Origin of the sequence: Streptomyces sp. NPDC002790 (genome assembly GCF_040295505.1) — a bacterium.
Lineage (GTDB): Bacteria > Actinomycetota > Actinomycetes > Streptomycetales > Streptomycetaceae > Streptomyces.
In genome coordinates this window covers 1-43,379 of the sequence record NZ_JBEOVM010000055.1, presented here as the reverse complement: position 1 = coordinate 43,379, position 43,379 = coordinate 1, and the positions used below count along the sequence as shown (strand labels likewise).

The 43,379-nt window shown below is 69.0% G+C and carries 41 protein-coding genes and 1 tRNA gene; 24 read left to right on the top strand and 18 right to left on the bottom strand.

The features are described from left to right. Window positions 1-63 precede the first annotated feature (63 nt). Both ABT004_RS22960 and ABT004_RS22955 read right to left on the bottom strand, forming a co-directional pair. Complete coding sequence (locus ABT004_RS22960; RefSeq protein WP_351339914.1) at window positions 64-1,314, bottom strand: PTS transporter subunit EIIC; 1,251 nt, start codon at window positions 1,312-1,314, stop codon at window positions 64-66. 167 nt (window positions 1,315-1,481) lie between these two features. Then, window positions 1,482-2,765, bottom strand: coding sequence for a PTS transporter subunit EIIC (locus ABT004_RS22955; RefSeq protein WP_351339912.1), 1,284 nt, complete (start codon window positions 2,763-2,765; stop codon window positions 1,482-1,484). A gap of 190 nt (window positions 2,766-2,955) precedes the next feature. On the opposite strand from ABT004_RS22955, the gene ABT004_RS22950 reads away from it, so the two are divergent. From ABT004_RS22950 to rdgB, 4 genes are all read left to right on the top strand, one after another. Continuing rightward, a complete protein-coding gene (locus ABT004_RS22950) occupies window positions 2,956-3,189 on the top strand; it encodes a PTS sugar transporter subunit IIB (protein ID WP_100593980.1) in 234 nt (77 codons plus the stop codon). A gap of 88 nt (window positions 3,190-3,277) precedes the next feature. Beyond that, window positions 3,278-4,012, top strand: coding sequence for a ribonuclease PH (rph, locus tag ABT004_RS22945; protein WP_351339908.1), 735 nt, complete (start codon window positions 3,278-3,280; stop codon window positions 4,010-4,012). Between the two features lie 144 nt (window positions 4,013-4,156). Then, a complete protein-coding gene (locus tag ABT004_RS22940; RefSeq protein ID WP_351339905.1) occupies window positions 4,157-4,549 on the top strand; it encodes a hypothetical protein in 393 nt (130 codons plus the stop codon). A gap of 22 nt (window positions 4,550-4,571) precedes the next feature. Next, complete coding sequence (gene rdgB / locus ABT004_RS22935) at window positions 4,572-5,177, top strand: RdgB/HAM1 family non-canonical purine NTP pyrophosphatase (RefSeq protein ID WP_351339903.1); 606 nt, start codon at window positions 4,572-4,574, stop codon at window positions 5,175-5,177. 44 nt (window positions 5,178-5,221) lie between these two features. Here rdgB and ABT004_RS22930 read toward each other — a convergent pair. The 5 genes from ABT004_RS22930 to bcp all read right to left on the bottom strand — a co-directional run bounded on the left by ABT004_RS22930 (window position 5,222) and on the right by bcp (window position 9,102). Then, window positions 5,222-5,304, bottom strand: a tRNA-Leu gene (locus tag ABT004_RS22930). Window positions 5,305-5,345: 41 nt separating this feature from the next. After that, complete coding sequence (locus ABT004_RS22925; protein WP_351339900.1) at window positions 5,346-5,960, bottom strand: HNH endonuclease signature motif containing protein; 615 nt, start codon at window positions 5,958-5,960, stop codon at window positions 5,346-5,348. A 243-nt stretch (window positions 5,961-6,203) separates the two neighbouring features. Further along, window positions 6,204-6,824: an HNH endonuclease gene (locus tag ABT004_RS22920; protein ID WP_351339897.1), complete on the bottom strand. Its 621-nt coding sequence runs from the start codon at window positions 6,822-6,824 to the stop codon at window positions 6,204-6,206. A 133-nt stretch (window positions 6,825-6,957) separates the two neighbouring features. Further along, window positions 6,958-8,460, bottom strand: a complete 1,503-nt coding sequence (gene proP, locus ABT004_RS22915; protein WP_351339896.1) for a glycine betaine/L-proline transporter ProP — start codon at window positions 8,458-8,460, stop codon at window positions 6,958-6,960. A 174-nt stretch (window positions 8,461-8,634) separates the two neighbouring features. After that, the gene (gene bcp / locus ABT004_RS22910) at window positions 8,635-9,102 is read right to left on the bottom strand and encodes a thioredoxin-dependent thiol peroxidase (protein ID WP_351339893.1); all 468 of its coding nucleotides are present in this window, start codon (window positions 9,100-9,102) and stop codon (window positions 8,635-8,637) included. Between the two features lie 143 nt (window positions 9,103-9,245). Between bcp and ABT004_RS22905 the strand changes: the two genes are divergently transcribed. Then, window positions 9,246-9,584, top strand: a complete 339-nt coding sequence (locus ABT004_RS22905; protein ID WP_351339890.1) for a DUF3618 domain-containing protein — start codon at window positions 9,246-9,248, stop codon at window positions 9,582-9,584. Between the two features lie 125 nt (window positions 9,585-9,709). Further along, complete coding sequence (locus ABT004_RS22900) at window positions 9,710-10,012, top strand: GroES family chaperonin (RefSeq protein ID WP_266718636.1); 303 nt, start codon at window positions 9,710-9,712, stop codon at window positions 10,010-10,012. A gap of 78 nt (window positions 10,013-10,090) precedes the next feature. On the opposite strand, the gene ABT004_RS22895 is transcribed toward ABT004_RS22900, so the two are convergent. Then, window positions 10,091-12,367, bottom strand: a complete 2,277-nt coding sequence (locus tag ABT004_RS22895) for a transglycosylase domain-containing protein (RefSeq protein ID WP_351339887.1) — start codon at window positions 12,365-12,367, stop codon at window positions 10,091-10,093. 168 nt (window positions 12,368-12,535) lie between these two features. Between ABT004_RS22895 and ABT004_RS22890 the strand changes: the two genes are divergently transcribed. Genes ABT004_RS22890 through ABT004_RS22875 form a run of 4 tightly spaced genes read left to right on the top strand, consistent with a single transcriptional unit; the run spans window position 12,536 to window position 15,959 of the window. Then, entirely contained in the window at window positions 12,536-13,330 is a 795-nt protein-coding gene (locus tag ABT004_RS22890; RefSeq protein WP_351339925.1) for an ABC transporter permease, read from the top strand. Between the two features lie 52 nt (window positions 13,331-13,382). Beyond that, window positions 13,383-14,147 (top strand): ABC transporter permease, encoded by a 765-nt coding sequence (locus ABT004_RS22885; protein ID WP_351339923.1) that lies wholly within the window; start codon window positions 13,383-13,385, stop codon window positions 14,145-14,147. Between the two features lies 1 nt (window position 14,148). Continuing rightward, entirely contained in the window at window positions 14,149-15,135 is a 987-nt protein-coding gene (locus ABT004_RS22880) for an ABC transporter ATP-binding protein (protein ID WP_351339884.1), read from the top strand. A gap of 26 nt (window positions 15,136-15,161) precedes the next feature. Next, on the top strand, window positions 15,162-15,959 hold the full coding sequence (locus ABT004_RS22875; RefSeq protein ID WP_351339881.1) for a DUF1707 SHOCT-like domain-containing protein: 798 nt from the start codon (window positions 15,162-15,164) through the stop codon (window positions 15,957-15,959). A 247-nt stretch (window positions 15,960-16,206) separates the two neighbouring features. On the opposite strand, the gene ABT004_RS22870 is transcribed toward ABT004_RS22875, so the two are convergent. Next, window positions 16,207-17,526, bottom strand: coding sequence for an SGNH/GDSL hydrolase family protein (locus tag ABT004_RS22870; protein ID WP_351339879.1), 1,320 nt, complete (start codon window positions 17,524-17,526; stop codon window positions 16,207-16,209). 337 nt (window positions 17,527-17,863) lie between these two features. On the opposite strand from ABT004_RS22870, the gene ABT004_RS22865 reads away from it, so the two are divergent. From ABT004_RS22865 to ABT004_RS22855, 3 genes are all read left to right on the top strand, one after another. Next, entirely contained in the window at window positions 17,864-19,282 is a 1,419-nt protein-coding gene (locus ABT004_RS22865) for a DUF445 domain-containing protein (protein WP_451192642.1), read from the top strand. 224 nt (window positions 19,283-19,506) lie between these two features. Then, window positions 19,507-20,511: a GlxA family transcriptional regulator gene (locus ABT004_RS22860; protein WP_351339873.1), complete on the top strand. Its 1,005-nt coding sequence runs from the start codon at window positions 19,507-19,509 to the stop codon at window positions 20,509-20,511. A gap of 5 nt (window positions 20,512-20,516) precedes the next feature. Continuing rightward, window positions 20,517-20,912, top strand: a complete 396-nt coding sequence (locus ABT004_RS22855; RefSeq protein WP_451192609.1) for a VOC family protein — start codon at window positions 20,517-20,519, stop codon at window positions 20,910-20,912. An 11-nt stretch (window positions 20,913-20,923) separates the two neighbouring features. Here the strand turns inward: ABT004_RS22855 and ABT004_RS22850 are convergent, their stop codons facing one another. Both ABT004_RS22850 and ABT004_RS22845 read right to left on the bottom strand, forming a co-directional pair. Beyond that, window positions 20,924-21,232, bottom strand: coding sequence for a hypothetical protein (locus tag ABT004_RS22850; protein WP_351339871.1), 309 nt, complete (start codon window positions 21,230-21,232; stop codon window positions 20,924-20,926). A 90-nt stretch (window positions 21,233-21,322) separates the two neighbouring features. Further along, window positions 21,323-21,796 carry a carboxymuconolactone decarboxylase family protein gene (locus tag ABT004_RS22845; RefSeq protein WP_351339869.1) on the bottom strand — a complete coding sequence of 158 codons (474 nt, stop codon included), beginning with the start codon at window positions 21,794-21,796 and terminating at the stop codon, window positions 21,323-21,325. Between the two features lie 198 nt (window positions 21,797-21,994). Here ABT004_RS22845 and ABT004_RS22840 point away from each other — a divergent pair, with 198 nt between their 5' ends. Beyond that, the gene (locus ABT004_RS22840; RefSeq protein WP_351339867.1) at window positions 21,995-23,101 is read left to right on the top strand and encodes a putative endonuclease domain-containing protein; all 1,107 of its coding nucleotides are present in this window, start codon (window positions 21,995-21,997) and stop codon (window positions 23,099-23,101) included. A gap of 159 nt (window positions 23,102-23,260) precedes the next feature. On the opposite strand, the gene ABT004_RS22835 is transcribed toward ABT004_RS22840, so the two are convergent. Beyond that, window positions 23,261-24,109, bottom strand: coding sequence for a helix-turn-helix domain-containing protein (locus ABT004_RS22835; protein WP_351339864.1), 849 nt, complete (start codon window positions 24,107-24,109; stop codon window positions 23,261-23,263). A 220-nt stretch (window positions 24,110-24,329) separates the two neighbouring features. Here ABT004_RS22835 and ABT004_RS22830 point away from each other — a divergent pair, with 220 nt between their 5' ends. Continuing rightward, entirely contained in the window at window positions 24,330-24,932 is a 603-nt protein-coding gene (locus ABT004_RS22830) for an ATP-binding protein (protein WP_351339862.1), read from the top strand. Between the two features lie 45 nt (window positions 24,933-24,977). On the opposite strand, the gene ABT004_RS22825 is transcribed toward ABT004_RS22830, so the two are convergent. Beyond that, window positions 24,978-28,124: a DEAD/DEAH box helicase gene (locus ABT004_RS22825; protein ID WP_351339859.1), complete on the bottom strand. Its 3,147-nt coding sequence runs from the start codon at window positions 28,122-28,124 to the stop codon at window positions 24,978-24,980. 80 nt (window positions 28,125-28,204) lie between these two features. Here ABT004_RS22825 and ABT004_RS22820 point away from each other — a divergent pair, with 80 nt between their 5' ends. Beyond that, entirely contained in the window at window positions 28,205-29,251 is a 1,047-nt protein-coding gene (locus tag ABT004_RS22820) for a YDG/SRA domain-containing protein (protein WP_351339857.1), read from the top strand. Window positions 29,252-29,275: 24 nt separating this feature from the next. Here ABT004_RS22820 and ABT004_RS22815 read toward each other — a convergent pair whose 3' ends face one another. Next, on the bottom strand, window positions 29,276-30,334 hold the full coding sequence (locus ABT004_RS22815; protein ID WP_351339855.1) for an SEC-C metal-binding domain-containing protein: 1,059 nt from the start codon (window positions 30,332-30,334) through the stop codon (window positions 29,276-29,278). A 170-nt stretch (window positions 30,335-30,504) separates the two neighbouring features. Here ABT004_RS22815 and ABT004_RS22810 point away from each other — a divergent pair, with 170 nt between their 5' ends. From ABT004_RS22810 to ABT004_RS22800, 3 genes are read left to right on the top strand one after another with little or no spacing between them, the layout of a single operon-like run. After that, window positions 30,505-31,296: a class E sortase gene (locus ABT004_RS22810; RefSeq protein WP_351339920.1), complete on the top strand. Its 792-nt coding sequence runs from the start codon at window positions 30,505-30,507 to the stop codon at window positions 31,294-31,296. A 29-nt stretch (window positions 31,297-31,325) separates the two neighbouring features. Beyond that, the gene (locus tag ABT004_RS22805) at window positions 31,326-31,565 is read left to right on the top strand and encodes a DUF3311 domain-containing protein (RefSeq protein WP_451192606.1); all 240 of its coding nucleotides are present in this window, start codon (window positions 31,326-31,328) and stop codon (window positions 31,563-31,565) included. Next, entirely contained in the window at window positions 31,562-33,055 is a 1,494-nt protein-coding gene (locus ABT004_RS22800) for a sodium:solute symporter family protein (protein WP_351339852.1), read from the top strand. Before ABT004_RS22805 ends, ABT004_RS22800 begins: the two co-directional genes overlap by 4 nt. Window positions 33,056-33,062: 7 nt before the next feature. On the opposite strand, the gene ABT004_RS22795 is transcribed toward ABT004_RS22800, so the two are convergent. Together ABT004_RS22795 and ABT004_RS22790 are read right to left on the bottom strand one after the other, a co-directional pair. Further along, a complete protein-coding gene (locus tag ABT004_RS22795) occupies window positions 33,063-35,642 on the bottom strand; it encodes an FtsX-like permease family protein (RefSeq protein ID WP_351339849.1) in 2,580 nt (859 codons plus the stop codon). A 126-nt stretch (window positions 35,643-35,768) separates the two neighbouring features. Next, window positions 35,769-37,178, bottom strand: coding sequence for an MFS transporter (locus tag ABT004_RS22790; protein ID WP_351339847.1), 1,410 nt, complete (start codon window positions 37,176-37,178; stop codon window positions 35,769-35,771). 112 nt (window positions 37,179-37,290) lie between these two features. On the opposite strand from ABT004_RS22790, the gene ABT004_RS22785 reads away from it, so the two are divergent. The 4 genes from ABT004_RS22785 to ABT004_RS22770 all read left to right on the top strand — a co-directional run bounded on the left by ABT004_RS22785 (window position 37,291) and on the right by ABT004_RS22770 (window position 40,181). Beyond that, a complete protein-coding gene (locus tag ABT004_RS22785; RefSeq protein WP_351339845.1) occupies window positions 37,291-37,818 on the top strand; it encodes a winged helix-turn-helix transcriptional regulator in 528 nt (175 codons plus the stop codon). 100 nt (window positions 37,819-37,918) lie between these two features. Next, window positions 37,919-38,248, top strand: coding sequence for a DUF6412 domain-containing protein (locus ABT004_RS22780; protein ID WP_351339843.1), 330 nt, complete (start codon window positions 37,919-37,921; stop codon window positions 38,246-38,248). A gap of 174 nt (window positions 38,249-38,422) precedes the next feature. Further along, the gene (locus ABT004_RS22775) at window positions 38,423-39,187 is read left to right on the top strand and encodes a YidC/Oxa1 family membrane protein insertase (RefSeq protein WP_351339841.1); all 765 of its coding nucleotides are present in this window, start codon (window positions 38,423-38,425) and stop codon (window positions 39,185-39,187) included. 136 nt (window positions 39,188-39,323) lie between these two features. Further along, window positions 39,324-40,181: a fumarylacetoacetate hydrolase family protein gene (locus tag ABT004_RS22770; RefSeq protein ID WP_351339839.1), complete on the top strand. Its 858-nt coding sequence runs from the start codon at window positions 39,324-39,326 to the stop codon at window positions 40,179-40,181. A 229-nt stretch (window positions 40,182-40,410) separates the two neighbouring features. Here the strand turns inward: ABT004_RS22770 and ABT004_RS22765 are convergent, their stop codons facing one another. Together ABT004_RS22765 and ABT004_RS22760 are read right to left on the bottom strand one after the other, a co-directional pair. Beyond that, complete coding sequence (locus tag ABT004_RS22765) at window positions 40,411-40,917, bottom strand: heme-degrading domain-containing protein (protein WP_351339836.1); 507 nt, start codon at window positions 40,915-40,917, stop codon at window positions 40,411-40,413. Continuing rightward, entirely contained in the window at window positions 40,914-41,996 is a 1,083-nt protein-coding gene (locus tag ABT004_RS22760) for a Gfo/Idh/MocA family protein (protein WP_351339834.1), read from the bottom strand. Before ABT004_RS22760 ends, ABT004_RS22765 begins: the two co-directional genes overlap by 4 nt. A gap of 79 nt (window positions 41,997-42,075) precedes the next feature. On the opposite strand from ABT004_RS22760, the gene ABT004_RS22755 reads away from it, so the two are divergent. After that, on the top strand, window positions 42,076-43,152 hold the full coding sequence (locus tag ABT004_RS22755) for an ROK family transcriptional regulator (protein ID WP_351339831.1): 1,077 nt from the start codon (window positions 42,076-42,078) through the stop codon (window positions 43,150-43,152). Window positions 43,153-43,379: the final 227 nt, after the last annotated feature.

Genomic DNA, 43,379 nt, shown 5'->3' with positions numbered 1-43,379 from the left:
ATGCGCGAAGGCCCCGGAACCCATCGGGTTCCGGGGCCTTCGCGCATGCCCTGCCGGTGAGGCTCACGCCTTGGTGAGGTCCTCGACCTCCTCCTCGGGCTCGCGGCCCGGGGTCTTGAGGTCGAACTTCACGATGGCGAAGCGGAAGACCACGTAGTAGAGGACGGCGAAGACCAGGCCGATCGGAATGATCATCCATGGCTTGCTCGCCAGGTTCCAGTTCAGCGCGTAGTCGATGAAGCCGGCCGAGAAGTTGAAGCCGTCGTGTACGCCCAGGCCCCACGTGATCGCCATGGACGCCGCCGTGAGCACCGCGTGGAGCACGTACAGGACCGGCGCGATGAACATGAACGAGAACTCGATCGGCTCGGTCACACCGGTGACGAACGAGGTCAGCGCGAGCGAGACCATCATGCCCATCACGGCCTTGCGGCGCTCGGGCCGCGCGCAGTGCGCGATGGCGATCGCGGCGGCCGGCAGGCCGAACATCATGATGGGGAAGAAGCCGGACTGGTACATGCCGGCGCTCGGGTCGCCGTGCAGGAAGCGCGGGATGTCGCCGTGCCAGACCTGGCCGGCCGAGTCGGTGAAGTCACCGAGCTGGAACCAGGAGACGGTGTTCACGAACTGGTGCATGCCCACGGGGATGAGCGCGCGGTTCACTCCGCCGAAGAGCGCCGCACCACCGGCGCCGAGGCTGGTCATCCAGTCGGCGAAGCTGGAGATGCCGTTGCCGATGGGCTCCCAGACCAGTCCGAAGAAGACGCCGATGACGATGCCGACGAAGGCCATGATGATCGGGACGAGCCGGCGGCCGTTGAAGAAGCCGAGCCAGTCGACCAGCTTGGTGCGGTGGAAGCGCTGCCACAGGATCGCGGCGAGCAGACCCATGATGATGCCGCCGAGGACACCCGGATCGTTGTACGTCGCGGCGACGTCCTCGCCCTTCTTGACCACCGCTTCGGTGACCGGGAAGGCTTCAAGGACCTTGCTGTAGACGAGGAATCCGACGACGGCGGCGAGCGCCGTCGAGCCATCGGACTTCTTGGCGAAGCCGATGGCCACACCTATGCAGAACAGGATCGGCAGGGCGCCGGTCAGGGCACTGCCCGCGTTGTTGAAGACCGCGGCGACCTTGTCCCAGCCGAGGCCGTCCTTGCCGAAGATGTCGTCCTGGCCGAGCCGCACCATGATGCCCGCGGCAGGAAGCACCGCGATCGGCAACTGCAGGCTGCGGCCCACCTTTTGGAGGCCCTGGAACAGGCCGGAACCCCGCTTCTTCGCGGGGGCCGCCGTAGCGCTGGCGGTGCTCATCAACTTCCTCCATGAAAAGCAGATGGTCTACACCACTCAGTGGTGTAGACCATGTTGTAGCACGATGAAGGCGGGATAAGGAACCCTCGAATCCCGCACCCGAAGGGCCCCCTGACCGAGTGGTCAGGGGGCCCTTCGCGGAGAAGCCCGTGGACGAGCCGAAAGCGTTATGCCTTGGTGATGTCCTCGACTTCTTCCTCGGGCTCGCGGCCCGGTGTCTTGATGTCCCACTTCGTGATCGCGAACCGGAAGATCACGTAGTAGAGGACGGCGAAGACCAGGCCGATCGGAATGATCATCCATGGCTTGGTGGCCAGATTCCAGTTGATCAAGTAGTCGATCAGACCCGCGGAGAAGCTGAACCCGTCGTGCACCCCGAGCGCCCAGGTCACCGCCATCGACACACCCGTCAGGACCGCGTGCACCGCGTACAACGCCGGCGCGATGAAGACGAAGGAGTACTCGATCGGCTCGGTGATACCCGTGACGAACGACGTCAGCGCGAGCGACAGCATCATGCCCGCCACCACCTTGCGCCGCTCGGGCCGCGCACAGTGGACGATCGCCAGACACGCCGCAGGCAGGGCGAACATCATGATCGGGAAGAAGCCCGACTGATAGATGCCCGCGCTCGGATCCCCGCTCAGGAACATGTTGATGTCGCCGTGCACGGTCGTCCCGTCGGGCTTCGTGTACGAGCCGAACTGGAACCACAGCGGAACGTTGAGGAACTGGTGCAACCCGATCACCAGCAGCGCCCGGTTCGCGACACCGAAGATGCCCGAACCGATCGCGCCCAGACTCTCCAGCCAGTTCGAGAAGCTCTCCAGGCCGTCACCGATCGGAGGCCAGATCCACAGACACAGCGCCGCGAAGAGAATGCCGACGAAGGCCATGATGATCGGGACGAGCCGGCGGCCGTTGAAGAAGCCGAGCCAGGACACCAACTTGGTGCGGTGGTACCTGACCCAGAAGAACGAGGCCAGGAACCCCATGATGATGCCGCCGAACACCCCGGGATTCTGGAACGTCGAAGCGGTCACGGCCCCGTCCGCCAGGCAACCCGTCGCCACCGTCTTCGTCCCGCCCGGACAGTCGATCGGGAACTGGTGCAGCACGCCCCGGTAGACGAGGAAACCCGCCACCGCCGCGAGAGCCGTCGAACCGTCCGCCTTCTTGGCCATGCCGATCGCGACACCGATGCAGAAGAGCAGCGGCAGACCGAGGTCGGCGTCGAGCAGCGCACCACCCGCGCCCGAGAAGACCTTGGCGACATTGGTCCAGCCGAGACCGTCATCGCCGAAGACATCCGGCTGGCCGAGACGGTTGACGATGCCCGCCGCCGGGAGGACGGCGATGGGCAGTTGAAGGCTGCGCCCCATCTTCTGGAGCCCCTGGAAGAAGTTGCTCCAGGGGCTCGGTCGTGGTGCGGCGGCAGCGTTCGCGCTCATGGGCGTCCTCCCGGAACAAGCCACGTTTGGCAGTAGTTGGATACTGGTGTAGACCAGTCGCGGGGACGGGTCGGTCCGTGCTCGTCATCTTTCGTCACGGGTGGGTTCACCGCCCGCGAAGATGGGCCAACCGTGGGTTACCGTGACAAAGCGGCCCAGAGGCGGGCCCGGAGAACACAGGGAGAACGAAATGGCCACGAAGGCAGAGAAGATCGTCGCCGGCCTCGGCGGACTCGACAACATCGAAGAAGTCGAGGGCTGCATCACCCGCCTGCGCACCGAGGTCATCGACCCGTCCAAGGTCGACGAGGCCGCACTCAAGGCCGCCGGCGCCCACGGCGTCGTCAAGATGGGCACCGCGATCCAGGTCGTCATCGGCACCGACGCCGACCCCATCGCCGCCGACATCGAAGACATGATGTGACCCGCCACTGACCGGCACGGTCCACCACCGAAGGCCCCGCCCCACACACCCGGGCGGGGCCTTCGGCACACCCGATACGCTCCTCCCTATGTCTCGCATCGACGGCCGCACCCCCGAACAGCTCCGCCCGATCACCATCGAACGCGGCTGGAGCAAGCACGCCGAAGGCTCCGTCCTCGTCTCCTTCGGAGACACCAAGGTCTTCTGCACCGCCTCCTTCACCGAAGGCGTCCCGCGCTGGCGCAAGGGCAGCGGAGAGGGCTGGGTCACCGCCGAGTACTCGATGCTCCCGCGCTCCACGAACACCCGCGGCGACCGCGAAGCCGTCCGCGGCAAGATCGGCGGCCGCACGCACGAGATCAGCCGCCTCATCGGCCGCTCCCTGCGCGCCGTCATCGACTACAAAGCCCTCGGCGAGAACACCATCGTCCTCGACTGCGACGTCCTCCAGGCCGACGGCGGCACCCGCACCGCCGCCATCACCGGCGCCTACGTCGCCCTCGCCGACGCCATCACCTGGGCCCAGGGCAAGAAGCTCATCAAGGCCGGACGCAAGCCGCTCACCGGCACCGTCTCCGCCGTCTCCGTCGGCATCATCGGCGGCGTCCCCATGCTCGACCTCCCCTACGAGGAGGACGTGCGCGCCGACACCGACATGAACGTCGTCTGCACCGGCGACGGCCGCTTCGTCGAGATCCAGGGCACCGCCGAGGCCGAGCCCTTCGCCCGCGACGAGCTCAACTCCCTTCTGGACCTCGCCGTTTCAGGCTGCGACGAGCTCGCCGCCATCCAGCGCAAGGCCCTGGAAGAGACCCTCTCCTAGGCCCCCACCTGGGTAAAGAACTCCCCAAGTAGGGTGGTGTGGCACAGCAACCGCACAGCCGCGGACTGCGTCACTACGGGTGGACGGACGGCGTACGACACCAACTGCCGTCCGCCCGTCCGTACTTCAGGGGAGGACCCTTCCATGCCCGCGCGCCCCCACCGTCTCGCCATACTGGCCGCCACCGCCGCACTCGTCGCGATCCCGGCCACCGTCGGCTGCTCGGCCGTCGACAAGGCGCTCGACTGCGCCCGCACCGCGGACTCCATCGCCGACAGCGTGGCCGACCTCCAGCAGGCCGTGGAGAACGCGTCCGACGACCCGACGCAGGCTGACAAGTCCCTCGACAAGATCGACAAGAACCTCGACGACATCGGCGACAAGACCGACAACGCCGACGTCTCGAAGGCCGTCGACGACCTCAACAAGGCAGTGGACAACGTCCGTACGTCGATCAAGAACGGCGACGCGACCCCGGACGTCAACCCCGTGACGGACTCCGCGGGCGAACTGACCAAGGTCTGCACCTCGTCGTAGCGGCCCCTGGGACACTGGAGACATGACCCGCCTCATCCTCGCCACCCGCAACAACGGCAAGATCGTCGAACTCCGCTCCATCCTCGCCGACGCCGGCCTGCCCCACGAGCTGGTCGGCGCCGACGCCTACCCGGAGATCCCCGACGTCCGCGAAACCGGCGTCACCTTCGCCGAGAACGCCCTCCTCAAGGCCCACGCCCTCGCCCAGGCCACCGGCCTCCCCGCCGTCGCCGACGACTCCGGCCTCTGCGTCGACGTACTCGGCGGCGCCCCCGGCATCTTCTCCGCCCGCTGGGCGGGCCGCCACGGCGACGACAAGGCCAACCTGGACCTCCTCCTCGCCCAACTCGGCGACATCGACGACGACATCCACCGCGGCGCCCACTTCGCCTGCGCGGCCGCCCTCGCCCTCCCGGACGGCACGGAACGCGTCGTCGAGGGCCGGATGCGGGGCGTCCTGCGACACACCCCGTCCGGCACGAACGGCTTCGGCTACGACCCGATCCTCCAGGTCGACGGGGACACCCGCACGGCAGCGGAGCTCTCCCCGCCCGAAAAGAACGCGATCTCCCACCGGGGGAAGGCGTTCCGGGCGCTGGTGCCGGTGGTGAGGGAGTTGCTGGGCTGAGGCGACACGCCAAGGGGCCGTCCATTCGGACGGCCCCTTTCGCGTGCGGTCGGAGGGATTCGAACCCTCACGGGATTTCTCCCATCAGGACCTAAACCTGACATGTCTACCATTCCATCACGACCGCGACAAAACGGACATTGCGCCTTTCCGGCACGCTCCGCCTCGTCAGTGTACGGCGGTGTCGCCCACGACGGGAGTTCGCCTTTTCCGACGACTCCAAGTCTTGGTCAGCGCATGGCAGTTCGGGCACAGGCGCCGCAGGTTGTCGCGGCGATTGTCGATGCGATCGCCGTTGACGTGGTCGATCTCCAGGACCAGGCGTTTACCGTGCCAAGCCTCGCCGACCCCGCAAGCCATGCAGGTCCGAGGGATGCCGATCTCGTCGAGTGCCCGGTGCAGTAGTGCCGTACGCGTGCGTGAGGACCCTGTTGGCAGACGTACCAGGATCTGCTCGGCAGACTTGCGGGTCGGTGACGGGACCCCGGCGCAGTGCCCCTGCCCGGTGAAGTGCTCGGTCGACAAGCCGTACTCGTCGATGCTGCGCCGAGCTTTCGCGCGTGCGGCCCCATTGAACTCGGGCAGGCCCAAGCGGCGCATCAGGTCCGCCAGGCCAATGGACGCGGCGACAGCCCGCGTGAACTCCTCCTCGGGGAAGAGGCCGGTGTGGTGCGTGCTCCGTGGCGGCTTGAAATGGCGCGTGTCGATGCCGAACCTCCTCATCCGCCGCTTCACGTGCTCGTACGGGCCGTCCTCCGGCGGAATGCCCATGTGCAGGAACATCTCGCGGATGCTGGTGGAGCAGGCCGCCCCCTCGCTCAGGATTTCCTTGGAGTACGACCGCTTCGGACGTTCAGGCAGCGGCTCGTCCCGGAAGTGCGAGGTGTCGATGCCGTAGTGGGTGAGTCGATTGCGTAGGTAGCGCAGCGGTTTGCTGCCCCATGGGCGCTCCGACCCGGCGCATGAGGTCGACCAGGCTGGAAGAGGCGGCGGCGGTCTCCTCCAGGACACTGCGCGGATACTTGTTCACGACGACCGCCGCCTTCGGCCCCGGTAAGTGTCCGTTGCCGAATGGTAGTTGGGGCACAGGAGGCGCAGGTTCTCCGCGCGGTTGTCCCACCAGTCGCCATTGATGTGGTCGACCTCCAGCGGGATGGGCTCTCCTTGCCACTCCGTGCGGCGGCACACGGCGCACTGCTCCGGGATTCCGAGCCGTAGCAGTTCCCGTCGGAGTCGTACTCCTGGCACCCGCCCGTCGTCCGGGGACCGCAGGGTCAGCAGGCCTCCGAGTGACTTCTTGGGTCGTCGTTCGGCCTGGGTGAAGTGCGAGGTGTCGATGCCGAGCACCGAGATCCGGTGGCTGATGTGAGCCTGGTTGCCTCCCACGTTGCGGATGCCCAGGTGGCGGACCACGTCGTTGATGCTGTGCGAATCGGCGACAGCCGCGCGCAGCGCCTCCTCGGTGTGCCGCACCCATTGTGTGGGGAAGTGCGAAACGTCGATCCCGTCCGCCGCCATCTTCTGGCGCAGGTATCGCCTGCTGTACCGCGTCACCTCACCCCCACAGAACCGCACCGCCTCATCCCAACTCCGCGCGTTGCGAGCCGCTTCCTCCAGCAGCTCTCGCGTGTACCGCTGCCCCGCCATGGGAACCCTCCCTCGGTTCTCGGCCACCAGTTCGCGGCCTCGTACGGAGCAACGAAACGAAAATCGGACCGTCACGCGTGAACTGCGTGACGGTCCGATTTGTGTGGGCGGACCACATGGAACAGGCGTGCGGTCAGAACCTCGGCGTAGGGGCCTGGGATTCGACCATCTCCGCGGCCTCCTCGTCCGTCTCCACCGAGGGTGGGGAGCCGGCCAGGGGCTTTTGGGCGGTTTCCTTCATGCAGGCCACCGCGATGACGCCGATGAGGGCCGCGGCCATCGAGTAGTACGCGGGCATCATGTCGGAGCCGGTCAGGCCGATCAGGGCGGTGATGACCAGGGGGGTCGTGCCGCCGAAGATCGAGGCCGAGAGGTTGTAGCCGACGGAGAGGGAGCCGTAGCGGACCTGCGTCGGGAAGAGCGCCGGGAGCGCCGCCGACATGGTGCCGAGGAGGCAGACCAGGGAGAGGCCCAGGAGCAGCATGCCGAGGGAGACGGCCCAGAGTGCGCCGTTCTTCACGAGGAGGAAGGACGGGATCGACGTGACGAAGAAGCCGATCATGCCGGCCATGAGGAGCGGCTTGCGGCCGAAGTGGTCGGAGAGCTTGCCGACCTGGCTGATGATGCACATCAGCACGATCATCGTGGCGATCAGGATCAGCAGGCCGTGCGCCTCCGAGTAGCCCATCTCGTCCGACAGGTACGTCGGCATGTACGAGAGGAGCATGTAGTCGGTGATGTTGTAGGCGCCGACGAGGCAGATGCAGAGGATCAGCGTCGGCCAGTAGTTGCGGAAGATCTTAGCGAGGTCGCCCTTGGCGGTCGTCTCGACGGAGGAGGCGGCGTCGGTCGCGCGGTGCGAGGACTCGTCCTCCAGTTTCTGGAAGGCGGGGGTCTCGTCGAGGCGGAGCCGGAGGTAGAGGCCGACCAGGCCGATGGGCCCGGCCACCAGGAACGGGACGCGCCAGCCCCAGGAATCCATGCCGTCGCTGCCGAGCAGCGTCGTGAGGATGGTGACGAGGCCGGCCGCGCCGACGTAGCCGGCGAGCGTGCCGAATTCGAGGAAGCTGCCGAAGTAGCCGCGGCGCTTGTCGGGTGCGTACTCGGCGATGAAGGTGGAGGCGCCGCCGTACTCACCGCCGGTGGAGAAGCCCTGGATGAGGCGGAAGAGGATCAGCAGGACGGGTGACCAGAAGCCGATCGTCGCGTACGACGGGATCAGGCCGATCGCGAAGGTGCCGATGGCCATGAGGATCATGGTCATCGCGAGGACCTTCTTGCGGCCGATCTTGTCACCCATGGGGCCGAAGACCATGCCGCCGATCGGGCGCACGAGAAACGAGACCGCGAAGGTCGCGAACGACGAGATCAGCTGGACCGTGTCGTTCCCGGAGGGGAAGAAGACGTGGCCGATGGTGACGGCCAGGTAGGAGTAGATCCCGAAGTCGAACCACTCCATGGCGTTACCGAGTGATGCCGCCTTTACCGCGCGCTTCACCGCGGTGTCGTCGGTGACGGTGATGTCGGTGCGGCGCAGCGGCGGGTTCTTGCGCCGCTTCACGGCGCGGAACAAGGCGCGGTGACGCTTGACCGCCTCCGGGTCGGGCACCAGCCCTTCCTCGGTGTCGGTGGTCATGGAGTGGATCCCTTCTCTGACTGCAAAGCGCTTCCAGGTTCCACCTGCTCACGGGCGTTGGTCGCAAACGAAAGTCCCAAGCATTCGGGACTTTCATCACAACCTTTCGTCCCTAACTTCCGTCAATGCCCGAACTTTCGCACGTGGAGTCGGTCCAGGGAGCGCCGGGAATTCTCAGATTCCGAGATCCTTGATGATCTTTGCTACGTGGCCGGTGGCCTTCACGTTGTAGAGGGCGCGCTCGACTTTTCCCTCCTCGTCGACGACGACCGTGGAGCGGATGACTCCGGTGACGACCTTCCCGTACAGCTTCTTCTCGCCGAAGGCGCCGTAGGCCTCAAGGACCTTCTTCTCGGGGTCGCCCACCAGGGTGACCTTGAGGTTTTCCTTCTCCCGGAACTTGGCGAGCTTCTCCGGCTTGTCGGGGGAGACGCCGATGACGTCGTAGCCGGCCTCGGCGAGCACGTCGAGGTTGTCGGTGAAGTCGCAGGCCTGCTTGGTGCAGCCGGGGGTAAGAGCTGCCGGGTAGAAGTAGACGATCGTCTTGCGGCCCTTGTGGTCGGCGAGGGAGACCTCGTTGCCGTCGGCGTCGGGCAGGGTGAAGGCGGGTGCGGTGTCGCCGGTCTGCAGTCGCTCGCTCATGGTGGCCTCCTGGGGTGTCGTGACAAGTGGACTCGTTGAGCGTAATGGGGGTGCCGGGGGGTGGCGGAGGCGGTGAGCTGACAGACTGTCCATTACTCATACGCAGTGAGAGCAGCGACCTTGGAGGCAGCGCGGTGTCGCACATGTCCAGCACGCCGGATATCCCGGATACGCGAACCCCGGCTCAGATCGAGGCGGACATCAAGCGCCGTCGCGTCACCCTGGCCGAGACGCTCGACGAGATCGGTGTCCGGGTGCACCCGAAGACGATCGTCGGTGACGCGAAGGCCAAGGTCGCCTCGCAGGTCGACCACACGCTCGGCCGGGCGTACGTCGGGGCGAACCGGCTGGTCTCCGAGGTGCGGGGGCAGTTTGTGTCGGAGGAGGGTGCGCCGCGTCTGGAGCGGATCGTGCCGGTCGCGCTCGTCGTGGTCGGTGTCGCCGGGCTCTTCGTGGTGGGTTCGCGGCGGCGTAAGCGCTGACCCGGGGGGCGTATCAAGGGGCGACCCGGGGGCGTACAAGTGCGTGTGGTGCAGGTAGGTTCGTCGGCGTGAGCGCCAATCCCGATAAGCACAGCACCCGCCCCGACGACAAGCTGCCCATCCGGATGTTGCACGACCGTGTGCTCGTGCGGCAGGACTCCTCGGAGGGGGAGCGGCGCAGCGGTGGCGGCATTCTGATTCCCGCGACGGCCGCCGTCGGCAAGCGACTTGCCTGGGCCGAGGTTGTCGCGGTCGGCCAGAATGTGCGGGCCGTGGAGCCGGGTGACCGGGTGCTGTTCGATCCGGAGGACCGGGCGGAGGTCGAGGTGCGGGGTGTCGCGTACGTGCTGATGCGAGAGCGGGATCTGCATGCGGTGGCGGCCGACCGGTTCGAGGGCTCCGAGGATTCGACGGGGCTGTATCTGTAGCCGCACCTGTGGCCGTACTTGTAGTCGTACTCCCGTGTGAGCAAGGGCTGGTGACCGTTGGTCACCAGCCCTTTTCGGCTATCTGAGGGTGGCCCCGAGCGGGTTCAGCTCCGTGCCGCCGTCCTGGCCGCCGGTGTCCGGGGGCTGGGGCGTCTCTTCGTCGCCGGTCGGTTCCTCGGTCGGGGGTGTCTCGCTCGACGGTTCGTCGGACGGGGTCTCCTCGTCCGAGGGGGTCGCGGAGGTGGTGTCCGAGGGGGATTCGGTCGACGATTCCGTTTCCGACGCGGATGCGGTGTCCGAGGGCAGCGGTTCCTGTTCGGCCCCGCTCTGGAGGTCGAGGTCGAAGTCGTTCGCCGGGGTGCCGGACAGGGCCGCCTGTGTGAACTGGGCCCAGATCTGCGCCGGATATCCGCCGCCGTTGATCCGGTCGAGGCCCGTCGCCCCGTACAGCGGTACCTGTGCGCCGGAGGTCGGGTTCTGGCCCATCACCGAGACGACGGTCGCGAGGTCCGGGGTGTAGCCGGCGAACCAGGCCGCCTTGTCCTCCTCCGCGGTGCCGGTCTTGCCGGCGGCGGGGCGGCCCGCGGCCTTGGCGGCGGTGCCGGTGCCGCCGTCGACGACGGACTTGAGGATCGACGTGGTGGTGTCGGCGGCCGCGCGGGGGACGGCCTGCCGGGTCTTCTTCTTGGGGAGGGTGACGGCCTCGCCGTTCTTGGTGACCGAGTCGACCAGCGTGTACGTGCCGTGTTCGCCGTGGTTGGCGAGCGTCGCGTAGGCCTCGGTCATGTCGAGGACGGAGGCGGTGGACGGGCCGAGCGCGATCGAGGGGGAGGCCGTCAGGTCCGGGGTGTCGGAGGGGATGCCGAGGTCGAGGGCGGTCCGCTTGACCTTGTCGGAGCCGACGTCGACGGCCATCTGCGCGTACACCGCGTTGACGGACTTGTCGGTGGCGGTGGAGACGGTGATGTTGCCGTACGAGCGGTCGTCCTCGTTGGCGGGGGCGTACCGGCCGCCGTCCCAGCCCTGTACGGGGCGCTTGTTGGTGCCGTCGTAGATGGTGCTGGGGGTGATCCTGCGGCCGTCCTGGGTGGTCGAGGCGTTCTCGACGGCGGACGTGAACACGAACGGCTTGAACGTGGAGCCGACCTGGTAGTCGCGGCGCGTGGCGTTGTTGACGTACTGCTTCGTGTAGTCGACGCCGCCGTACATGGCGCGCACCTTGCCGTTCGACGGGTCGATGGCGGCGCCGCCCGCGCGGACGTTCTTGTCGATGTCCCGGGCTTTCTTGTCGAGCTTCGACATCAGCTGGTCGTCGACCGCCTTCTGGAAGGCGTTCTGCTTCTTCTTCTGGAGCGTGGTGGTGATCCGGTAGCCGCCGCCCGCGAGGGTGTCCTCGTCGAGGATCTTGTTGTCGGTGATGTAGTCCTTCGCGGCCTGTACGAGGTAGCCGCGCTGTCCGGAGAGACCTGAGGGCGCCTTTGCCCGGTCGGGTGTCGGGAACGTCATGTTCTTGCGGTCGGAGGCGTCGAGCCAGCCCTCCTTGACCATGCCGTCGAGCACGTAGTTCCAGCGGGCGGTGGCGGCGTCCTTGTTCTCGGGGTGCGCGGCCACGTCGTACGCGCTGGGGGCGTTCACCAGGGCCGCGAGGTAGGCGCCCTGGGCGGCCGACAGGTCCTGGACGTCCTTGCCGTAGTACGCCTGGGCGGCGGCCTGGATGCCGTACGCGTTGCGCCCGAAGTAGCTGGTGTTGAGGTAGCCCTCGAGGATGTCGTCCTTGGACTTCTCGCGGTCCAGCTTGATGGAGATGAAGAACTCCTTGGCCTTCCGGGAGACGGTCTGCTCCTGGCCCAGGTAGTAGTTCTTCACGTACTGCTGGGTGATCGTCGAGCCGCCCTGCGTGCCCTTGCCGGTGAGCGTGGACCAGGCGGCGCGCAGCATGGCCTGCGGGTCGACGGCGGACTCGGAGTAGAAGTCGCGGTCCTCGGCGGCGAGCACGGCGTGCTGCACCGATTTGGGGATCTGGGTGAGGCTGACGTTCTCCCGGTCGACCTCGCCGTCGCGGGCGATCTGGTCGCCGTTCGCGTACAGGTACACGTTGCTCTGTGCGGTCGCCGCCGAGTTGGCGGCCGGGATGTCGACGAGGAAGTAGCCGAGTGCGAAGAGGCCGACGCACAGCAGGATGAAGCCGATGAGGCCGCCGAGCACCATCCGCCATGTGGGGATCAGGCGCCGCCAGCCGGTGCGCTTGGGGCGCTTGGCCTTGCCTGCGGCGGCGGGCGTGGCGCCTGCGTCGGGCCTGCCCGGATCCTGGGGCTCCGTCGGCTGCTCGGGCTGCTCCGGCTCGTCGCTGCTCATGTCCTGTGGAACTCCTGATCCGCGTCGTACGTCACGTACGCCTCTTATGGCACATAAGACCTCTAAGACTGCTACATCGCGCGGAAAATCCGTGGCAGGCGACGCGCCCTCTGACTAGGCTCCTGCGCTTCGGCCTAATTCGCGAGGGGGACTGGACTGGTGGGAGCAGTGCGGCTGTACGCGACCGTCGCCGCAGGGGGCTTCCGCAGATACGCCACCTATCGCGGCGCGACCCTCGCCGGGGTCTTCACGAACACCGTGTTCGGCCTGATCATCGCCTGTACGTATATGGCGCTGTGGGACGAGCGGCCGCACCTCGGCGGGTACGACCAGGCGCAGGCGCTGACGTTCGTGTGGGTCGGGCAGGCGATGTTCGCGGTGATGGTGCTGCAGATCGGTGGCGGTTTCGAGGCCGATCTGATGGAGCGGATCCGCAGCGGGGACATCGCCGTCGACCTGTACCGGCCGGTGGATCTGCAGTGCTGGTGGCTGGCGCAGGATCTGGGCCGGGCCGCCTTCCAGTTCCTGGGGCGCGGGGTCGTGCCGATGGCGGTGGGGGCGACGATCTTCCAACTCGCGCTGCCCGCCGATCCGTTGAGGTGGGTGGCGTTCCTGCTGACGCTGCTCGCCGGGGCGTCCGTGAGTTTCGCGATCCGGTATCTGGTGGCGCTGTCCGCGTTCTGGCTGATGGACGGCAGCGGGATCGTGCAGATGTCGGGGCTCGTGTCGACGTTCCTGTCCGGGATGCTGCTGCCGCTGAACGTGTTCCCGGGCGCCTTCGGCGAGTTCGCCCGCGCACTGCCCTGGTCGGCGCTCCTCCAGGTGCCGGCGGATGTGCTGCTCGGCGAGCGGGGCCTGGCCGGGGCGCTGCTGTTCCAGGGGGCGTGGGCGGTGGTGCTGCTCGGCGCCGGGCGGCTGTTGCAGTCCGCCGCGACACGGAGAGTGGTGGTGCAGGGTGGCTGAGCGGGGCACGGCGCTGGGCGAGGCGGCGCGGACGTACCGGCTCGTCGGCGGGATGTGGATCCGGTCCACGATGACGTACCGGGCGTCGTTCCTGATGACGGTCTTCGGGAACTTCGCGGTGACAGGCCTTGAGTTCGTCGGGATCCTGCTGATGTTCTCGCAGGTCGACCGGCTCGGCGGGTACGGGCTCGCGGAGATCGCCTTCCTGTACGGGGCGGCGGGCACGTCCTTCGGTCTCGCGGATCTGGCGTTCGGGTCGGTGGGGCGGCTCGGGCAGCGGGTGCGGGACGGCACGCTCGACACGTTCCTGGTGCGGCCGGCGCCGGTGCTCGCGCAGGTCGCGGCGGACCGGTTCGCGCTGCGCAGGCTGGGGCGGGTGACCCAGGGCGTGGTGGTGCTGGGGTGGGCTCTCACGGCGATCGACGTGACGTGGACGCCGCTGAAGGTGCTGCTCGTGCCGGTCCTGGTGGTCAGCGGCGGCGCCATCTTCGTGGCCGTGTTCATCGCGGGCGCGGCCTTCCAGATCGTCGCGCAGGACGCGTCCGAGGTGCAGAACGCGGCGACGTTCGGCGGCAACGCCATGCTCAGCTACCCGCCCACCGTCTTCGGCGACTCGCTGCTGCGCGGTGTCACGTTCGTGCTGCCGCTGGCCTTCGTGAACTGGCTGCCCGGCCTCTACATCCTGGGCCGCCCCTACCCGCTCGACCTGCCGCGCTGGGTGGCGTTCGCGCCGCCCTTGGTCGCGGCCGCGTGTCTGGCCCTCGCGCTGTTCGCCTGGCGGGCGGCGCTTCGTACGTATCGCAGCACGGGGAGTTGAAGTGGCGCCCACAGGTGACGAGTTCATCCGGCTCGACGAGGTCGAGAAGGTCTTCGACGTACGCCGCAAGACGGGCTTCATGCGGCGGGAGCGGCGTGAAGTGCGGGCCGTGGACTCGCTGAGCTTCAGCGTGCGGCGCGGCGAGATGGTCGGCTACATCGGGCCGAACGGGGCCGGGAAATCAACAACCATCAAGATGCTGACGGGCATCCTGACCCCGAGCGCGGGACGCGTGCGGGTCGCGGGCATCGACCCGTCACGCGAACGGGCGCGCCTGGCCCAGCGCATGGGCGTGGTCTTCGGACAGCGGACGACACTGTGGTGGGACCTCCCGCTGATCGACTCGTACCGCCTGATGCGCCGCATGTACCGCATCGAGGAGAGCCGCTACGCGGAGAACCTGGACCGATGCGTCGAACTCCTCGAACTGGGCGATCTGTTGGACGCGCCGGTACGTCAACTGTCGCTCGGGCAGCGGATGCGCGGGGACATCGCCGCGGCGCTGCTGCACGACCCCGAGGTGCTGTACCTGGACGAGCCGACGATCGGCCTCGACGTCGTCTCGAAGGTCAAAGTACGCGGATTCCTGAGGGACTTGAACGCCGACCGCGGCACGACGGTCCTCCTGACGACGCACGACCTCACCGACATCGAGCAGCTGTGCCGCCGCGTGATGGTCATCGACCACGGCAGGCTCATGTACGACGGCGAGCTGGAGGGCCTGCACGCGACGGGCGGCGCGGCGGCGGAGCGCACGCTCGTCGTGGACCTGGAGCGTGAACTACCGCCGCTGGACGTGGAGTTCGCGCGGGTCGTGAAGGTGGAGGGGGCGCGGCAGTGGCTGGCGTTCCCGGCCGGGCAGTCGGCGGCGCCGCTGGTTGCGCGAATCGCCGAACGCTACCCGCTGGCCGACCTGTCGGTGCGCGAGCCGGACATCGAGGCGGTCATCGCGCGGATGTACGCGAGGGACACCTCCGTAGCGCCTTGACGGCAGTCGTCCGTACGCTGACCCCTATGACGGACGAATCCGGCTCTACGCCCCCGGTCCCTGAACTCCGCGCCTCCGACGCCGACCGTGAACTGGTCGCCGAACGGCTGCGGGACGCCCTCGCGGAGGGCCGGCTCGACATGGAGGAGTTCGGCGAGCGGCTCGACGCGGTGTATCAGGCGCGTACGTACGGTGAGTTGGCCCCGCTGACGAAGGACCTGCCGGTGGGAGCAGGCTCTACTGGGGCCGTGAGTTTCGTGAAGGAGCCGCTGCCGGAGGGGGCCGTCGACTGGGCTTCGCGGATCCGGGGCGAGGCGAGTTCCACGTGGGGCGTCGGGATCATGTCCGGGTTCCAGCGCAAGGGGCGGTGGACGGCGCCGCGGCGGTTCAACTGTTTCGCGTTCTGGGGTGGCGGCGAGCTCGATCTGCGCGAGGCGGACTTCGAGGCGCGCGAGGTCGTGATCAACTGCGTGGCGGTCATGGGCGGCATGAACGTCGTCGTGCCACCGGGCGTGGAGGTCGTGGTGCGCGGCATCGGCATCATGGGCGGCTTCGACCACAGCGAGGAGGGCGTGCCGGGTGACCCGGGCGCGCCACGTGTGGTGGTCACCGGTTTCGCCTTCTGGGGCGGCGTCGGCGTGGAACGCAAGGTCACCCGTGCGGAACGCCAACGCCTCAAGGAGGACCGCCGCCGCGAGAAGCTGGAACGGCGGGGCCGTCACCATCAGCTCCACCAGGACCGCCTGGAGCGCCACCGCGAGGCCATCGAGGACCACCTCGACCGCTGGGAGGACCGCCACGACCGACGCCGGGGACGCGACTGACCGGGTCCCCGGGTGGGCCGGTACCGGGTCCTGGGCCCGCGTCATGGGCGCGCCGCACCGTGGCGCCGCCTTGCCCACCCTGCCGCCCAAGGCGGCAGAGCGCCCAAGGCGACGTGGCTGACGGAGCCGCGCATATTAAGCCCCTGCGGCGATTGAGCAGGCCTTTCCAGCCCCGCCGGCGTTTGAGGCGCGGGGTCCGGGGCGGAGCCCCGTGGCGTGGGAGGACGCTCCCGGTGACCGCCGGAGGCTAGAGTTCCGCCCCGGTCGACCCCCGCAGCGACGCCACGTCAAGCGCCTCCGCCATCTTCCGGTACCCCGCATCGCTCGGATGCAGATGGTCACCCGAGTCGTACTGGTCAAGCAGCCGCCGCGGATTGTACGGATCCCGCAACGCCCGATCGAAGTCGACGTAACTGTCGAAGACCTTCCCGGAACGGATCTCCCCGTTCACGGACTGCCGAACCGCCTCAAGGTTCGGCCGATACCCCGGGTGCCCCTGGAACGGCATGAGCGTCGCCCCGACCACCCGCAACCCCCGCGCATGCGCCTGCCGCGTCATCTCCCGCAGCCCGCCCACGATCTTCGCGGGATCGGTCTGCTGCGGCGTACGCAGAATGTCGTTGATGCCGAGGTCGATGATGACGGCACGCACCCCGGAGCGGCTGAGCGCGTCCCGCTCGAAGCGGGAGAGCCCGCTCGGGTTGTTCGCGGGCCGGCCGAACCCGTCGGCCAGTATCCGGTTCCCGCTGATGCCCTGGTTCACGACGCCGTAGCGCGGCGCACCCGACTCCGTGCGCAGCCGCTCGGCGAGTATGTCCGTCCACCGGCGGTTGGCGCCCATCGTGGAGGTGATGCCGTCCGTGAGGGAGTCGCCGATGACGACGACGGTGCCCTGCGCCTCGTTGCTGAGCACGTCGACGGCGCTGAGGTAGCGCCAGTACGGGCTCTGCTGGTTGTAGAGCGTGCCGCTGGGTTCCTCGGTGCGGTCGCCCCGGGCCACGTACGACATCTGGCGGGCCTGCGGGTGGTACGTGACAGGGCCCGACGGCGTCGGCGAGTACGTGGTGACCAGCATGTCCGAGTCGCTCGGCACGGTGATCCGCAGCGCGTCGCTCACGACCTGCCGGCCGGGCTGGATGACGACCGAGGAGTTCCCGGAGAACGTCAGGCGCCGCATAGTGTCGGACAGGGCCGTCGGATTGTTGGGCGCCGAGGCCACGGCGATCGACGCGTGCGTGATGCGCAGCGGCGACTGCCCGTACAGGTTCGACAGGGTGATGCGCGCCGCGTTGCCACCGACGGTGGTGTGCACGATGTTCCGGATGGAGTGACCGTAGAACCCGTTCGTCTCCGTGCCGGGCTCCCCGCCGGCGGGAGAGGCGGACCAGGTGCCGGCCCACGTACCGGTGGAGGCGGGGGCGGCGGAGCTGCGCGGGTGCGCGCCGCCGGCCTGTATGTCGTCGTCGCCGCCGAAGACTCCGGAGAAGCCCACGTAGATGGCGGCAGAGATCACCACGACGACCGCGACAAGTGCGGTCAACAAGGCATAACCGTGACGCTTGGTCATGCGGTGTGTGTCTCCTCGGGCAGGGGGAGCCCGAGGCTCCGATGTGATGAACCCATGATGCGTCATGGGGCGGGTGGAGGCCGACACTGGCCCCCCTCCGGACAGGTAGACGCCGGGAACCTTTGGTTCGTTCCGGGAGTAGGTCAGGAGGGGACAATGTGTGAGGCGAATGACAGTCGAGTCGAAGTCGACGAGTCGGGCCGATGACCGATGCGGAGTGGGCTGAGTGGACGGCGACGTGAAGCGCGGGGCGCAAGGGGCGGGCGGCGCCGAGAGCGGGGCCGCGGGCACCCGGGCGAGCAGGGCGGTCGAAGAGGCCGAAGTGACGCATAAGGCGATCGAGGGTTCTGAACCGGACAACGAGCAGCATTCCCGCGCCACACCGGACCAATCCACCCCGGGCGGAACCGCCGGAACCCCCGGAGCCCCTGGAACCGCCGCGCCCCCAGGCCCCACACGCCCTGCCGGCCCCGCCCACCCCACCCGCCGCTTCGTTGCCGAGTTCACCGCGGCGGACGAGGAGAAGCGGCGCGGTGTGCGCCGGATGAAGCTGATGGCGACCGGGCTGCTGGTCTTCGTCGCGCTCGTCTACGTACTGGCCACATGGGCGGAGCACGCGGGCGCGGGCGCCTGGACGGGTTACGTCGCGGCGGCCGCGGAGGCGGGCATGGTCGGTGCGCTGGCCGACTGGTTCGCGGTCACCGCCCTGTTCCGCCACCCGCTCGGCCTGCGTATTCCGCACACGGCGATCATCCCCACCAAGAAGGACCAGCTGGGGGTGTCGCTCGGCGAATTCGTCGGCGAGAACTTCCTGTCGGGCGATGTCGTACGGGACCGGTTGCGCGCCGTCGGCATCGGCAGCCGCCTCGGTTCGTGGCTCGCGGAGCCGGAGCACGCCGATCGGGTGACGGCGGAGCTCGCGACGGCGCTCAGGGGCGCCCTGACCGTGCTGCGCGACTCCGACGTGCAGGCGATCGTCGGTGAGGCGATCACGCGCCGCGCGGACAACGCGGAGATCGCGCCGGGCCTCGGCAAGATGCTGGAGAAGGTGGTGGCGGACGGCGGCCACAAGCGCGTCGTCGACCTGGTGTGCGCCCGCGCGCACGACTGGCTGGTGCTGCACTCGGACTCGGTGATGGACGCGGTGGAGGGTGGCGCCCCTGGCTGGACGCCCCGCTTCGTCGACAAGCGCGTCGGCGAGCGCGTCTACAAGGAGCTCCTCCGCTTCGTGACGGAGATGCGCGACATGCCCGAGCACCCCGCGCGCGGCGCCCTCGACCGCTTCCTCTCCGACTTCGCCGCCGACCTTCAGGCCGACTCCGGGACCCGGGACCGTGTGGAGCGCCTGAAGTCGGAGATCCTGGGCCGCCCCGAGGTGCAGGACATCATCGCGTCGGCCTGGTCCGCGGTCCGCCAGATGATCGTCGCGGCGGCCGAGGACGAGCAGAGCGAGCTGCGCCTTCGCGTACGGGCGTCGCTGCTCTCGCTGGGCCACCGGATGGCGGAGGAGCCGGATGTCAGCTCCAAGATCGACGGCTGGGTGGAGGGCGCCGCGGTCTACGTCGTCACGACGTACCGCACGGAGATCACGTCCCTCATCACGGACACGGTCGCGGGCTGGGACGCCGAGCACACGACCCGCAAGATCGAGGCCCACATCGGCCGCGACCTCCAGTTCATCCGGATCAACGGCACGGTGGTGGGTTCCCTGGCGGGCCTGCTGATCTTCACGGTGTCGCGGGCACTGGGGGCGTAGGGCCGGTCCGGCCGGGGGTGGGTCGGGTGGCCGGGGTTCCCCGCGTGTGTCGGTCGCCCGCCCTCAGGCCACGGGGCTCTGCCCCGGACCCCGCGCCTCAATCGCCGGCGGGGCTTGACAGGCGGCGAGGAGGCCCGCCGCTGGATGGCCCGGGTGGCCCGGGTGGCCGGGATGGCCGGGATGGCGGGGATGGCCGGATGGGCATGGCGTGGAAGGATTTGGCCATGAGGTTCAACGACGGTCGACGCGCGCCCGCCCCGACCTCCGTCGCGGTCCTCGTACGGGACGGTGTCCTGCCCATGGAGCTCGGCCTGGTCCACCAGCTCTTCGGTACGGCCCGCGATCCCGCCACGGGTGAGCGCCTCTACAAGGTGACGACGTGCGCGCCCCGCCCCGGCCGCATCCGCACGGATGCCGACTTCCCGGTCTACGCGGAGCACGGCCTGGAGGCGGTGGCGGCGGCGAACACGGTCCTCGTTCCGGCCTCGCACGAGCTGGACGAGCAGCTCGAACCAGGCGGCCTGGACGAGGAGTTGGCGGCCGCACTGACGGCGGCCCGCGACCGGGGCCGCGTGGCATCGATCTGCACGGGCTCGTTCGTCCTGGCGGCGGCGGGCCTCCTCGACGGCCGCCGGGCGACGACGCACTGGATGTCCTCGGCCCACTTCGCCCGCACGTTCCCGTCGGTGACGGTCGACGCGGACGTCCTCTACGTAGACGAGGGGCGGGTGTTGACCTCCGCCGGGGAGGCGGCGGGCATCGACCTGTGCCTGCACATGATCCGCGAGGACCACGGCGCGGCGGTGGCGGCGGAGCTGGCGCGCCGCACGGTGGTGCCCCCGCACCGGGAGGGCGGCCAGGCGCAGTACATCCAACGCCCGGTGCCACTGGAGGAGTCGGCCGGCTCGACGTCGACGTCCCGCTCACGCGAGTGGGCACTGGGCCGCCTCTCGGACCCCCTCACACTGGCCCAACTGGCGGCCCGCGACGCCATGTCCATCCGCACGTACAACCGCCGCTTCCGCGAGGAGACCGGCCTGACCCCGATGACCTGGCTGAACCGCCAACGGGTCGACCGGGCGAGGGAGTTGCTGGAACAGACGGACCACACCGTGGACCGCGTGGCGGCGGAGACGGGCTTCGGCTCCGCGACATCGCTGCGACAGCACTTCCAGACGGTGCTGGGAGTGTCGCCGGGCGCGTACAGAACCACATTCCGGGGACGATGACACCCATGCCGACCGACGAGACGCACACCCACCCCCACGTGCACCCCCACATCCGCCGAGCAGTCCCGAATGTGGAAGTGCCCGACGAGACGGGGATGGAGACGAACCGCGACTTCTACGGAACGCTCGGCTTCCGCGTGGCCATGAACATGGGCTGGATCATGACCCTGGTCTCACCCTCCGACCCCACGGCCCAGATCCAGTTCTTCACGCACGAGGCGACGGCCCCGGTGGTGCCGGACATCAGCGTGGAGGTGGACGACGTCGACGCGGTCTACGCGGCGATGCGCGCCGCGGGCGCCGAGATCGTCCACGACCTGCGGGACGAGGAGTGGGGCGTGCGCCGCTTCTTCGTACGGGACCCGCAGGGCAAGGTCGTGAACGTCCTGACGCACCTTTAGCCAGCAGCAGGTCAGACGGCCTTGCGGTCCACGAGTACGTACGACGCCGCCGCGACAGCACCCGCGACGCCGAACACCGCGGGCCACGCCCCCACCTTCTTGGCCAGCGGGTGCGACCCCGCGAAGGCGACGACGTACGCACCCGTCAGCGCCCCCGCCACCTTCCCGCCCCGCGTCCGCTTCCACTGCGTCGCGGCGGCGGCCCCGGCCACGGCGAGCACGGCCCCGCCCAGCGGCCGCTTCTTGGTGAACCGGGCAGTGGCGTAACCCCCGACGAGTCCGGCGGCGGCTATCGGGGCGGTGGGGAGGGCGCGGGCCATGGGGTGAACCTCCTGCGTAGTGGTGTCCGGGAGTGGTGTCCGGTGGGCGGGCCGGGACCCGCCCATTTGTGAGGTTACGCCCTGGGTCCGTCAGGCGAACTGGCCGGGCTGGTAGGACCCGGCGGGCATCTGCACCATCACGTTCATGCGGTTGTAGACGTTGATGATCGCGATCAGCGAGACGAGCGCGAGGAGCTGCTCCTCGTCGTAGTGCTTCGCGGCGTTCGCCCACACCTCGTCCGGCACGCCGCCGGCCGCGTCGGCGATCCGCGTGCCCTGCTCGGTCATTTCGAGCGCGGCGCGCTCGGCGTCGCTGAACACGGTGGCCTCGCGCCAGGCCGCGATCAGGTTGAGCCGCTGCTGGGTCTCGCCGGCGTGGGCGGCGTCCTTGGTGTGCATGTCGGTGCAGAACCCGCAGCCGTTGATCTGGCTGGCCCGAATCTTCACGAGCTCCTGCGTGGCGGCGGGAAGCGAGGAGTCGGCGACGACCTTCCCGGCGGAGTTGATGTGCTTGATGACCTTCCCGGCGAGGGGGCTGGTGAAGGGGTTGAGGCGGGCTTCCATGGCGGTCTCCTCGTGTACGCCCTGCGCGGGCCTTGTTGATGGCTACGTAGATGTGACGGAGCCGAGAGCGCGAGTGTGACACCCCAGAATGTGATCTGGGTCTCACGCCTCGGCGGGACTGTGACGCGAAATGGCGACGCGGTGGTGCTGAGCCGTCACAGTCCGGTCCGAGCCCTGCCACGGGCCGGATACGGAGAGGTGAGCGCGCACGGAGGCGGGGACGAACCCAACGTGAACCACACCGCCTCCGTGCGCGCCTTGGCCCGCCACCCGCTCGCACTCACCCAGGACCAACTCCTCACGCGCGAACAGCTGATGGAACTCGGCTGCGCGAACTCGACCACGAACCACCGTTGCCGCCGCGGTGGCCCGTGGCAGCGGCTGCTGCCGCGGGTCCACCTCCTCCACTCCGGCACCCCGTCCCCACGCCAACGCATGCGCGCGGCGCTCCTGTACGCGGGTGAGCACGCCCTGCTGACCGGGCACGCGGCACTGGCGACCCACGGTTTCCGCGCGGCCCCGCGCCCGGAGCGCTTGCGGTGGGTGGACGTACTGGTTCCGTACGAGGGGGCGGGCGCGCGCGGAACGTCGTACGTGAAGGTGCACCGCACGCGGCGCCTGCCGGAGAACCACCCGATGGCGGGCCTGCGCTGCGCGGCCGTCGCGCGGGCGGTGGCGGACGCGGTGCCGGGCCTGGCGTGCGAACGAGACGTGACGGCGCTCCTTGCGGAGGCGGTGCAGCGGGGCTTTTGCACGCCGGAGGAGCTGCTGGCGGAACTGGCCGCGTCGCGGCGCCGCTACGCCCCGCACGTGGCGCGGGCGACGGACCACCTGACGGCGGGCGTCCACTCACCGCTGGAGGCGGACGCCCGCGCACTCATCCACGCCTACGCCCTCCCGGAACCCCTGTGGAACCCGAACCTCCACGACCCCCTGACCGGCGCCTTCCTGGCCCGCCCGGACGCGTACTGGCCGGCGGAGGGCCTCGCCCTTGAGGTCGACTCCCGCGAGTACCACCTGGACCCGGCCTCCTGGCGCCGCACCCTCTCGCAGCGCAACCGCCTCGCCGGCGCGGGGCTGCGGGTGCTGGCCATCACGGCGGAGGACCTGCGGGGGCGGGCGGAGGGGGTGGCGGGTGAGATTCGTGCGGCGCTGGCCGCGGCGGGGCGCCGTCCGGCACCTGCGTTGGTCGTCAACCCGGCGCGGCGGGGCGGGGGTTCTACGGTTGGGCCCGAGGGGCGTGGGGGGCGGGGACCTGGAGGGAGAGCAGGAAGTGGGCCCAGGGGCGGGGGCCGAAGGGGATGACGGCTCCGTCCGTGCACTTGGAGTCGCGTACGAGGACAGAGTGGCTGGACTCCATCGCACACTCCAGGCACTCGCCACCGGCACCGTTGCTGTAGGACGCCTTGAACCAATTGAGCTGGTGGGTGTCCTCGCCAGACGTGTACTGGCGTGCGTTGGTCGTCACCGTGCGTACTCCTTGGTGATGCTTTGGATCATTTGAAGGGAACGTTGCGGACTCAGTGCAGCAGCCCGAAGCCCGTCGAAGGCTCTCGTGTACTCCCGAACATGGTGCTCCCCTTCGAGGTACGTGGCGTCGGTGATGCCGTCTCGATATACGACGTCAGGGTCCTCCTGGTCGGGGAAGCCCAGGATCGTGAAGGATCCGGTCAGAGGGTACGTACTCGCGTCGAATGGCAGAACCTGCAAGGTGACCGAAGGGAATTGCGCTACCACCGCCAGCTGTTCCAGCTGCTCACGCATGACCGCACGGTCTCCGATCACGTTCCGCAGCGTCGCTTCGCTGGCCACGAACCATGTGTCCGGGGCGTCCTCACCTGTCAGCATCTGCTGGCGTTCGAGACGTACGTGGACAGCTCGCTCAGCGTCGTCCGGCTTCATGTGCGAGCCGGCGAAGTGCAACTCCCGGATATAGGCGGGTGTCTGCATCAATCCGGGCAGGATCTCGCACTGGTACTGCCGGAACGAAGACGCTTCCTGTTCCAGGCCGATGTAGATGTTGAACCACTCCGGGACGCCTGTCCCATGAACCTGCCACCAGCCCTTCGTCTTGGCTTGCCGCGCAAGGGACTTCAGGAACTCCCGCAGCTCGTCGGTGGTCTCGTAGAGCCGACAAAGTGCCTCCACGTCGGACGGTTGAACCCGCCCGTGACCGGTCTCCATCCGGTTCACCTTGGAGCCGCTCCAGTCCACCGCGGCTCCAACCTGCGCGCAGGTCATGCCACTTGACTCACGAAGCCTCTTCAACTCAAACGACAGTCGCCGACGTCGTGCAGTCGGAGATCCAGCCATCTCGACACCCTCCTCGCTAGCGAGGATCAGTCTCCGCGCCAACGCCCGTGCTTGCCAATCACTCGAAGGTGGGAATCCCGTACTGCAAATTGCAAGTAGGGATGCTTCGACGTCACTCTGGTAGTGCGATTGGAAGCGTGTCGAGAGCAATGAACTCGCTGAGCGTCGCCGGCAGTTGGTGCATGGCGCCCCAGCGGTCGTGAACCTCAATGGAGAGGGAGTGCTCGTGATCCAGCAACACTGCATGCTCCGCAAGCCCTGGAGCCTGGCCTTCGCGGCCGAGCCTGAGGAGCTGGCGCCCCTGCGGCGCATCGCGCGGATGCACCTGAGGTTGTGGGGCCTGAATCACCTGGATGAAGCGGTAGAGCTCTGCGTGACCGAGATGGTGGCGAACGTCATCGGGCACGTGGGGCCCGGGACGCCTACAGAGCTGACGCTCTCCATGAGCGGCACGTACCTACGCATTGAGGTACTGGACCCGGACTTGCGGGCGCTTCCGACGCTGCTGGTCGGGGCGCTCGACTCGGAGACCGGTCGAGGCATGCGCCTCGTCGACGCCGTGACGGACCGCTGGGGCGTTCTCCTCAAGGCTGACCGGAAGGTGGTCTGGTGTGAGTTGGCCACTGGGCTCGTCGACGCGAAAGGTCATCTGGCGCATGCGAACGTTGATCGAGCGGCCGCGCTGCTCGGGTTGTCCGGGCAGACGGCGGTCGAGGTCATCGCCGACATGCTGTGCTGGGCTGACGCACACGGGCTCGACGTAGATGAGGTGGTGGAGAGCGCCGAACTGCGTTGCGAGAGCGAGATGCGTACGCGTAGATGAGTTGGCACTTGCCGTGCCAACTCGTCAACGAGGGACGGGCATTAGCTAGGCAACGGCCGACGCGTATGTCCACACGTCCGCAGGAAGTTCGTGGTGGAGACGCCATGTGATGGACATGGGCTTGCTTCCGGAGTGGGACTCGTACGTAGCCGGGCCGAGCAGCATCCATGGCTGCGCCTTGCCGGTGTCTGTGTCCTTGTAGCGACGCATGAAGAGGAGGATGTGACTTCCGCGTTGGGCGTGCTGCTTGTAGCGCATCCCGGTACGGGAAGTGTCTGCGGTCGCGTTCTGCGACTCCCAATGGAAGAGGCTTGGACTCAGGGCGTAGTCCTTGTAACGGACCGTGGGAGAGAAGTCCTTCTCGTTCTTTTCGAGGGTGATCAGGAGCGTGTCCGTCTGGTTGGCCTCATCCCATAGGACGCCCTGGGCGAATGATCCGGGCATCTGGCCGCCGAACCGGGCTACGCCGAGGGCAGCCAGGATCTCTGAGCGGTTGTATGCGCTGTGGATCTTCAGGGGCAGATGCGCGTGCGGGCCTTCCAGCGGGATGGGGAAGTGGTCGGCCTCGTCCATTACGTAGTCGAGTACCTGGCGCAACTCATCGCGTAGGGCCGTCTGCCCGCGCAGCGATGCCAGGCCTTCTTCGTAGGAGCTGAAGCCCCCGGCCTTGTCCCACAGGGTGAAGAACAGCATGCGTGCGAACGTCTTGTCCGTCGCGTTCAGGGCCTCGTAGACAGGTGCATCGTCGCCCAGGACACGCTTGTAGGCCGCCGCACGTTCTGGGTCGTCGACGTGGAGGAACGCGTGGACGCGCTTCAGCAAGTCGCTCTCCCCTGATTGTTCGGAGGTGTCTGCAAGCCCAGCTCGGCGTAGGACGGTGGTCCACGAGTTGCTGGACTTGTACAACTCCTTGATCTCGCGTCGGCTCTCCCTCAAGTAGTCGGCGAGGCGTGGAGTGCTGTAGGCGCTGACCTCCTTAGCCAGCGTCTGAATCGTGGCCTTGATCTGCGTGCGGATGTTGTCCAGCACCAGGTCCTTGGACTTCCCCTCAAGGATGATCTGGCAGCCAGAGGGCAACTGTGGGAAGTCGTGCTCGGCGTGCTCAAGGAGGCGGTTACGCGACAGGTTCGTCATCGCGCGGAACTGCTCCTCGAACCGGAACTCGGCGCGGTGCTGCCCGATGAAGTCCAAGACCGTCAGAACCGGCTTGTTCGGTGTGCGGCGGAGGCCGCGGCCGAGCTGCTGGAGGAACACGGTGGCGCTACTCGTCGGGCGCAAGAGCAACAACGTGTCGACGTCAGGAATGTCCAGGCCCTCATTGAAGAGGTCGACGGAGAAGAGGACTTGGATCCTCCCTGACTTGAGGTCATCTAGAGCTTGCTCCCGGACCTCAGGCCTCGACTCACTGTCCAGCGCCTTGGCCTGGAAGCCGGCCTCTTGGAAGCACTTGGCCATGAAGTGAGCGTGCTTGCGAGAGACGCAGAAGCCGAGCGCCCGCATGCTCCCCGGGTCGGACACTTTGTCCCGGATTTGTTTGATGACGATACGGGCGCGGGCGTGGTCCGCCGAGAAGAGTTCGCCGAGCTGACTCTGGTCGTACGTTCCGGAACGCCAGCTGAGGCGGCTCAGGTCGGTTCCGTCAGGGACACCGAAGTAGTGGAACGGACAGAGGAGGTCGTTATCGAGGGCTTCCCAGAGCCGCATCTCGGCGGCGATGCGACCACCGAAGAACTCGCTCTGCACATTGAGCCCATCCGCCCGCTCCGGGGTGGCGGTGAGTCCTAGAAGCTGCCTGGGCTTGAAGTGGTTGAGTACGCGGCGATACGTCGTGGCCGTGGCGTGATGGAACTCGTCGACGACGATGATGTCGAAGTGCTCGGGGCTGAACTGGTCGAGTCGCTGGTCGGTGAGGGACTGGACGCTGGCGAAGACGTGCTTCCAGTCGCGGGGGAGTTCGCCGCTGAAGAGCAGCTCGCCGAACGAGGCGTCGTCGAGCACCTCTCGGTACTTACGCAGCGACTGCTTCAGGATCTCCTTGCGGTGCGCGATGAAGAGGAGCCGCGGATGCTCCTTGCCACCCCACTGTTGATGAAGGTTGCGGAAGTCCAGGGCGGCCATGACGGTCTTCCCCGTCCCTGTGGCTGCGACCAACAAGTTGTGGTCATGGCCCCGCACTTCGCGCTCTACACGAAGGCGCTCCAGCATGTCGGCCTGATGCGGATAGGGCCGGACCTCCAGCCCGGAGAGGCTGATCTTGAGGTCATCGCCAGACGTTGAGCCGCCAGCCACCCCGAGCGCTTCGTCCAACTTGGCGGCGTCGCGGTCGGGGTCGTAGGTCTCGAAGGAAATGTCGTTCCAGTACGAGTCGAAGCTCGCCTCGAATTTCTTCAAGACGGCAGGTGTAGCCACCGACGACAGCCGTACGTTCCACTCAAGTCCGTCGAGCAATGCGGACTTGGAGAGGTTCGAGCTGCCGACGTAGGCGGTGTCGAATCCACTGTTCCGGCGAAACAGCCAGGCCTTGGCGTGCAGCCGCGTGGACCGTGTCTCGTAGTTCACCTTCACCTCGGCACCGAAGTCGCGAACGAGACGGTCCAGGGCGCGGCGGTCGGTGGCACCCATGTAGGTCGTGGTGACGACACGGATGGGTACACCGCGTGCGGCGGCCTCGCGTAGGGAGTTCTCCAGCACGCGGATGCCGTACCACTTCACGAAGGCGCAGAGGAGGTCGATGCGGTCGGCCACGGCTAGTTCAGCCCTGAGCTCCGCTCCGAGGCTGGGATCTTCGGGCGAGTTCGTAATGAGGGCCGTTTCAGAGAGTGGTGTCAGCGGGCGCACCGCATAGACCCCGGGCGCCTCTTGCTTGGCGAGGGCGAGCAGCTGATGCGGGCCGTCCTCAATCTGTTGCGTGTCCGCATATGAGTCGTCCGAGGGGGCTGCCGACTCCAAGGCAGCCATGATCGTGTTGGCTGTCGCGACCTGCTGGTCGTGTGGCAGTTGTTGGAGGCGCCGACCGATTGCTTCGCCGAGATGATGTGCCAGGACGTGCGGAGTTGACTCCGTGGTCACCTCTCCTTCGATGGCCTTCCAGCCCGCAGCCTGGAGCCGCATCATGTCGCCTCGAAGAGCTCGGGTGATGAGCCTCTCGTGTACCCCTGGCTCGAGCGGTCCTGACTGGTGTGGCTTGGCCATCTGTCCCCCTGGGTGCTCTCGATCGCAGATCGGTAGTGGCTCAGTTCTAGCAAGAGCCACTGACAGTCAAGGGGTAGGTGATGCCAGGCGAGCCCTGGCAGCCAACGACTGATTTCAGCCCTGAAGTGATCGACTGTCGCCAAATTGAGCCCAAAGTAGCTGAACTGCATGCTGCAACTTGTCAGAGTGCCGGCATGCCTACCTCTTCACGCCAACCCTCCAAAAGCATCTACTTCGGCCCTCCGCCGGGGGTGATTCCTGGCCAGTGGTTCAAGGGGCACACCGAGTTGCACGCTGCTGGCGTCCACCGCTTCCGCGGTCGTGGCATCTCCGGCACAGCACACGAGGGCGTGGACTCAATCGTCGCAAGCGGTGGCTATGCGGCAGATAGGGATGAAGGGGACGTCGTGATTTACACGGCGATGGGTGGCGATCCAGATAAGGACGGTCACATAACCAAGGATCAGGAACTCATAGGGCGCAACGCGGGGCTAGTTCTCAATCGGAACGAAGGGCTCCCCGTACGTTTCGTTCGCGGCTTGGATATTCGTAGCGGTAAAGCCAGGGGCGGTTATAGTTATGCGGGGCTCTACCGTGTAGAGGACCATTGGTGCTCGCGAACTGCGCAGGGTCACCTGATGTGGCAATTCCGCCTTGTCAGGGATCTCGGTGAAAGCGTTCCAGCGGACGTGGAAGTTGAGCTGGACCCCGACATGACGGAGTTGGAGCGGGCGACGGCTCGCTACGTCACGTCCCAGCGGCGGGTCCGCAACACCAGGGCATCGCGCAAGGTCAAGTCGATCTACGCCAATACCTGCCAGGTGTGTCGAATCCCTGTGGTCGTGGGAGCGGATGGAGAGCGGTATAGCGAAGGGGCGCATATACACGCTCTAGGTGAACCGCATCACGGTCCCGATGTGGCTTCTAACATCCTTTGCCTTTGCCCGAACTGCCACGTCAGGTTCGACAACGGGGCGCTACTGATCACCGATGACTTGGACATCGTCGATGGCTTTACCCGGCAAGTGGTGGGGAGGCTCCATGTCGAGAGGCCTCGACACCGCATAGACGTAGCGTTCCTGATGCAGCACCGATCGCGCTGGGCTGACAGGAGCCAGGGGCTCTAGCCGAATCGCCCAGCGCCGCGGGCTTTACGCTCCAACTCCGTGGCACTCCCCATACGCCACCCCCGACCCACACCAGCACTCCGCCCCACCAGCCGGAGGCCACCCCACCGCACGCCCCCGTGCCGCCAACGTCGTCGCGTACTGCGGCAGCAGCGATACGTCCTCCGGTGAAGAGCCCTCTGACGCCGCGAAGGCCTCGTAGGAGGGGACCGTGCCTGTGACGATGCCTACGTTGGGGGTGCCGGAGGTGGAGAGGTCGCGGAGGGAGGATTCCAGGGAGGCCAAATGGGCCTCGTACGAAGGGTATTCGGCGGAGAGGGACGGGTACGCCGACAGGAGTTCCGTGTATTCGGGGGACGGCCAGTGCAGGACCGCCACCGGGAAGGGGCGGGACAGTGCCTCCCGGTACGAGCCCAACTCCGCGCGGAGGCGGGCGATTTCGGCTGCCAACTCCGCCGGGTTCTCCGAGCCGAGGGCCCAGACGCGCTTCGGGTCGTGGAGTTCGTCCAGGGAGACGGAGGCGCGGTTGACCTCGTCGGCGAGGGCGTCCCACGAGTCGTGGTCGATCGCGAGGAGGCGGCGGACCCGGTGGCGGCCGAGGAGGAGGGCGTGCTTGGCGAGGGGGATGCCGGGGCCGCCCGCGGCCCGTTCCGACTCCGGGACCAGGAGGTCCAGCGCCTCCGTGAATGTGGCGTGGGCCTCTTCCAGCTCGTCGTGGGATTCGAGGGACTCCGCCACGATCACCCACGGCGCCGGGTCCCGCGGTGCCGCCGTGCGGACACCCGTGATGATCGCCTGGGCCTCCGCCTCGTGACCGTACTCCCACAGGTTCGCCGCCTTGAGCGCGCGGATCAGGGCGGGTGACTGGGCCGGGGACCGGGAGGCCTCGGCGGACAGCAGGCCGTCGTAGAGGGCCGTCGCGCGGTCGCGGGCCTCGGCCAGTTCGTAGTGGGCCGCGGCCTGGAGGAGCAGGTGCTCGGCGTCCTCCGGGTACATCGCCGCCGTGCGCTCCAGGCGCTCGGCTTCCGCGACATGGTTCGCACGGTCGGTCTCGGCGGGCGTGGCAGGGGTGTCGGGGCGCATGGGGGACACCGTACTGCCGGAACCTTGGCGAGGGACCCGCCCGATCGGGTCGGGCGCGACCACGGCTCCCGGGCGTGGGTCGGGCGGTCGGGCGCAACCACGGCTTCCGTGTGCTGCCTCTGGTGAGTTCGCGCCCCGCGATCTATCTTGCGCGCGTGCTGTTGCAGCGTATGCGTACCGATCGGCCTGCTGTCGTCACCCAAGGGCGGACCCGCAGATCCGCCACCCGCCGCGTGCTGTGGAACGGTGCCGAGGTCGCCGTCACCCTCGGCCTCGTCGTGCTGCTGCTCGTCGTGCACCAGTTGTGGTGGACCAACCGGCAGGCCAGGGCCGGCGCCGACCGGCAGGTGCAGGCCCTGGAGCGGCAGTGGGGACATCAGTCCTCGGGCGGTTCCGTCGAGCCCGATGAGTCCACCGAGTCCCCTGAGTCCACCGAGCCTGTCGCCGGTACCGCCGATCCCACCGGCACCCCGAACACCCCCCGCCCCAAACCCGCCCCCCGCCCCAACTGGGACCAGGCCTACGCCGTCCTCGGCATCCCCCGCCTCGGCCTCCGCGCCCCCGTCGCCCAGGGGATCAGCAAGTCCGCCGTCCTCAACCACGGCTACGTAGGCCACTACCCGGGCACCGCCCAGCCCGGCGGCGCCGGGAACTTCGCGCTCGCGGGGCACCGGAACACGCACGGGGAGCCCTTCCGGTACATCAACCGGCTGCGCCCCGGCGACACCCTCACCGTCGGGACGAAGACCGCCACGTACACGTACGTCGTCGACAAGACGCTCGCACAGACCTCGGCCGGTGACGGGGGTGTCATCGATCCCGTGCCGCGGAGTCGCGTCGTGTCGGGGGCCGGGTATGGAAGTCCCGGTTACTACATCACCCTCACCACCTGTACGCCCGAGTTCACGTCCAAGTACCGGCTCGTGGTGTGGGGGAAGCTGAGCAGGATGAGCCCCCGATAGACAGGGCGTCCCCGTTAGGCTGCCGTTTCGTGATCAAAAGGCCCCATCTGCTCTGGCTCCTCGTCCCCTTCGTGCTCTACATCGGCGCGCTGCCCTTCGTGAACCGCGTCGAACCCGTCGTGTTCGGGCTGCCGTTCCTGTTCGTGTGGCTGCTGGGTGCCACGCTGCTCACTCCCGTCGCCACCTGGCTCACCTGGCGCGGTGACCAGCGGATCAAGCGGAACCAGCGGATCAAGCGGGGCCAGAGCCCCGTGCGGGGTCGGTCATGAGTGACGCCGCCGTCGCCACCACCCTCTTCGGCGCCTTCATGGTCGCCACCGTCGCCCTCGGACTGCTCGCCGTACGCGGCCGGGGCAGCGGGGGCGGGCTCGCCGAGTGGTCCGTGGGCGGGCGGTCGCTGGGGGCCGTGTTCGTGTGGGTGCTGATGGCGGGGGAGGGGTACACGAGCTTCTCGTACCTCGGCGCCGCCGGGTGGGGGTACAACTACGGCGCGCCCGTGCTGTACGTCGTCGCCTACATGTCCTGCGGGTACGCCATCGGCTACGTCGTCGGGCCGCTGCTCTGGTCGTACGCGCGGCAGCACGGGCTCGTCAGCATCACCGACATGGTGGCCCACCGGTATCGGCGGCCGTGGCTCGGTGCCGCCGTCGCTGTCCTCGTGACGATCTTCCTGCTTCCCTACATCCAGTTGCAGATCACGGGGATGGGCGTCGTCGTCTCGACGATCTCGTACGGCGCCGTCAGCCTCAACTGGGCCTATTTCATCGGCTTCGCGGTCACGACCGTCTTCGTCGTGGTGAGTGGGCTGCGGGGGAGTGCGTGGGTGTCCGTGATGAAGGATCTGCTCGTCATCGTCACGCTCGCTTTTCTCGCCTTCTACGTTCCCGCGCACTACTTCGGGGGCTACGGGCCGTTCCTCGACCGGCTCGTCGAGGAGAAGAGTGCGTGGCTGACGTTGCCGGGGAGCGGGGGATCGCCTTACGGGGGAGGGTGGTTCGCCACCACGACCTTCCTGAACGCGCTCACCGTCGTCATCTTCCCGACCACCGTCGCCGGGTATCTGGGCGCCAGGAGCGCCGACGCGCTGCGGCGCAACGCGATGTGGCTGCCCGCCTACAACGTGCTGCTGTTCGTGCCGATGCTGCTCGGGATGGCGGCCCTGTTCGTCGTTCCTGGGCTCACCGGGGCCGACTCGAACCTCGCGCTCTTCAAGCTCGTCGTCGACTCCCTTCCGGCGTGGGTCGTGGGGATCGTCGGGGTCGCGGCCGCGCTGTCGTCGATCGTGCCGATGGCCGTGTTCATGCTGGTCATCGGGACGATGTGGGGGAGCAGCGTGCTGTCCCTGTTCCCGCGCTGGCGTGCGTCCTCGCAGGCGCAGAAGGCCGGGTCGCAGGTCGTCGTCGTGGTCGCCGGGTCGGTCGCGCTCGTCCTCACGTATGCCGCGCCCAACACCCTCGTACGGCTCTCCCTCATCTCGTACGAGGGGATGGCGCAGCTCGTGCCGATGCTGCTGGTGGGCCTGGTGTGGCGGAGGTTGAGCTTCGTCGGGGCGGTGAGCGGGCTCGTGGTGGGGGTCGGTGTGGTGTGCGGGCTCGTGTTCAGCGGGCGCGATCCCGTGTTCGGGGTGAACGCCGGGATCGTCGCGCTCGCCGCCAACCTCGTCGTGACGCTGGTGGTGACGTACGTCCGTCCGGCCGATCGTGACGAGCGGCCGGACGAAGTCGTGCTGGCGCGGGACCCGGTCGGTGCGGCGGGGTAACCCCCGCTTACTCCTGGGCGCCGGCCGCCTCCACCGGGCGGGTGCGCAGTGCCGTCCAGGCCGGTAGGAGTGTGGCGGTCAGGGACAGTGTGACGGCGCCGGCGACGATCGCTCCGTAGATCCACCAAGGCCCGGACGGCATCCAGGTGTTCGCCGCGGCCTGGGCGAACGGGATCAGCGAGGTGCTCGCGGCCGCCGTGCCGAGCAGCAGGCCGATGGCGGCGACGATCAGGGCCTCGATGGTCAGCATCTTCATGACCTGGCCCTTCGTGGAGCCGACAAGACGCTGGAGGGCGAACTCCCTGCGGCGGTTGCCGACCGACAGGACCAGGCTGTTGACCACCGCGAGCACGGTGTAGGCCACGATCATCGCGATCAGCAGGTAGTTGATCCAGGCCTGGGTCTGCGCGTCCTCGGCGTTGGCCTCGATCAGCGAGTGGCGGTCGGTGACGTCGACTCCCGGCGCGAGGGATGCCAGCGCGGGGACGGCCGAGGCCGGCGCCCGGACCAGGATCTGCGCGGGGCGCCCCAGGTCCGTGTGGGCCGCGAGCAGACCTGCGGGTAGGAAGGCCGTCTCGTAACCGGGGTGGCCCTTGAAGAGCGCGACGATGCGGACGTCGACCTCGGCGCGGTCGCCGAGGCGGAGCGTGAAGCTGTCGCCAACTGCCTTGTGCAGCTTGTGCGCCCGCTCGGTGGTCAGCGCCACGGTGTTGCCTTCGAGTGCGGCGAGGCTGCCCGTGACCGGTCGTACGGCTGTGGTGAGCGAGCCTTGACGCCCGCTGACGCCTTGCAGCGGGATGCCGTCCTCGCCGGTCACTCCGTCGATGAAGCCCGTGCTCGTGGCGTAGGCGCTCGCCGCCTCGACGCCCTTGGTGCGGCGGACCTCGGCGAGGAGGGCGTCCGAGACGCCGCCCGCCGCCGGTGAAAGCACCGCGTCCGCCCGGAGGTTGGCCGCGTACGCCGTGTTCGTGGCCTCGATCTGCGTGGTCTGGAGGTAGATGTTGCCGGTGGCCATGCCCGTCGCCAGCATCAGCGGCGTCACCGCGGCGGCCATCCGCACGGCGCGGACCCGGGCGTGCGAGACGGCGAGCTTCCCGCCGGCTCCGGTGAGCCGGCGCACCGGGCCGCCGATCAGCCACGCCATCACCTTGGTGAGACCCGGTCCGAGCAGGGCGAACCCGATGACGGCGCACAGCACGGTCGGCCCTGCGGTGCTGCCCGCGATCGGCCCGTCGAAAAGCAGGACGGTGAGGATCGCCAGTGCGGCGGCCCCGGACAGGAACAGGACGGCCAGGACGATCCGCAGCGGGTGCGCCCAGCGCAGCTGCACCTCGGCCTCCCGCAGTGCCTCCACCGGTTTGACGTTCACGCCGCGCCGGGCGCCGAGCCAGCCTCCGATGAGCGCGGTGATCAGCAGCGCGCCGCCCGCGGCCACGGCCGGGATCCAGCCCTGCGCGTACGTCACGGAGTCGGAGACGAAGCCCGTGTCCTGGAACTCGCCGAACAGCCACCGGCCCACCGGCGGTCCCGCGAACCAGCCCGCGCCCGCCGCGGCCACGGCAACCATCAGCGTCTCGGTCAGCAGCATCCGCCGCAGTTGGCGCTGCGTCGAGCCGATGGACCGCAGCAGCCCGAACTCCCGGCGCCGCTGGCCCACCGACAGCGCGACCGTCCCGGACACCACCATGATCGCGACGATGGTCGTCATGCCGCCGAACACCCCGGCCAGCGCGACCAGATCGCTGCCGCCGGTCAGCACCTCGGGGAACTCCACGGTGCCCCGGCCGTCGCCGGACACGACCTTGAGCGGCTGCCCGTCGAGCGCGGCGGCGACCCGGTCGCGTACGTCACCGAGGTCCGCGCCGGACTCCGTGCGCACGGCGATGTCCGCGACCGCCGGGGCGAGTGCCGCGGCCCGGTCGTCGGAGAGGAACAGTGCGGCCCGGTCCATGTGCTGCTGGGTCTGCTGTTGGCGGGTGTTCTGTTGGTGAGCCTTCTGTTGGTGGGCCCTCTGTTGGCCGGCCTCCACCACCGCGCTCACGGTGTACTGCCGCGTACCGTCCCCGGCCGCGATCCGGACCTCGTCGCCAGGACCGACGCCCGCGGCCTTCGCCGTCCCGGCGTCGAGCGCCACCTCGCCGTCCTGGGCAGGCGCCGTGCCCTCGACGATCCCGTACGGCGCGAAGGCGGCCGAGGCCCAGCCGTGCGCCTGCGCCTTCACCGGCGCGGCCCCGCCTCCTCGTACGTCCCGGACGAGCGCCGCGTCGAAGGTCCGCTCGGCGACGGCCTCGCGGACGCCCTCGACGCCCCGCACCCGGGCGAGCGCCGCGGCGGGCACCGGCACCCGCTCGGGCATGACGGCCGGGTCCTCGGTGTCGTCGCTCTTGTTGGGTGGTGCCACCGATCGGTCGCCCGTCACCACGAGGTCGGCCCGCGCGAGCCGTTGGGCGGGCGCGTTGTTGCGTACGCCGGTCTCCAGCAGGCCGCCGCAGGTCATCACGGTGACCGTGCCGAGGAAGAGCGCGAGGAAGGTGGCCGTGAGGCTCTTCCCCCGATACCGGATGGTGCGCCTGGCCAGCTTCCACATGTCCCCTGATCCCCTCGTCCCCTTCGCGTGAACTCCCGGTTCACGCTATGGACTTGGGTCGTGTGCGCCCATGGGAGTGGCGCCCGTGTGCGGGGTGGGGAGAACCCCCGCAGCGGGGGCGCGGGTTCAGTTCTGCGCGGGCGCCGGGCGACGGTCCCGCAGCGCGAGCAGCACTCCCGCCGCCACCAGGGCCAGGACACCGGAGGCGATCAGTGCCGTGTTCGTGCCCCCGGCCAGCGCGTGCGCCGACGAGCCGGTCGACGTGGACACCGCGATCATCAGCGCCACCCCGGCGGCCGAACCGATGTAGCGGGCCGTGTTGTTGGCGCCCGAGCCCATCGCCGCGCGTCCGGCCGGGACCGACTCGACGGCGAGCAGCGGCAGCGCGGCGTTGAGGAGTCCGCTGCCGATGCCGGAGATGACGAGGCCCGGCAGCAGTCGGGTCCACAGGCCCGAGCCCGCCGCGCCCAGCATCGTGGCGACGGCCAGCGCGTGCAGGGCGAAACCCACGGCCAGTTGTTGGCGGGGCGAGACCCGGCCCGCCAGGCGCCGCGTCTGGAGCGCGACGAGGAACGACGTGCCGGACCAGAGCACGAACAGCGCGGCCGCGCCCGTCGGGGTCACGCCCATCGTGTGCTGGAGGAGCGTCGGCAGATAGCTGAAGAGCGCGATGACCGACAGACCGGTGAACAGGCCGCCCGCCGTGGCGGCGAGGAAGAGGGGCCGGCGCAGCAGCGAGAGGTCGAGCATGGGTGTCGCACTGCGCCGCTCGACTGCGACAAATCCCGCCAGGAGTACGGCAGTTGCGGCGAGGAGTACGCCGATGGGTGCGCGCAGCCAGCCGTCGCGGCCGAGCGTGAGCGCGGCGAGGAGGGCGACCAGCGCGAGGCCGAGGGTGAGGGCGCCGAGCAGGTCGGGGCGGCCGGCGCGCGGTGAACGCGATTCGATCAGGGCCCGGGGCGCGAAGGCCGAGACGAGGAGCGCGGCCGCGCCCAGGACCGCGTAGGACCAGCGCCAGTCCGCGAGTTGGGCCACCCAGCCCGCGACCAGGGGGCCGACCGCGATGCCGACGCTGACGCACGCGCCCCACACGCCGGTCGCCCTGACGCGGCCCGCCGGGGTCGGGAACGCGTGCACCAGAAGGCCCAGGCTCGCGGCGAGGATCGCGGCCGACGCGGCGCCCTGCGCGACCCGGGCGAGGGTGAAGAGCAGGGTGGTGGGGGCCAGTGCGCCCAGGATCGTCGTGATGCCGAGGGCGACGGTGCCGAGGATGAACGCGCGGCGCCGCCCGTAGTCGTCGGCGAGGCTGCCCGCGACCAGCAGCAGCGCGGCGAGGCCGAGCGGGGTGCCGTTCAGCAGCCAGGCCTGGGCGGACAGCCCCGTGTGCAGGGACGCGGCGGTGTCGGCGAGCGTGACCGCCGGTGCGGCGTACGTCATCAGGGTCACCGCGGTCGCCGCGCTCGTGAGGGCGAGGGTGGCGGCGGGGCGGGCGGCCGTGGGGGTCCGGGGGGTCTGCTCGAGGAGGTGCTGAGACATGGGTGGACTCATCCAGTCTTAGGTTCAGTGAATGAACTTACCGGGCGGCATGAACGTAGCACGGCAGGTTCGGTCATTGAACCTAGGGCAGGTGAATGGCTACAGTGGGGTCATGGCTCTCGGCAAGGACTACGCGACCCAGGAGTGCTCGATCGCCCGCGCGCTGGAGATCGTCGGCGAACGCTGGACGCTCCTCGTCGTACGCGACGCCCTCTACGGCGTGCGCCGCTACAACGACTTCCTCGTCCACCTCGGCATCCCGCGCGCCGTCCTCGCCTCCCGGCTCCAGGCGCTCACCGCCGCCGGGGTCCTGGAGAAGCACCGCTACCAGGAGTCGCCGCCGCGCGACGAGTACGTCCTGACCGAGCTAGGGCGCGGGCTGTACCCGGTGCTGCACTCGCTCGGCGCGTGGGGGCGGACGGTCCCGGGGACCCTGCCGAGGCGTGAGTTCCGGCACGCCACATGCGGCACCGAGCTCGGCGTCGCAGGGGAGTGCGCGACCTGCGGGGGCCTCGCGCCGCTGGAGGAAGTGGAAATGCGGCCGGGCGCCGGGCTCGACCCGGACCCCGTCGATCCCGTCAGCCGAGCGTTGCTCGCGCCCCGGCTCCTGCTCCAGCCGCTCGTGGTCGAGGCCGTATAGCTGTGTGACCGAGGCTGTGTGGCTGTGTGGCCGAGCCTGTATAACTGGCAATGGCACGTATGACGCGAGCAGGACGCGAGTGGGCGAAGGGGGCAGGCGCATGGCACGCACGACCAGCGGGTCCGTGAGCGGGCCCGTGACGCTGCGACCCGTCGCCCTGCTGCTCTTCGTCCTCCTCGGTTCGGTGCTCGTCGACACCGGCAGCCTCGTCGGCGCCGTCGCGCTCGCCGCGACCGCCGCTGCGGGCTCCGCGCTCACCGCCTGCGCCGTCCTGGCCGCGCGTTCCGCGCCCGCCGTGGCGCGCACCCGTATCCGCACCGCGATTCGCGACCGCGAGCGGCGCACCGCGTTCCTGCCGCAGCGCGATCCCGACGCCTCGGGCCGTCCAAGGCCCCGAGCACCGGGACGTCTCGTCCCGACGGCCTGCTGAAGCCCCTGCCGCGAGCGCACCTGCCGTAAGCGCACCGGGCCGCAGTCCGTCACGCCGAATCCCGTCATCTTCTGCCGCTGCCCGCCGCTCCGGTCCGTTTGTTCGGCCGGGGGTTCGGGGGTTGTCCCCCGAGAGATGCAGTCGGCACGACGAGACCCTCGGAGGGCTCACCCCATGTCGTCGTTCATGTCCGTTTTCGCCAGTCTGGTCGAGCATCTCGCCGACCTCCTCCAGCCGCTGCTGCACGCCTCGGCCACGGCCGCCGCGATCGTCCTGTTCACCGCGTTCGTACGCCTCCTCGTCCACCCCCTGTCACGGGCCGCGGCCCGCGGGCAGCGTGAACGGGCCAAGCTCCAGCCCCGCATCGCCGAACTGCGCAAGAAGCACAAGAGCAGCCCCGAGAAGTTGCAGAAGGCGATCATGGAGCTGCACAAGGAGGAGAAGGTCTCCCCGCTGACCGGCTGTCTGCCGATGCTCTTCCAGATGCCGGCGTTCTTCCTGCTCTACCACCTGTTCTCCAACAGCAGCATCGGCGACGAGCCCAACTCGCTGCTCGGCCACACCCTCGGCGCGGCCCCGCTCGGCGGCCGGTTCCACGACGCGCTCGCGCACGGCGGGCTCTTCGGGGAGCAGGGGCTCGTCTACGTGGCGCTGTTCGTGCTCGTCGCCGCCGTCGCGACCTTCAACTACCGGCGGACCAAGCGGCAGATGGCGGCCGCGCCCAAGCCGGGCGGGGACGGGCAGCCGCAGGTTCCGGGCATGGCGGCGATGGGCAAATTCATGCCGCTGATGTCCTTCTTCACCCTCTTCACGGTGGCCTTCGTGCCGCTCGCCGCCGCGCTGTACGTCGTCACGTCGACGACGTGGAGTTCGATCGAGCGGGCCGTGCTCTACCGGGACATTCCCTACGGTGTCGGGGCGCCGGCCCCCGCCCTGTAGCCGCCGAGATCCGGGTCCAGTCCGTGAACGGGGTATTGCGGACTGGACGTTCTCCTTGGAGGATCGACCAGTCCTCCGATGGCTGCACGCCGCACCGGGCCGTGGAGGCTCCTCCTACTGCAGAGGGAGTTACACCATGAAGCTGCTGCGAGTCGGTCCCGTCGGAGCCGAGCGCCCCGCGCTGCTCGACGCCGAGGGAACCCTGCGCGACCTGTCGGGACTCGTCACGGACGTCGACGGGGAGCTGCTCGCCGACGATGCCGCGATCGAGCGCGTACGGGCCGCCGCCGCGGCCGGGGAACTGCCCGTCCTCGACGCGTCGGGGCTGCGGATCGGCCCGCCGGTGGCCCGTATCGGCAAGGTCGTGTGCATCGGGCTGAACTATCACGACCACGCGGCCGAGACCGGCGCCCAGCCGCCCGCCGAGCCGGTCGTGTTCTTCAAGGCGGCCGACACGGTCGTCGGGCCCGACGACACGGTGCTCGTGCCGCGTGGCTCCGTGAAGACCGACTGGGAAGTCGAGCTGGCCATCGTCATCGGGCATACGGCCCGCTACGTCGAGTCCCACGAGGCCGCGCTCGCGTGCGTCGCCGGGTATGCGGTCGCGCACGACGTGTCCGAGCGCGAGTTCCAGATCGAGCGCGGCGGCACGTGGGACAAGGGCAAGAACTGCGAGACGTTCAACCCGCTCGGCCCGTGGCTGGTGACCGCCGACGAGGTCGCCGACCCGCAGGCGCTCGGGCTGCGGTTGTGGGTGAACGGTGAGCTGAAGCAGGACGGTACGACGGCCGACCAGATCTTTCCGGTGGCCGAAGTGGTGCGCTATGTCAGCCAGTTCATGACCTTGTATCCCGGTGACGTCATCAATACCGGTACGCCGGCGGGGGTTGCCATGGGGCAGGCGGAGCCGAAGCCGTATCTGCGGGCGGGTGATGTGGTGGAGCTGGAGATCGATGGGTTGGGGCGGCAGCGGCAGGAGCTGAAGGGCGCGTAGGCGCTCGCCGCGCCGGGGTTTCGGGGCTCTGCCCCGGACCCCGCGCCTCAATCGCCGGCGGGGCTTGAAAGATCGGGGCTCCGCCCCGGACCCCGCTCCTCAATCGCCGGAGGGGCTTGAATTGCTCAAGCGGCGCCGGGGTCTGAATTGCTGAACCGGAGCCGGGGTCTGAATTGCTGAACCGGCGCCGGGGTCTGAATTGCTGAACCGGCGCCGGGGTCTGAATGGCTCAAGTGCCGTCGGGGCTTGATTTGCTGAATCGCTCCAAGGCTGTCACCACCAGTTTGTGGTCCTCGATCTGAGGGAGGCCGGAGACCGCCACCGTGCCGATGACTCCCGCTCCGCGGACCGTGATCGGGAATGCGCCGCCGTGGGCCGCGTAGGTGTCCGGGTCGAGGCGGGAGGCGGCCTCGAAGGTTGTCCCCTTGGCCCGGAAGCGGCTGCCGACCAGGTAGGACGAGGCGTGGTAGCGCTCGACGACGCGGCGTTTGCGGGCGATCCACGCGTCGTTGTCCGGGGCCGAGCCCGGGAGTGCCGCGTGGAACAGCTGCTGGCCGCCGCGCGTGATGTCGATGGCGACCGGCGCCCGGCGTTCGCGGGCCAGGTCGACGAGGAGGTTGCCGAGGGTCCAGGCGTCGTCGTACGTGAAGGAGTTCAGGGCCAGGCGGCGCTCCTGGTCCTCCAACTCCGGGATCTGCGGGGCGTTTTCGGGGTTCGCTTTCTGAGGGGTCGTCACAGGGTCACCGTCACACCGTCGCGGGCCGAGACGCGGGCCGCCTCCAGGACGTCGAGCGCGGCGGCGGCCTGAGTGGCGGGCACCGGGTTCGGGGTGCCGTCGCGCAGTGCCGCGGCGATGGCGGCGTAGTACGCGGGGTAGTCGCCGTCGACCGTCGCGAGGGGGCGGCCGCCACCCGTCAGCGGGGACTCGCCGGAGCCGACCCGGCCCCACAGCGATTCGTCCTCGGCGCCCCACGGCTCACCGGCCGCCGGACGCTTGCCGTCGCGCAGCGCCGCCTCCTGCGGGTCGAGGCCGTACTTGACGTAGCCCGCCTGCGAGCCCAATACGCGGAAGCGTGGGCCGAGTTGGGCGGTGGTGGCGGAGACGTAGAGGTGCGAGCGCACCCCGTTCGCGTGGGTGATCGCGAGGAACGTGTCGTCGTCGGCCTCGGCGCCGGGGCGGCGCACGTCCGACTCGGCGTAGACGGAGACGGCCGGGCCGAACAGGACCAGGGCCTGGTCGACGACGTGGCTGCCGAGGTCGTACAGGAGGCCGCCGATCTCCTCCGGGTCGCCGGACTCGCGCCAGCCGCCCTTGGGGTGCGGGCGCCAGCGCTCGAAGCGCGACTCGAAGCGCCAGACGTCGCCCAACTCGCCGTCCGTGAGCAGCTTTTGGAGGGTCAGGAAGTCGTTGTCCCAACGGCGGTTCTGGAAGACGGAGAGGAGCACGCCCTGTTTGTCGGCGAGCTCGGCCAGCTCGCGGGCCTCGGCCGCGGTGCCCGCGACCGGCTTGTCGACGACGACCGGGAGGCCCGCCGCGATGGCGGCCTTCGCGAGCCGTACGTGTGTCTTGTTCGGGGACGCGATGACGATCAGGTCGAGGTCGTCGGCGTGCTCCCACAGGTCGTCGGGGGAGGCGACGAAGCGCAGGTCGTCACCGTGCTCGGCGCGGGCCTGCGCCTGGCGCTCGGGGTTCGAGGTGACGACCGTGTCCAGGGTCAGGCCCTCGGTAGCGGCGATCAGCGGGGCGTGGAAGACGGAGCCGGCCAGGCCGTAGCCGACCAGGCCCACGCGGAGGGCAGCACTCGTACCAGTCATGCCTCCACTTAAGCAACGGTGTTGCCAAAGTGCAAGCGCGGGGGACAATGGACTGGTGGCTATAGATGTGAGGAGGACCATGGCGGCGACGGTGGGCGCGAACCTGAGCGCCCTGCGCGGGCACAACGCGGCGCTGGTGCTCGATCTGCTGCGTACGGCGGGGGAAGCGGGGATAAGCCGGCTGGAGCTGGCCGAGCGCACAGGGCTCACCCCGCAGGCCGTCAGCAAGATCACGGCGCGGCTCAGGGAGGACGGCCTCGCCGTGGAAGCCGGCCGCCGGGCCTCCACCGGGGGCAAGCCGCGCACCGTCCTGCGGCTGCTCGCGGGCGCCGCGCACGCGGTCGGCCTGCACCTGGACCGCGACGAGCTGCTCACCGTGCTCGCCGATCTGTCGGGCACCGTCGTCGCGGCGCGGCGGGTCCCGCTCGACCTCGGGGCGGGGGCCGACGCGGTGCTCGGGGCCGCCGTCTGTGAGGTCGACGCGCTGCTCGAAGCGGACGGGGGGCGGACCGTCCTCGGCGTTGGCGTCGCGGTGCCGGGGCCGCTCGACCATGCCGACGGGGTGCTGCACCGGGTCACCGGGTTCCCGCAGTGGGACGGTTTCCCGCTGCGGGACGCGCTCGCGGAGCGGCTCGGTCTGCCGGTCGTCGTGGACAAGGACACGAACGCGGCGGCATTGGGCCTCGCGCGGGAGGGCGAAGGGGAACGCTCCTTCGCGTACCTCCACCTCGGTACGGGGCTCGGTGCGGGGCTCGTCCTCGACGGTGCGCTGTACCGGGGTGCGCGTACCGGGGCGGGGGAGTTCGGCCACCAGGTGATCCAGCTGGACGGTCCGCTTTGCGGTTGTGGCAACCGGGGCTGTATCGAGGCGATCTGCCTCGCGGCGGTTGCCTCCGGCACGGGGCGGGGGCTCGATGAGGCGGCGCGGGTGCTGGGGGAGGGGGCGGCGAATTTGGTGAGCCTCCTGGATATCGATGCGGTGTTGCTTGGGGGGCGGGTGGTGGTGGCGCACGAGGAGCGTTTCGTACGCGGGGTGGAACGGGTCGTCGCGGCACGTGGCTCCGCGGTGCCCGTGCGGGCGGCCCGTGGCGGCGAAACCCAGGCGGTGGTGGGCGCGGCCCACATGATCCTGGCCCCCTTGTTCGGCCGCCCGTAGCCCCTTGGGCCCACCCGTCGTTACGGCCGCGGGGCTCCGCCCCGGACCCCGCTGCTCAATCGCCGCAGGGGCTTGAAATACCCGTACCGCCGCACCGGCTTGAAATGCTCGTACCGCCGCACCGGCTTGAAATGCTCGTACCGCCGCACCGGCTTGAAAGGCCTGCTCAATCGCCGCAGGGGCTGGAAAGACGCGCCTCAATCGCCGGCGGGGCTTGATAATTCAAG

What these genes read in the sequence shown, in the direction of transcription:
- ABT004_RS22960 (WP_351339914.1), bottom strand. Translation starts at nt 1,314, where the DNA reads ATGAGCACCGCCAGCGCTACGGCGGCCCCCGCGAAGAAGCGGGGTTCC.
- ABT004_RS22955 (WP_351339912.1), bottom strand. Translation starts at nt 2,765, where the DNA reads ATGAGCGCGAACGCTGCCGCCGCACCACGACCGAGCCCCTGGAGCAAC.
- ABT004_RS22950 (WP_100593980.1), top strand. Translation starts at nt 2,956, where the DNA reads ATGGCCACGAAGGCAGAGAAGATCGTCGCCGGCCTCGGCGGACTCGAC.
- rph (WP_351339908.1), top strand. Translation starts at nt 3,278, where the DNA reads ATGTCTCGCATCGACGGCCGCACCCCCGAACAGCTCCGCCCGATCACC.
- ABT004_RS22940 (WP_351339905.1), top strand. Translation starts at nt 4,157, where the DNA reads ATGCCCGCGCGCCCCCACCGTCTCGCCATACTGGCCGCCACCGCCGCA.
- rdgB (WP_351339903.1), top strand. Translation starts at nt 4,572, where the DNA reads ATGACCCGCCTCATCCTCGCCACCCGCAACAACGGCAAGATCGTCGAA.
- ABT004_RS22925 (WP_351339900.1), bottom strand. Translation starts at nt 5,960, where the DNA reads ATGTTCCTGCACATGGGCATTCCGCCGGAGGACGGCCCGTACGAGCAC.
- ABT004_RS22920 (WP_351339897.1), bottom strand. Translation starts at nt 6,824, where the DNA reads ATGGCGGGGCAGCGGTACACGCGAGAGCTGCTGGAGGAAGCGGCTCGC.
- proP (WP_351339896.1), bottom strand. Translation starts at nt 8,460, where the DNA reads ATGACCACCGACACCGAGGAAGGGCTGGTGCCCGACCCGGAGGCGGTC.
- bcp (WP_351339893.1), bottom strand. Translation starts at nt 9,102, where the DNA reads ATGAGCGAGCGACTGCAGACCGGCGACACCGCACCCGCCTTCACCCTG.
- ABT004_RS22905 (WP_351339890.1), top strand. Translation starts at nt 9,246, where the DNA reads ATGTCCAGCACGCCGGATATCCCGGATACGCGAACCCCGGCTCAGATC.
- ABT004_RS22900 (WP_266718636.1), top strand. Translation starts at nt 9,710, where the DNA reads ATGTTGCACGACCGTGTGCTCGTGCGGCAGGACTCCTCGGAGGGGGAG.
- ABT004_RS22895 (WP_351339887.1), bottom strand. Translation starts at nt 12,367, where the DNA reads ATGAGCAGCGACGAGCCGGAGCAGCCCGAGCAGCCGACGGAGCCCCAG.
- ABT004_RS22885 (WP_351339923.1), top strand. Translation starts at nt 13,383, where the DNA reads ATGTGGATCCGGTCCACGATGACGTACCGGGCGTCGTTCCTGATGACG.
- ABT004_RS22875 (WP_351339881.1), top strand. Translation starts at nt 15,162, where the DNA reads ATGACGGACGAATCCGGCTCTACGCCCCCGGTCCCTGAACTCCGCGCC.
- ABT004_RS22870 (WP_351339879.1), bottom strand. Translation starts at nt 17,526, where the DNA reads ATGACCAAGCGTCACGGTTATGCCTTGTTGACCGCACTTGTCGCGGTC.
- ABT004_RS22860 (WP_351339873.1), top strand. Translation starts at nt 19,507, where the DNA reads ATGAGGTTCAACGACGGTCGACGCGCGCCCGCCCCGACCTCCGTCGCG.
- ABT004_RS22855 (WP_451192609.1), top strand. Translation starts at nt 20,517, where the DNA reads ATGCCGACCGACGAGACGCACACCCACCCCCACGTGCACCCCCACATC.
- ABT004_RS22850 (WP_351339871.1), bottom strand. Translation starts at nt 21,232, where the DNA reads ATGGCCCGCGCCCTCCCCACCGCCCCGATAGCCGCCGCCGGACTCGTC.
- ABT004_RS22845 (WP_351339869.1), bottom strand. Translation starts at nt 21,796, where the DNA reads ATGGAAGCCCGCCTCAACCCCTTCACCAGCCCCCTCGCCGGGAAGGTC.
- ABT004_RS22835 (WP_351339864.1), bottom strand. Translation starts at nt 24,109, where the DNA reads ATGGCTGGATCTCCGACTGCACGACGTCGGCGACTGTCGTTTGAGTTG.
- ABT004_RS22825 (WP_351339859.1), bottom strand. Translation starts at nt 28,124, where the DNA reads ATGGCCAAGCCACACCAGTCAGGACCGCTCGAGCCAGGGGTACACGAG.
- ABT004_RS22820 (WP_351339857.1), top strand. Translation starts at nt 28,205, where the DNA reads ATGCCAGGCGAGCCCTGGCAGCCAACGACTGATTTCAGCCCTGAAGTG.
- ABT004_RS22815 (WP_351339855.1), bottom strand. Translation starts at nt 30,334, where the DNA reads ATGCGCCCCGACACCCCTGCCACGCCCGCCGAGACCGACCGTGCGAAC.
- ABT004_RS22810 (WP_351339920.1), top strand. Translation starts at nt 30,505, where the DNA reads ATGCGTACCGATCGGCCTGCTGTCGTCACCCAAGGGCGGACCCGCAGA.
- ABT004_RS22800 (WP_351339852.1), top strand. Translation starts at nt 31,562, where the DNA reads ATGAGTGACGCCGCCGTCGCCACCACCCTCTTCGGCGCCTTCATGGTC.
- ABT004_RS22795 (WP_351339849.1), bottom strand. Translation starts at nt 35,642, where the DNA reads ATGTGGAAGCTGGCCAGGCGCACCATCCGGTATCGGGGGAAGAGCCTC.
- ABT004_RS22790 (WP_351339847.1), bottom strand. Translation starts at nt 37,178, where the DNA reads ATGTCTCAGCACCTCCTCGAGCAGACCCCCCGGACCCCCACGGCCGCC.
- ABT004_RS22785 (WP_351339845.1), top strand. Translation starts at nt 37,291, where the DNA reads ATGGCTCTCGGCAAGGACTACGCGACCCAGGAGTGCTCGATCGCCCGC.
- ABT004_RS22780 (WP_351339843.1), top strand. Translation starts at nt 37,919, where the DNA reads ATGGCACGCACGACCAGCGGGTCCGTGAGCGGGCCCGTGACGCTGCGA.
- ABT004_RS22775 (WP_351339841.1), top strand. Translation starts at nt 38,423, where the DNA reads ATGTCGTCGTTCATGTCCGTTTTCGCCAGTCTGGTCGAGCATCTCGCC.
- ABT004_RS22770 (WP_351339839.1), top strand. Translation starts at nt 39,324, where the DNA reads ATGAAGCTGCTGCGAGTCGGTCCCGTCGGAGCCGAGCGCCCCGCGCTG.
- ABT004_RS22760 (WP_351339834.1), bottom strand. Translation starts at nt 41,996, where the DNA reads ATGACTGGTACGAGTGCTGCCCTCCGCGTGGGCCTGGTCGGCTACGGC.
- ABT004_RS22755 (WP_351339831.1), top strand. Translation starts at nt 42,076, where the DNA reads ATGGCGGCGACGGTGGGCGCGAACCTGAGCGCCCTGCGCGGGCACAAC.